A 49,967-nucleotide genomic window follows, 5' to 3' on the forward strand; every position below is an offset into this window, starting at 1 on the left:
ACTTCGTACCCTGCTATGCTGATTAAATGAGCCAAGGAGAGACGATCATGTTCAAGCGATTAAGTGGTTTCCTGCTGGCCTGTCTGGCCGTCATCACAGCACATGCGGTGCAAACCGAGACGGTGCTCTACCGGCAAGGTGATGCGGTACTGGAGGGCTATGTGGCGTGGCCGGACAAGGCCAACCGCAACAGCCCGGCGGTGATCATCGTGCATGACTGGACCGGGGTGGGTGACTATGTGAAAGGCCGCGCCCGCCAGCTGGCCGAGCTGGGCTATGTGGCCTTTGCAGCAGATATCTATGGCAAGGGCGTGCGCCCAGCCAGCGGCCCGGATGCGCGGGCGGTGTCCAGCCAGTTTGGCGGCAACCGGCCGCTGTACCGTGCGCGCATGCAGGCAGCACTGGACTGGCTGCAGGCCCGCCCGGAAGTAGACCGCAGCCGGATCGCGGCCATGGGCTACTGCTTTGGTGGCATGGGTGCGCTGGAGCTGGCACGCAGCGGCGCACCGATTGTCGGCGCCATCACCTTTCACGGCAGCCTGAGCAGCCCGACACCAGAAGACGCCCGTAACATCAAGGGCAAGGTACTGGTGCTGCATGGCGCGCTGGACCCAGCGGTGAACGCCGATCAAGTGCGTGGCTTCCAGCAGGAAATGAATAACGCCGGGGTGGACTATCAATTCATTGCCTACAGCGGCGCGGTGCATGCCTTTACCCTGCCCACCGCTGGCAACGACATCAGCAAGGGCTCGGCCTATAATGCCAATGCCGACCGGCGTTCATTTGCGGCGATGCGCACCTTCCTGGATGAGGTGTTCCAGTAAAGGGACATCTGCTCACTACCTTGATGAGACCATGCCGACCCGTTTGATGCTTTGGCTGTCTGGCTTGCTGTATGGTTGCCTAGCCTGGCTGCCGGTGGGCGCACAGGCGCGGACCACCCTGCATCTGGCTACCGGAGAGCTGCCGCCCTATGCGACGGAATCCCGCCCGGACCAAGGCGTGGTGCTGGCGCTGATCCGTCAGGCGTTCGATCAGGCGGGTTATGATGTGCAATACCACTTCATGCCATGGAGCCGCGCCCAGGTGGAAACCCGACTTGGTCGATGGGATGGGACGGCTTATTGGGGCAAGACGACAGATCGGGTGCGGGATTTCTGGCTGAGTGATAATGTGCTGACCGAGCAGTGGGTCTTCCTGCACCGCAAGGACATGCCATTTGACTGGCACAGCGAGGCCGATCTGGCCCCTTATACCATCGCCGTGATACCGGACTACACCTACACCCCCGCCTTCCGCAAGCTGCTGACGGAAGGCAAGTTAAAGGGTGATACCACCCCGGATGACCTCTCCGGCCTGCGCAAGCTGCTGTACAAACGGGTGGACCTGCTGCCGATTGAGCGCAATGTGGCCTGCTTTCTGCTGCACAAGCAGTTTTCCGCTGCACAGATCCAGCAACTGGCCGCGCACCCCAAGCGGATGACCGATCAATTCACCACCCACCTGATGCTAAGCCGCCAGCGCCCGGCCAGCCCCGCCATCCTCAAGGCTTTCAACAAGGCACTGGCCGAACTCTACCGCAAGAAGGTACCGCAGCAGCTGCTGGCCAAGCTAAACTGCGACCTGCGCTGGACCATCGCCCCCTGATGCCTCACCCCACCCGCTGCAAGGTCAGGCTCACTGGAAAGTGATCGCTGAAGCCGTTGAGGTCGCGCTTGCCGGGTTCCAGCCCGAAGCGGTGCGGTTGGCGGTTGCTTTGCGCCATCAGGCCTTGTCCTTCGATACGGCATGGCATTTCCACCCGCCAGCCGCTTTGCCCATTCACCACGCCCTTGCTGACCAGCATCTGGTCCAGCATGCCCCAGCCATCGTAGTAATGGCTGCCCTGCCCTGTGGCCAGCAGCGGCCACATCAGGTTCAGCCAGTAGGGGTTGCGTCCGTTCAGCACGGTGTCGCGGTCGTTCACCGCCAGCGCGTACTCCTGCAGCGAGCGGTTGAAGGGCTCATCGTTGAAATCCCCCATCGCCACGGCCGCCACCTGCGGCCCCAATTCTTGCTGAATGCGCTGGTGCCAATAGGCCAGCGTTTCGCCCGCCGTCATGCGGTAGGGCTCAGATTCATACTGCCCGCCCAGGCGGGACGGCCAGTGGTTGGCAATCAGCACCAGCGGCTTGCCGTCCACCGTGAAATTCACTTGCAGCAGGTCGCGGGTGGCTTTGCGTTTGACCACCCAGTGCTGGAAGGTGGCCCCGGCCTGCATGCGCTGCGGGTCGTAGAGGAAGGCGACATCAATGCCGCGTGCATCGTTGCTGTCGGCATGCGCCACCTGGTACTGCCGCCCGCCATCAGTAGCAATGCGCTGGCACAGTTTGCCCAGCACGGCGGCGCTCTCTACCTCGCACACCCCCAGCGCGTCCGGCCCCTTGCCCTCATTGAGGCTGCGGATCACTTTGGAGAGTTGGCCCAGCTTGCTGGACAGCACCGCATCGTCCCAACCCTGCAGGCTCTTGCCGATTTCTTTCTGCAGCTTGTCGAGCCTGGGCGCCGTCTCCAGATCAAACAGGTTTTCCACATTCCAGAATGCCAGAAACAGCTGCTGCATGATGTTCTCCGAGGGTGTGGGTCATCACAATCCGAGGGGCCGCACCTGCTATGTGCCCCAAGCCGCATGCGGCTACGTGTATTGTCCGCCGCTCAATCTGCCGTGGTCAGTACAACGTGGCCCGATCCCGGCTGCCAGCTCAGGCTGCCGGCTGTAGCCACTGCTGGCCAGTCAGGCCCTTGCAGCGGAATCAGCACGGTTTCACCGTCCACCCGGGTTTGCAGCGCGAAGGACCATCCCGTGGCATTGACTGCGGCAGGTTCACCTTCCAGTGACTGCTCCCCCGTCCCCGCCACCGGCCAGGGCAACGCTTGCCCGCGCTGCCATTCCAGTACCTGTGGCGATGCCGTATGCTCACCCGACATCGTCGCGTACAAGGTGTAGTCTTCCGACCAGTTTACGGTGTTCTGCGCCTGCGGGCTGAAGGCCAACCACGCCACCGAGGCGCCAGGACTGCAGTTCATCCTCTTGGTGATCACCACATGCTCGCCTGCCGACAGCAGCGTACCCAGATCGGCGGCAGAGAAATCAATATTCAACGTGTAGCTAGGCATGCTGGGTTCCTCACGGTTGGCGTGGTTCAAATCGTCCGGTTTCAGCACTATAAAACAACGTCAGGCCCTGCTGCATGGCCTCAATGGGGTACTCGGCCACATTGGCCTGCAGGCGGGAGACCGGTGCCAGCACCATGCCGGGCTCCACGGGCCGGGCGAGGAAAACCAGCAGGGTATCTGGTGGCGTAAAAGTGACCGTCTGCTCTTGCAGTATGGAGACCGCCGTTACCGGGCTCGGCGCTTGTACATTGCCAGACAGCACCGCTGTCTGTGCCAGGCCAAAGGTCATCATCCGGGCATGGGTGTAGCTATTGGAGATGGCATACTGCCCGGCTGCCGCACCGGCAGTGGGCGGACCAAAACTGGCGTGCCGGTCGAAAGGATAGACCTTGCCCGGCATCGCTGCGTCTTGCAGCGCCTGGACCATCACCACATCATTAGACAACACCTCGGTGGTGGAGGCATACAGGGAATACGCTTCTTCCCAGCTCACCTGGTTGGATGGCAAGGGGCTGAACGCAACCCAGGCCAGCAGCGGGCCGGTGCTGCCCTTGTTCTGCCGGGCCACCACCACAGAGAGGTCCGCATCCAGTACGGTGGCCAGCACTTTTGGCGCAATATTGAGGGTCAATTGATAATGTTGCACACGACGCTCCAGCAAACCCGAAATGGGGCAGCAAGAGCATAGCGCAGACCGTCGCGGTCGGAATTCGACCGAATGGCAACCTCGACTTTCGGACAGGCCAAAACCCCACCAGCCAGGCTGGTGGGGCAATACTGCCAAAGGCCTTGATCTGCTTAAGCAGCGTCAGAGGGCGGATTGGGTACCCGCCGCACCGCCAGCTGATAGCCTGCTGCCGTAGCGCCAACCGCCACCACGGTCAGGATCAGCCCGCCAACCGTGCGAGGGCGCCCAAAGAAATTGGCTAAAGCATTCACGGTGGGGGGTACATCCCGCGAGCTGATGCGGATGTTGAAGATGGTCCGCTGCGGTGGCGGGTCTACATCCAGCTGCAGGGGAGCCGCAGCCTGGATGGTACGACTCTCTTGACTATCAAGGGCAACCACCCACATACCCTGTGCTTGCTCCACCTGGATCGTACTCTTGGCCAGCTCAGCAGCAATGCCATCGCTGACAACGGCTGCATTCCACTCCACGCTGTTTGCGTAAGCATCCAGTGTTTTCTGATCCACCCGGTCTTTGGGCGACTGCGACATATCCGGGATGCAGATCAACGCCGTGGCGGCGTCATCGCTTGTAAAAGTACTCATGATTCGTCCTTCTTGTATTGCAAAGCCATCAAACGGCCCACTCCACCGGAGTGGGCCCAAGGGGGCGGGGCTCAGCGCAGCACGCCGCAGGCCGGGCACGGTATGGCCATGGGATTGACCGCGTCTTTCTCCTTGCGGACAAACAGCAGGTGCAACACCTGCTCCCGCGTGTGACCGTCGCGGATCTGGTCCAGAACATAGCTGCCGTACAGCAGCCAACCACCATTGAACATGCAGGATACGACCTGCTCGACGTCCTGCTGCGGCGAAGCCAGAACTCCCAGATCCAGTTCAATCACTTTGCTGGCATACGACATGGCGCTGTCCCCTTGAACGATCAGCCGCGCGGCTTCAGCACGAAACCACCCACTGCCGGGCTGTAGACGATGGTCTGCTCATTGACACCGGCACCGAAGGTCAGGTCGATGGTGTTGCTGTAGACTTCGGTCAGCACCATGCCGCTGTCGATGTTGGCCTGCATGAAGACCTGGATGATTTCCAGCGGCTGGAAGGTGGCCTGATGGTTCATCGGCACCAGCGCAGCGTTGATCGGGCTGGCAGGCAGGCCGGTACCGGACACATTGGCTTCCTGTGCCAGGCCAAAGGTCATGGCAGGCTGACGCAGGTACTGGTTGACCAGACCGTAGGTGTCCACCGGCAAGGTCAGGCCCGGCGTGGCTGAACCGAAGCTGGCGAGGTTGGTGAACGGCAGCTGCATGGTTTCCGCACCCGGCGCTTGCGACAGCATGTTGATGGTGGCGCCGTTCTGCACGCTGGAGGTGGAGGCATACAGGGTGTAGCTGTCGGTCCAGCTCACCGTGTTTTGCTCGAGCGGGCTGAAGCTCACCCACGCCACCGAGGAACCGGCGCTGCCGTTCACCGTCTTGGTGATCACCACATTCTCGCCAGCCGACAGCAGCGTACCCAGATCGGTAGCAGCGAAATCAATGTTCAACTTGTAGCTAGGCATGTCCATTACTCCATAAAAGTGGTTAAAACAAGATAAAATCCGCCAAAACACAGCAACGCCAGAAAACGCTTTGTGCTGCAACGGAGGCTCAAGCATGCGCCGATTGCCGCCCCCGCCCCACCCCTCCGATGTCGTATTGACCGTAGCGCTCAGCTCCAGTCGAACTGCTGTAACTGCAGGCCATCGTTCAAGCCCAGCTTGCGCAACAGGTTCTCCCGATGCTTGCGCACCGTCTGGTCACTGATGCCCAGCTGGCGCGCCACCTCCTTGTTGCTCAACCCCTGCGCCAGCCAGAACCCCACCTCGCGCTCGCGCCGGGTCAATCCTTCAGGCGCACAGGGGGGAAGCGCCCGCCACCGGGATCAGGAGCTGCTGCCGGGCCACCCTGACGGCTTCGGTGGCATTGCGCACCTCCAGCTTGCGGTAGAGGCTGGCCCGGTACTCCTTCACCGTGTAGACGCTGATCTGCAGGCGCAGCGCCGTCGCCTTCTCGCCAAGCCCCTCCACCATGCACAGCAACACCGCCCGCTCACGCGGGCTCAAAGCCGGACGCACCATGTCTGCTCCATCTCCGGGCCGTTTCTGGCCCCACAGCGTTAACGGCGATGGAGAACAACAGGGCGCACGCTCCCCCAGGGGCGTGGGCGGCCACACAGGGCCAGCCAACGCCACACGTCAGCACCAGGGGGATAAGGGAGGAAGCACACTACTGGCGTACCGGCAGAACGACGGTACGATGCCAAAGCAGGCAAGGGTCGGGGGTTACCGGCTTGCAGAGCAGCAGTGCAGCACGCCGGGGCGAGCTACAACAGCAGGTCAGCAATCCTCGTGTCATGTGATTGCCGAACCTGAACCATGCAGACCATCACAGCACAGGAGCGGCGTTGCGCAAGCTGCACCTCCACCGACCAACAGGGAGCACGAGCATAGAACAGCTCTCATTTGATGCGTTGTGTGGAACCGGTCGACCGCGACTTTCGTACAGGTAAAAAGCGGGGTGCAACGTACGGCATAGTACAAACCTGCAACAACAGCCAACCCGACACCGACTTGATATGCCGATGGATTAACGCTACCGTACCATCCGCAGATGAGGGATGAGCGCCTGCATACTTGGCATGAGGGCATCCCTCCCGCCGATACCGCCAAGGAGGACACCCATGAACACACGAACCTTGCCCATGACCGCCCTGCTGATCAGCAGCCTGGTCGCGCTCAGTACGGCCCACGCCGCCAGCGCCCCGGTCTGCCCGTTCAGCGCAGATGAACTGAAAGCCCAGCTGGGGCAAACCTTTGCTGCCGGCACCCCCGGCGAAGGCATCATCGGCAAAGGCTGCGTGTACAAGGGCAAAGACCTCAAACTGCTGGTCGATGCCGGCCCCCTGCCCGCCCCTACCGCAGAGCAATGGCGCAAGATGTCCACCCCGCCCGGCACCCAGTGGAAAGCGGCAGCAGGCGACCCGAACAAAGCACTGCATGAAATCCCGCCCGCCGGGGTCAGCCCCTTCCCCAATATTAGCTACGAGCGCAGCGGCTGGCTGGTCAATGTCCGGGTACTGGGCGTTGCACCGGCAGCCGTGGCCGACTGGAACAAGAAACTGCTCAAGCTGCGCCGCATTCCCTGAGCATGCACCTGCGGACAGGCCTTGCCGCTGGCCTAACCTGCCGATTGCCATGAAGGTGATTGTGGAGACCCCATTTGGCAGAGCATGTCGTCAAGGTGCAGCGCCTCCTGCGTCGGGACAAAGCGGGAGGCCTTCCACCTTACGCCAGTGGCAGGCCCGGGTAGCGTTCCCGCATCTTGTGCAGTGCAGCTCGGGCGAGCGGCGGGCCTTCCGGAAAAGGCGCATAGTCATACAGCCGACCGCTGGGTAGCTGCATCAAGGGATGAGCAGCACAAAAGGCGTCACCATCCTCCAGGCCATGCCGCTGCCGCAAGCGCAGCCAGGCCAGGATTTCGACCGGATACAGCATGTAGGGCGGCGAGTCGAAACAGTAGGTTGTGTGATCCGTGGTGTTGCGCGTCTGCCGGATGTGCCAGTCACATGCCGCCGTTACCGCAGGCAGCAGGCGTTCGGTATCCGGCTCCAGCGCATGGTCCAGCAGGGTCTGATACCACGGCAGCAGCACCCCATCATGCCGGCCATGCAGGGCATCGTAGCCCGAGAACCATTGCAGCAGTCTTGCTGAATAGGGGGTATGCCCTCCGTACCCCCCAAGATACTCCAGCCGCTGGGGCTGATCGGTGTCCAGTATGGTCAGCAGCGTGCTCGCGGGTTCGTCATACCCGGCCACCAGCATATGCAACAGCTCCAGCGGCAAGTCGAAGTAGAAGCTGACGCGCTGCACCCGCACAAACTGGACTTCAAGCTGCGCATACCAGTAGCAATACCAGGCGGCCAGCCGATTGGCCTCCAGACCGGCCTCCAGATCATTGCGCAACAGGCTGTACATGCCATGGCAAAGATGCCAGTACGACAAATCATGGAAATCCTGTCCTACGAGAAAGTGTGACCGCCCCGCCTTCCCCGCAACAAAGTCTTCCAGCCCCTTCATGGGCTCCTCCAGCAGAAACAGCGCTCTTTCCCGCAAGATGAACTTCAGATGGTCATACTGTCGCCGATATTTTTGACCTGCGTGGATCGCCATGCTCACTTACTCCGCCCTATCCTTGAACCAGCCCTTGCGCCCCATGACCCAACCTGTCATTAAATGCTGCTCGGCCAAGCCTTGCCAAACCATTTGTGCAGGCCATCCCCCTCTCACGCACAAAGGCGGCCAGCAGTAAGCGCCCCACTGGCCGACGCCCAGCCTTGCCAGCCCTGCCGATTGTGATTAAGGTAATTGTTTGCACGTAGCAGGCCGGGGAGGCCGATTTGGCAGAACATGCCGTCAGGGTGCAGCGCATCGCCAGTCTGGACCTGGAAGTGGTCGAGGCGGCATCTGGCCGCACCTTCAGCAAGCACATCCACGACCAATACGGCATTGGCCTGCTGCTGCATGGCGCGCAGCAATCGGCCAGTGGACGTGGCCCGGTGGAAGCCACGGCGGGCGACCTGATCAGCGTCAACCCCGGCGAGGTGCACGACGGCAAGCCAATAGGCCCGCAAGGGCGGCGCTGGCACATGCTCTACCTGTCGCCGCAGCGGGTGCAGGCCGTGCTCGACGACATGGCTGCCGACCGCGCCCTGCCTGCAGCGGAGCTCTCCTTCCCGGTACTGCGCCATACGCAAGCTGCCGCACTGTTCCAGACCCTGTATCAGACCGTGCGCCAACCCGGCGGGCGCGACCATGCGCTGGTGCTGGATGAAACCCTGCCGCTGCTGCTGGCGCAGTTGCTGGACCGCCCGCTGGCCCCTGCCCCCGCTGCCGACAGCGCCGCCGGGCGCGCCCGCAGCCGCATCGACGATGCCCCCTTGCAAGCCGTCTCGCTGGCCGAGCTGGCGCAAGAGGCGGGCCTGAGCCGCTTTCAGCTGATCCGCGCCTTCACCCGGCTGACCGGACTCACCCCGCACGCCTACCTGCTACAGCGGCGCCTGCTGTGGGTACGCCAGCAGATCGCAGCAGGCATGCCGCTGGCCGAAGCCGCCCACGCCAGCGGCTTTGCCGACCAAAGCCACATGACCCGCTGCTTTGTTCGCAGCTTCGGCTACACCCCGGGCCGCTACGCCCAACCCGCCCGCTAGGCCGCAGCCCTCGTCGGCGCGTACATACTAACCAAGACCATCCCAACTCCAGCGTTATTCCCAGATGAGTAGAGGAACTACTGAGGAGCTTTCACCCAAAGCATGAGCTAACTCTGGGCATATTCATTTCAACCTTGATGGCAGGGACACACTCTGAACACATGATGCATCCCGATCATGCCTTGCCGTACTTGCTGCTACGCTCATGAATAAAAAATGCCCTTCACGAGAAGGGCATTTGATTCACAGACCGGCGTGGCTTATACGCCCTTGGCAACTGCCTTGCGGAAATCCGGATCGTCCAGCAGTTTATCCACCAGCTTGTGGTATAGGTTTTCATACTGCCCAACCGCACCCGGAATGGCTACAGCCCCCAGGAAAGGCGAGTCCCAGCCAGACTCCACCCTCAGGTCGCGCTTATAGCGCTCTACGCCAGCCAACGTCACAATGAAGCGGGCCGAGAGTACAGCGCTGCCCTTACCAATAGGCGCCTGGACATCATGCTCCAGCAGAGTACCTGTAATCACCACGGGAGAAGCATCATCCAGCAATCCAGCTGCTTGTAGCTCCACACGCAGCAGTTCACGCAAGTGCTGGCTGAAGGCACCGTTTACCGGGGAGCTCAGCGTATTGGTCCGAATACTGATTCCCTTGTCCGTCTGCGGATCTTTCGCAGCATCCAGTGCGAAAGCGCCAACCTTCATCATGGTAAAGCTAGCTGCGCGGAGTTTGCTGGTAGTGGCGATGGTGGGTTGCGGTGGTGACATGCTCAACTGCATACACCCTGTTAACTGCAACAACCAGACCAAACCCACTGCACCTACGACATGCCTGAACACCACTTTCAATTTCTACTCCCTGTCTTGTTTTAGTTATTGAAACCAGCGTCACGCGACAAGTCGCGCAGCGCATTGCTCAAGATAGCACGGGTCATAACGGTCACAGCTTCATCAATGCTGCCCACCTTGATGCCCCCTGGAGGCGCACCTGCGCTACCCAGCGCCGTATGAATGGCGTGGCGTGCAGTCGTGACGACAGGTTTGACCTGACCAGCAGGCAGATACGTCAACGTGCAGATATAGCCATCCGTGACCGTGTTGCCTGCAGCCCCAAAGCTGAGGCCGGTCAAGAAGCCCTTACGCATCGCCTCATCAACCAATGCAACATTATTCAATGTCACATTCAGGATGGGTGTATTTGCGCTAGGTGTACCTTCCACCGATGAAAACAAGCCACTCTCGGAGATTTGTTTAACAACCATCTCCTTCAATGCCTTGGTACCCATGGCATTCGATACGCCATTGGTTTGAAACTCGAACACCACGGCGACAGGCTTGGCATTCGCCACCGCCTTCATCTCAGACACCGGCACTTCCTTGGTCGTACCATCCACATAGAAGTTGGCACAACCCGTCAGCATCATGGCTGCAAAGAGAACCAGAGCACCCGACATCCTGTGGGTTAGCTTCTTATAATAAAATGACAAATGCATTAAAATCCCAATCGTGCTTGATATTGAAAAACGCTACTCCCTTACGGCTGCATACGCAGACTCGCCGCGGCGAATACCATAGCGTGAGCTGCAGAATATTACAACGCAAAGGACGAAAACGCTTGACTAATGAATGAGACGTCACGCAAACGCCCCATCTATGGGCTAACTCACCTCGCTGCCTGCAGGCGCACAGCCGCAGCGTTGATGTACTCTCATCCGAAGCCGCCCACGCCAGCGGCTTTGCCGACCAAAGCCACATGACCCGCTGCTTTGTTCGCAGCTTCGGCTACACCCCGGGCCGCTACGCCCAACCCGCCCACTAGGCCGCTGCCCTCGCCCTCAGCCCATGCTGCAGGCCCACACAAAGAGAGAGGCCACCGCCGACACGATACCCAGCGGTACCAGCCACAGAAAGCCCAACCGCGCCCAGCGCCAGCGCTCTCCCTGCGTCCCCAGCCCCCACCCCACCACCATCGCAATGACGGCGAGCCAGTGCAGCACATCCACTGACACAGGGCGCACCCAACCAGCAGGGGCTGCACACTTGGGCACCATCACCAGCGCGATGGCACCCAACGCCGTCCCCAAGAGGTAAAGCAACATCAGCAGGGCTTCCAGCCAAGGTTTCAGGGCAGACCACGTTAACTTGATGCCCACCAGGTTACCCCTTCACACTCAATCCAGCGTGTAGTCAAAATCGTAATAATGCTGGCCACCCTCGATGCGGATGACCATCTGCCCGGCGAGGCCGCTGAGCTCGCCGCTGCCGGAGTGTGGCACCACCTCTAGTGTCAGACGGCTGTGGCTGCTGCTGCGGGTGCCGAAGTGTTGCAGCAGGAAGCTGCCGGTTTTGCCACTCAGACTGCCGCTCACCTGTTCGATCGCCACATAGCCCGCGGCGCCCTCGACCGCGGTGCGGGCGCTCAGCATCTCGCCCCGGCTCTGCGCGCTCAGCTCACCGTGAAAGGTCTTCTCGAACGACATGCGCCCCAGCTGCACCCCATCCTGCCCGGCAAACGCAGGCTCCAAGGGTTGCAGGGTAATGTCAAAGCTGCCATGAACGATCATGATGTGTTCTCTTCCTGAGCGGGATATGAAACAGGCATGCTAACAGGATGGACTTCTGAGGCGTCAAGCCCGGCGTGGCCTGCGCGGGCGGAAAGGGCGCAGCACCGCCCTGTCTGACTCCAAGGCCAGATGCGGCCGCAACCGTGCCCAGGCGCGGGTCAGATAATCCCGTGTGACAACATGATCCCGCCGTCGCCATGGCAAAGTCTGGCGGTCTTCGGCGGACAGATCGTCCAGCACATCTGCACCGCAAAACAGCAGATGGTAAGCCCAATCCACCGCTTTTCGCCTGGTCGTCGCATAGGGTGGCAAGGTATAGCCCAGCGTGCGGGCGATATCCTCCATCATGTTCCACGCATTCAATATCGTGGAGAACCAGGCTTTGTCCGGCACCCGAGCCGGCCGCGCAGACCGGATCATCACCATCACGTCATCCAGATGGTAATGCGTGACCGACTCCACCTCCATCAGCGTGACATGCTCAGGCACCAGTTGCAGCAAGGCCTCGCGTGAGGCTGCCAGCAACAGCCGCCCTTCGTGCATCAGCAGATACTCCGGCTGCTCACCTGTCAGCCACAGCGCATACTGCGCCTTGCCGCCGTAGTGCAGACAGATCATGTAGCCAGAAGTATTACTCGCCAAGTGCTCAATGCGGGCCATCAAGCTGCCCCTCCCTCAAAAATCAGCCCCATATTGAGGGTATCGTGGAACGCGCCGTGGTGGAACAGCCCCATCGCCCGGCGTCCTTCGGGCTGGAAGCCTGCGGCGGTGTAGAGGGCAATGGCGCTGGCGTTGTCGGCGCGGACTTCGAGGTCCACCCGGCGTACGCCGAGGCGGCGGGCGTGTGCCAGCGTATGCGACAGCAGCCGGGTGCCGATGCCCTGCCCCCGGTACGCCGCAAGCACCCCCATGCCCAGCTCGGCCCGATGCGCCAGCCCGGCCGCCCAGCACGGAATGGCATCACACCAGCCCACCACCCCCTGCTGGTGCAGGGCCACGTATTGCGGCAAGTTGCCCTCAATATTGTTACGCACAAAGGCCGCGATGGCTTCCAGCGGCGACGCCTGCGTCTGCCCCAGAAAGCGCCCTTCACGCGCCACCGCATCCAGGCAGGCGTGGAACCCGCTGATGTGGGTTTCGTTGATCTTTTCAATGGTGATGGTCATTCGGTTGAATACTCCCTACCATGACAGGGCACTCCCCCTGAGCGCTCCCGTAGTGCACAATCCGTGCGCGGCCGCACCAAGAACATATGGCGATTCTACTGATGCTTTGATGACCTTTCAGCTGGCGTGTACCGATCAATTAAATTTCATGCCATATTGGCAGACTTTCGTTTTTGGCATGATAAGTTTGACCATGGCGCAATTGATGACAACAAATGCAAGACCTCCAAGCCTACCAGGAAAGCCGAAACAATGGATATAGAGCGACTCACATACCGGTTGCCATTCAATGGTTTTGATATCATTTTCTCAATTGACACTACACGATCTATAGAAAGAAGTAAATTCTCTTTCCCCGAAATAGATGACTTTTGCTCTGCTGAGGCTGAAATCTGGCTGGAAAATGAGAAGGGCTGTTTTTTAGTTACACCTGCACATGATATGGGAAATTTCTTTGAAGAGTTAAGGGACTTTATAAAATATTGCAAAAATCCGCCCGATACTGACATAAGCAAAGCATATTTTGAATCTGGCAAATGGTATGAATGCATCGTAGGATACTGGCGGCGATTTTTAAATGACGATCAAAATCCTAATGATGAAGAGCTTTATGATAAAACAATCATTTACTCTCAATTTAGCAGCAATTATGGCGACATTGCCTGCTACGAATATGATGGGGAGTGCATTATAGAGGTTGTGTCAAAGGAATTTAAAAGCTGGGATAATTTTATTCACCACCACTCCAGCTTTATCCCAGAGCAACTATCAGAGTTTTTGGAAAATATTCGCTCGGACATACTAAAATACCTATTACCACACAAGCAAATTTTCATCAAAGAAAAAATCATGACGAAGTAACAGCACAGCGAGCCTTATCGCTTATTACGCGAGCAACAGGAAATTTAAGGTGACAGGTATATACTCGTTTTTGGCGTGATAAATCTGACCATGGCGCAATTGATGGCCACAAAAAATGCAAGATTTACAAGCATACCAGGAAAGTCGAAACAATGGATATAGAGCGACTCACATACCGGTTACCATTCAATGGCTTTGATATCATTTTTTTAATTGACACCAGCAGCTCAATAGAAGGATGCAAATATCCCCCGCCCAATATGGATGACTACTTCTATGCAGAGGCTGATATCTGGCTGGAAAATGAGAAGGGCTGTTTTTTAGTTACGCCCTCATCTGACATGGGAAATTTCTTTGAAGATTTAAGGGACTTGATAAAATATTGCAAAAACCCGCCCAACACTGATACAAGCAAAGCATATTTTGAATCCGGCAAATGGTATGAATGCATCGCAGGATACTGGCGGCGATTTTTAAATGATACGCAAACAGCTGACGATGAGGAAATTTATGATGTAGTAACCAAATATGCTCAATTTTGTAGCAATCATGGCAACATTGCCTGTTACGAATATGATGGGGAATATATTATAGAAGTTGCATCAAAGGAAATTAAAAACTGGGATAATTTTATTCACCACCACTCCAGCTTTATTCCAGAGAAACTATCAGAGTATTTGGAAAGCATTCGCTCAGATATACTAAAATACCTATTACCACACAAGCAAATTTTCATCAAAGAAAAAAACATGCCGGAGTAACAACACAGTAAGCCTTATCGCTTATTTCGCGAACGACAGAAACGTAAGGTGACAAAGCGTGGTTGCCCGCTAGTAGCCTCTTTCCCCCAGATACCGCAGCAAGGGGGCCACATGCATCAGCATTGGCCGCACGGCCTGTGTTTCATCCTCCAGGATTGCGGTCAAGAATTCCCAGTCATGGTAAAGCTGGCCATGCTCAAAGGTCTGGCCATCCGGTACTTTTGAAAAATCGTAGCGCATGAATGACGATACATCCCAGTAGTTATCCAGGGTAACCGCTACCCGGCTGCTGCCTGCTTCCTGCTCCATGCGGTCCAGTATGAGATTGATCACCCGTCGGAGCGCATCCAGATCCAACTCAAGGTCTTTCATCGCCCCCCCTCAAAAAAACACCGACAGCAAAATGCCGCTGAAGGCCAGCACCACGCCGCCGAGGTAGATGCGCAGGGTGCGCTGGTAGTAGGCCTTGATGTCGCTGTCCGGCAGGATGGCGAGCATGCGGAAGAGGGCGACGAAGAGGCAGAGCGAGCCGGCAAGGCAGCCGCCAAACACGATGCGGTCGTCCCACCGCTCGAGGCTGAAATGCTCGTCCGTCACCCACTGGCCGAGGAAGCCAACCAGAAAGCCGAGGATCACGCCGATGGAGGTCACCATCGGCTGGCGGTAGTCTTTGAGGTCAAATGCGGGCTTGGGAGTGGGGTCGCTCATGGCTGGCTCTTTATGGGTAAGGGGTGCGGCGCCGTTTTAGCTACGCTGCAGCTTATTGCATCAAATACGAGTACGCCTGTCATCCAGTCTACCTTATGATGTTCCACTCTTCTTCCCCCAGCGAAAGCGAGCCCTGCCATGTCTGCCCTCCCCTTGTATGCCCAGATGTTCCGCTATCAGGCCTGGGCCAATGCTGACATGCTGCGGGCGCTGGGTGAGCTGGAGCCGGCATTGCATCAGGACCAGCGGCATCTGGGCATCCGGCTGATGAACCACTGTCTGGTGATCAACCAGATTTTCCAGGCCCACCTGCAGCGCCAGCCCTCGCCGCACAGCGCAGTAAACACCAAGGACACCCCCGCGCTGGATGCACTGCGCGCGGCGCACGCCACGCTGGACCAGTGGTATCTGGATTACCTGCCCAGCCTGAGCGCCGAAGCGCTGGCGGAGAGGCTGCCCTTCCGCTTTACCGATGGCGAGGCGGGCTATATGAGCCGCAATGAGATGCTGGCGCATGTGGTCACCCACAACACCTATCACCGTGGCGAAGTGGGCATGCTGCTCAAGCAGGCCTCTGCGGTACCCGGCACCACCCTGACCATGCCGTGGGACACCTACGCGGTGTTCCTGCACCAGGACGAACCGGCCCGCCGCCAGCAAGGCCAGCCGGGCTGAGGGTTAGCCGGGAGCTTGCAATAATGCATCCACCGCGTGCTGGCCGCTGGCGATCAGCACGCGGTGGAGGTTCTCGCACAGCAGCCAGTCCATCTTGCGGGAGACCAGATAGAACTCAAACAGCGGGCACTCCGCCAGGACGGCGAGGATGACTGCCGCCTCCCCCTCTTACAGCCAGACACTGCCCACCTGCTTGTGCGCAGCCGCTTCTGCCAGTAGCCACAGCGGCTCATCGGGCGCGATCAGGCTGCCGAGGGTGGCCAGCGGGTGGCACGATCTATACCACCAAGACATCACGCTGGGCGGTGTCATCTGTCATCTGCAGCAGGTACTTCACATCCATGTGCAGATAGAAGCAACTTAGACAGCCCGCAGCCGCAAACACCCGTGGCTAAACAGAAGCCCCACCGACCCGCGTAGCGGGTGGGTGGGGCTTTTTCCATTTCTGGCGCACAAGGTCATGCCCTCTCTGCACCCAGCATTCAGTCAAGTTCCGCCCTGTCCTGCAGCCTTGATTAGATCCAATGCTTCGGCAGCCCCTTCAACCCCTTCAGCAATAGCCTGTTTTACTAATGCTAGGCCCTGTGCTTCATCTTTAGGTACGCCGAGTGAGCCGTAAAACAGATTCAGGCCATGAATCAGTTTTGCTTTTGGATATCCACTATCCGAAGCGCTCTTGTACAAACCAGACGCTCTAATGATGTCTTGCTCGACGAGGTCTCCCATTTCAAAGCAAACGCCAAGTGCATAAGTTGCTGGTGCATATCCTCGCTCCGAAGCTTGTTGCAAAAGCTTAAAGCTGCGGAGCTCAAATTCATCGTCGGTCTCTAGCCTTGAAATACTAAACTGCGCATACAAAAACATCGCCTCTGACCTGCCTTCTGCGAGTAAGGGCAGTAACAAATCATAGGCTGCTTGACAGTCTCCTGTCTCTATCAAATCTTCAGCCCGCCTAATGACCTCGTGTGCTTTTAGATCATCCATGTGGAACGCCTGCCTCCATTCGGTGCAGTGCATCGACACCAAACATGCCGCGCTGGTCGTCGCCCAGATCATGGTCCAGGCTCACCTCCGCCACCTCGCAGGTCTGCAGCAGGGTGATCACCTCATCCGGCCACCACGCCCGCACCCAGCCCGCTGGCGTGGCGCGTTCGTCGTCCAGGAAAATCCGGATCGGCATGGTAGCGCTGCCGGGGGATCAGGCTTTTTTCACAAACTCGGTTTTCAACTGCATGGCACCGATACCGTCGATCTTGCAGTCGATGTCATGGTCGCCGTCGATCAGGCGGATGTTCTTCACCTTGGTCCCCACCTTCACCACCAGCGAGGAACCCTTCACCTTCAGATCCTTGATCACGGTGACGGTATCCCCATCGTTCAGCACCGTGCCGTGCGCATCCTTCCACACCCGTGCCGTCACCACCTCCGCCACCGCCTCACGGCTCCACTCATGCGCACACTCCGGGCACACAAACATCGCCCCATCTTCGTAGGTATAGCTGGACTGGCACTGCGGGCAATGGGGCAAGGTGGACATGGGACAGAGACTCCAAGGTTCATGGCTAAACCCGGATTTTAACCGAGTCGCCGCCGGGCTGCCGGGAGAATCGGTTTTGTCGCCCCCTTCTCAAGACGGATCCCCAGCCTGCCGCCGGGGCAGGTGGTCCCATATCAAGCCGAGCAGGCCGATGCTAAACAGCAGGTAGCCGTAGTCTGGGCCGCGCATCAGCAGCAGATCGGCCACGCGTTCCGGAAAGGGCAGCTCGCTCAAGCGGGGTCTTGGCCCCCGGATCAGGAGCATCATAGCGGGTATCGGTGTGAGCACCGCGCCCAAGCCCACCAGGGCGGACCAGCCATCCGGCCTGCGGATCAGCACCAGCAAGGCGGTGGCGCAGCAGAGCAGCGGTACGGCATGGCGCAGCAGAGCAGCGGTACGGCATAGCGCAGCAGATACGCTCCCGCCATCCACCATGAGATGGTTGCGCTTGTACTCATGCTTGCCCCCTTTGTGGTCGATCGGCTGGCGTTTCATCCGCCCGGCTGCCGTGCCCACGCGGCGACAGATGGCACCACAGCAGCCACAGCATACCGGCGGCGCAGAGCATGAACCCTATCGGCGTGCCTTGCCAGTACAAGAACAGTACAGCGTGATGCTGCTCGATTTCGGCGGGGGACGAATGGATTGGCGAGATGGCGGTCCACGGCCCGCCGATCAGCTTCATCACGAACGGCACCAGGCTCAACGCGGCCCCCACCCCCACCAGCGTAGCCCCGCCACCGGCGGCGTCGCCATAAGGCCAGCGCCGCCAGCATGACGCAGAAGGCAGGCAGCACTAAGTGGGCTAGCTCGCCGCCCACGCGCAGCAGCCTGAACATGGCATCAAACATGGTGGTTCTCCTGTTCTGATCGGGTCTGCGAAGCAGCGACCTCCGGCGCTTGCCGCCAGGCTAGCCATGCGATGCCCAGCACAAACAGGAGCAAGCCCAGCTCTGGAAACGCGCGCATGGCGATGGCATTGAACAGGCTGGTATTGATGATCTTGATCTGGAAAATACCCGTCTCTGTCCAGAGGAAGCCTTGGCGCATAAAGAGGCGATACCCCTCGCCCACCACCGCCATCGTGGCGCCCGTTACGGCCAGCCACTGCGGGCCACTGCGCCCGCGCCGCAGCATCAGCAGCGCCGCGCAGAGCGCCACCGGCGGCGTCAGCCAGAAAGCATGGTCATACGCCATCCAGAACATGCTGGTGATAAAGCCCTGCAAGGTCTCCACACCACTCTCCTCGATACTGACCTCACTGTCAGTATGGCGCAGCGCAACAGCAGCGTCCAGCCAGCCACCCCACCCCTTGCAATCCTGCAGGTGCTGGTATAGTCTGACATTAATTTCTGTTAATACAGAAATTACAAACACAACAATCAAACACCCGGGAGCCATCATGACGATCGAGGCCTATCAACACCTGAGGCAGCTTGGCATGCAACTGGCGGGCGGCATGGATGACCTCTGCCAGCGGGTCGGGGTCTATCACCATATGTATCGGGATTCTGGCGGGCGTAATGTGTTTCCGCTGATTGCGGCTCATGTGGGCCTGCATGCGGTGGATTTTTATCGGAAAGGGGCGTTGGCCGGTCAGGTGCTTTCGCTGCTGCATGTGCTGTGGCCACGTCGGCGGCGGGCCCTGCTGGCGTCGCTGGCGGGGTTTATTCACCAGTTTCGCGATATCAACCGCCGGGTCTGTGCCGAATCGTATGCCCTCTATTACTACACCAGGCAGTATGGGCACACGGCGGAGATTGAGTCGGTGATCGGGCAGGATTTTGCGGCGCTGCTCTGTCGCTGCCATGACTCGCAACGGCACGGCAGTGTGTTTGCGCCGGAGGAACGGGCCGCGCTGTTCTCGGCCTTCTTTGGCTGGGAGCAGGATCATATCGTGGCACCAGCGGTGAAAGCGGCGTTCCTCAGCTTTGACTGGCCGCTGATCAAGGCGCTGGCGCTGCGGCCCAAGATCGAGTTTGCCTACTTTGGCCGCCGCAACCCGATCCGCTTTCAGAATTTTTCCAGCAAGGCCGAGCGCATCGCGCACGGGCTGGAGGCTTACCGCCGGGCAGAGGCCATCGGGCTGGATCGCGTCGAGGCCGCTCTGGCCGATTACCGCATCATGCCGCAGGCGTTTGTGCAGAACCCTCAGCGGTATTTTGATTCGGTGGCGCTGGCGGCGGGTGTGAGCCAAGGCTGAGCCATCGGGCCGCGTGGCAGCCTACATTGTGGCAGCGCCATGCTATGATCAGGCCGCCCCACGGCTCAAGCAGATTTCCACAGCACTGCCACCTCACGATGCATCAGACGGATGACCAGACCTTTATTGCCCGCTGCATTGAGTTTCATGCTTGCGCCGGGCCTACCCTTGCTGTTGGCCTACCCGGTCATTGGCCCCTTGTTCTGGCCCATGCTGCCCTGTGCCTATATGGCGGCGCTGCTGCTGGGCCGCCCGGCCTACCATGCGCTGAAGCGGGAGCAGTTGATAGCGCTGAAGCATTACCTGCGGGCGGGTGGCCTTATCGGCATGGTATTCAGCCAGATGGTTTTTGCGCTGGTGGCAGGTGTGCTGCTTTGGGTTGCCTTTGCCGTCGCAGCTGCCCTGATCCTGCTGGAAGCCCTGACCGAGCCTGCGCAGCCTCCTGGCTGGGCAAACCTGCTGCACTGGTTGTCGAACACAACTTGGCGGCACCTGGGGCTGGCTGCTGTACTGTTTGCATTCTATCTGCTGCTGCTCGCACTGTTGGCCGAAGAGGGTAGCTGGCTGGCTTGTGGTGCCCTCAGCTTGCTGGGTACCCTTAGCACCACCCTCTCCAGCCTGATATTCTGGCTGCTATCCGTATCAGGCACCCCACCACAGCATGACGGTTCTACCTCATGATCCATGCCCCATACTGGCCCTTGCCTCCAGCCCACGCCTTGTATAGGCTGCCCGCTTCGCCCTTGCTGCCTGCACCATGAACCCCACCCTGCTTGCCGACTTTGAACAGCGCGCCCGCTTTGCGCCGGATGAGGTCTATCGGCATGAGGCGTGTGGCTGGCGTTATATTCCGGTGCACCCGTTTGCCGATGAAGCCGCGCTGCTGGTACAGCTGGGCTGGCAGGCGGCGCAGTGTACGGCGGTGGATGCACTTTGGGCGTGCGGGGATGAGGTGCTGATGCTGCAGGTGAGCACGCAGGCAGCCGCCGCGCAGCCCGTACAGCATGTGCAGATGCAACCAGACCCGCAAGGCCACCGTTACCTGATTTCCATTGTCGATGCGCCCTGCCTCACCCGCCCGCTGTTTGAGGCCGTGATGCAGGACTGGGCGCAGCGGCTCAGTACCCCCACCTGAAAGACACCCCATGGCCTCCTCCCGCTTGTGGAACCGCTATACCTTGACCGCGCTGTGCGTATTGCCTGTTGCGGCGCTGTGGGGCTGGCAGCAGCTTTATGTGCGCGGCCCCAGCCTCTCGCCCGCCGCGCTGTCACAGCAGCTGCAGCTGGCGCAAGCGGGGGACAGCAAGGCGATGGTGGCCCTGATCCAGCACTATCAGCTCTCGGTGCCGGGTGATCCCAAGCAAGCACGCTACTGGATGACCCAAGCCGCCGACAAAGGCATCGCCACCTGGCAATACCAGCTGGGTAACGACTTGCTGCGCGAAGGCCAAACCGCCAGCGGCTGCCGCTACCTGACACTAGCCGCTGCACAGGGTGAGGAAGAGGCGCGCCAACTGCTGGCCGCCTCGCCAGCTTGCGCCAAGCCAGCATGACCATCCGTAGGGCGCAATAAGCGCAGCGCATTGCGCGGCAGCGGCAGTCAGGATAACGTGCGCCGAGTCCAAGCTCGCGGCGCAATGCGCTTTGCTTATTGCGCCCTACGCGCTAAAGCTCGGGTTCTTGCGGGTGCTATCCCTTGAGTCAAGCCAAGGTCAGGGTGCAGTAAACCACGCCGGGTCCAAGCCGTCCTTCACCAGAACATCCTGCTCCAGTTTTGGCGCGAACGGCACGATGCCCTGCAATTCCAGTGTCCGGTAGCATTCTGCAGCGTAGCGGTGCGCAAAATCCTCCTTGGAACTTGAGGTGCGGCTCCACCACTCACCCGGCGGGCAACGGTCAAAGTAGTCCACATGGTGCCCCAGCTCATGCAGCACAGTACGGTACAGCAGGGTATGCCGTAACGAGGCCGGGCTGGGAATAATGTCTATGCCACGTCGTGTCTGACAAATGGTATGGCCATCTGCACGCAACCGTTCAAGCTCCCGCTGGCTTTCGGGGTGAATGGATGCCTCCGACCAGCGTATTGTTTCCAGCGACTGGGCTTCGATCATGATGGCCGACCCCGAGTGGGAGGCCAAATCATAGTAATACTGAGCGCGCCCCCAAACCGGGCTCAACAGGCGCTGCTTGCGAGTGTGCTGGCGTAACACAATGAAATCAATCAGCCGCAGGTCTTCTGGCGGGCAATGTTCCAACACAGTACAGATATCATCCACCGTGCAGGGATAAAACCAGTCAGGCCGTGGTGGCTCGACAAAGAACAGTATTTCACGCCCGGCCAGCATGCGCTTGACCGTGACTGCCGATTCCAGTCGCTCAAAATAGTAGCGCCGCCGCCACGACTGGGGGATTTTCATTTTGTTGTCATTACCATGGCCATGTGCCTTGGTACCCACATTCCGGTTACGACGCCCCGGATTCCAGCCTGGCCTCAAGCGGACCTCCTGCTGACTTAAAATCAGGCCTCATCATACAAGATACCTCCCAGTGTCACCATGATGCTGCCTGACATGGGGGACATCTCGACGTGGTCACGCACAGTTTATGGAATCTCACAGAAACACCCCAGCAATCAACCATGCCTTTGGCATTCATTAAGCTAGCCACGTTAGCCTGTGCGTTCGCTCAATGTACCTCCCGGCATACTCAAGAGGCCCGCCATGTCTGAACCCCGTTCCCTGTTTGTCAAAGCCAGCTTCATGCCGATGCAGTTCGAGCAGTTCATGGAGGCCGAGCCGTCACAGCCGGTGCTGGATGCGATGTGGCAGGCGTGGTGGCAGAGCCGGGAGATGTCCGGCAAGATGGCGTTGACGCAGGATGCGCTCCAGGCCACACGCGCCCGCTGCTATCGGGACTACGTGCAAGCCTGGCTGGATGAGCCGTCGGCTGCGGCGTTCTCCTCTTACCATTTTGATACCTTTACCTGGACCTTTGGCATCACCCAGTTCAGCGAAAACTATCTGGAGCTGTTGCCGATGCTGGCCATGCTGGTGGACCTGGGGAACTACCGTTGTGCTACGGCCATCCTGCCGGATGATTTTGCGCTGGTCTACCCCTTCTTCTGGGGCGACAGCGATGTGATGGCCTACCTGTGCTACGGCGAGGGGGAGACCATCATCGACCCCACGGTCAACGACCTGTCACAGATTCCCGAGGCGCAGGCGGCGCTGGCCAGCAAGCGGCTGGACGAACACTGGCAGACAATCGAAGCCACCTTCAACAGCCAGCCCGATTGAACAACCGATCCCCCCGGCGGCCACGCGCCGCTGGGGTGCTCTGCCCGGCGTCCTCGGCTATGATGTCTGCTTCAAACGCGGAAATCCCATGTCGACCTCCAGACTGACCCTATGCGTCCGCGCCGCTCTGGCGCTGCTGCTCCTCTCGAGCATCGCCCATGCCGAGCTGGTGCTGACCGATGTCGGCCAGCGCCATGAGTGCCTCTCGCCCGGCCTGTATGCGCCGGTATCGGCACTGGAGCGCAGCAAGCGCACCCAGTTCTGTGCCAGCACGTTTGCCGATTCGGAATTCATGCGTGCCTCCTGCATGGAGCATGCCAACAGCCCGCATGCGATGCGGGTCTTCATTCAGGATTGCGCCACCCTGCCCCAGTTCAGCCCCTATCTGATCAGTGTGGATGGCAAGCTGCACCCACTGACCGCCCGCACCCCGCCCGCACACGGTTCCTTGCTGGGGGAGTACACCGGGCGCGGCATTACCGTGCGCATCGAAGCCCTGTCCCCCGCTACCCCCACCACGCTCACCACAGACAGCGATGCCACCCTCAGCCCGCAAAGCGTGCGGATGACGGTGACACTGGGCAAACAACAGCGCAGCTTTGACGTGGTGGTGGGGCAAGGGCGCTAGCATGGACAACACGCCCTTGATCGGCTATGTGTATGTCGGTGCAGACCGGGACGATCCGATGTCCGCCGCCGTAGTGGGTGCGCAGATCGGCAGCGGCGTGGACCAGCCGCCGTATATCGTGGTGGACCACACGCTGGAGCGTACCCTGCTCACCCGCTGGCCGGGGCGGCTGTGGCGGGTGCAGGTGCTACAGTCAGCATCCGACCAACCCTTGGCCTACGCCCGCTACACTCGCGCCACGGCGGTGCAGGTGCTGGAAGCCCTGCCGCTGTCGATGCTATTCGAACATCAGGGCGACGCCGTGGTGGATTTTCTCAATGGCATTCGCCTGCTCACCCCCGCCCAGAAGATGGCGCTGGCTGAGGCACAAGACCCGATCGCCCATCAGCTCTACAACCGCGTATTTGACCGCTGGCTGACACGGATGAACCCGGAATCCCTGCATCTGGGGCAGGATCACCACGGCGTGATCGCCATGGGCGGACTCAACCCGCGCTCCCCGGTGGGCAACGCCAGTTCCGTGCTGTATGACGAACTGCGCAAACGCGCCTGCGCACTGGAAGGTGCAGCCGCCCTGGTGCTGGACGAAGACGGCGACGAATGCCTGCACCCGCAATGGCACGCCGCTGCCGACACCCTGCAAAACGCCCTCTACGGCATCGCCGCCCCCGACGCCCTGCTCAGCCCGGATGAGCGTGAGGTGCTGCTACGAGCGTATCGGGCGGTGGTTGGCGAGGACGGCTGAACAGCACCCCTCTGACGCGGCGGAATACGTCCGGAGGTCTGCCAGATCAGCCCTGGCAACATGAGCACCACGCAAGGTAGCATGGCTGTCACGACCTGGCCGTCCTGCCAGCTACGATCCCGGAGCCCCAGCATGTACATCAGCCAGGAAACCCCTGAAGCCACCCACGCCCGCCTGTGCCAGGTACTGGCGCAAGCCGAGCTGGTGGTTCATGAGGGGGCCTATACTTTCATGGAAACCCCGGTCTCAGCCTTCCCCCTGCATGCGCTGGAGCACGCGCTGGCTTTTGTGCGGGATGATGCGGTATGGAGCGCCCTGATACCCTGCCAAGAGGGCGCAGATGATCCGGAAGCGTTCATTCTGTTCAGCTTCCACTTCCCCCCCGGCCTCGACAATTCAGGCTTTGTCGGCTGGCTGGCCAGCCACCTTAAAGCCCGTGTCGGCACCGGCGTGATGGTGGTGTGCGGGCAAAACACCGCGCGCGGTGGCATCTTTGACTACTGGGGCGCCCCGCTTGCCGTTGGCGAGGCCGTCATACAGGCCGTGCACCAACTGCGCGGCAACGCAGAAACACAGCGCTAACGGCGAGCCCTACCGCCGCGCTTGCCCATCCAGCCAAGCGGCGCGGATCGCCCGCCCGCAAGCCACCGAGCCGATGGCGGGCTTGTCTCAGGCTTTGAAGGAGATCAGCACCGATCCCGGTGTCTGCTTGAAGGCCTTGAGCACGGCGCTACGGGTTTTGGCGGCGATCTCCGGCAGCGTGGCATGGGCCGGCACGCTCTCAAACGTCACCGTGACCGAGCTCAGCGTGCCATTGTGGATATTGAAACCGACAAAGGGCTTCACCCCCAGCGACTGCTCCAGCTCAGTGGCCACCGCTTCAGAGTTTCTCAGCCCATCGGACAGGCTCTCCAGCGGATTGCACGCGGCCAGGGTCAACGCCAACAGCACGGCAGCCAGGATACGAAGCATCATGTTCACGCTTTCTCAAGAATCAGGGAGGGGACGCGCGGGTCCGTAGCCGCCATGGTAACCGCCTACGGCACAGCCAGCTATCCCCTCGCCGCAAGCAACCGTCCAGCGGAAAAACTGGAAGCCCCCCGCAGGCTGACCAACAATACAAACACCCCACCGCCCCGACAGGAGTACCCCCATGAACCGCCGTATCCTGATCACCACCCTCAGCCTGATGAGTGCCACCGCAGCCTGGGCCGCCGCCCCGGCCCACGTCACCAATGGCATGCTCACCGGCCCCAACGGCATGACGCTGTACACCTTTGACAAAGATGCCGCAGGCAGCGGCAAAAGCGCCTGCAACGGCCCCTGCGCCGCCAACTGGCCGCCGCTGATGGCCGCCGCCGACGCCATGATGGACGGCGACTACAGCATCATCACACGCGACGACGGCAGCAAGCAATGGGCCTACAAAGGCCACCCGCTGTACTACTGGATCAAGGACCAGAAACCGGGCGACCAGACCGGCAACGGCGTCAACAACGTCTGGCACACCGCTACCCCGTGATACGGGCAGGCAGGGCGCAGGCACCGGCAGCGCAAGGGCTGATGGTGGCTGCGTCCTGCTGCGCCGGTTGCGGCGGACATCCATGTATAATCAGGCCTGATGTGGATTGTCTGGAGAGATCATGTACCGCAGCTGGTGTACCGTTTTGCTGTGTTTGGCATTATTCAACGTTGTGCATGCAGAAAATGCGCCTGGTGCCAATGCGGCAAGCGCGCAGCCTGAGCGGGTACGCCTCAACAGCAAAACCGGATTATTGGGCAGCAAAACCTATATCGACTACGTAACGGACTTCAAAGCCTGGTACCCGATTGGCTTGACGTTCAATGGCACCGTCGAATTTGACCAACGCCAATTCCCCCTCCCCGCGGGGGATTGGACCGTGATGGTAACGCGGGGGCGTGTTGTCAGCGCCCAATATCAGGATGGCACAACAGAACCTTCCGCAGCGGAAGTCACCCTGGCCCTCTTTCAGCACGATGGACCACACATTACAAAGTGGCTCTTCCTGCAATCACGCTTGCCCACCCCGAAGCGGAGCAAAACCTGGTTTAGTCTCCACTCCATCTGCAAGGACAGCCCCGGAGAAACCACCTTTGCCAACCAAAAGGTCTCCGTCACGGAAGACCTGCAATACTGTGGGGTAGCAGAGCTTGACGACATCCGCGATACCGCCAAAATCGGCCCAGCAGGACGTGACGCTGTTGCCTACCTCGCATCCCGGCAATACATCGTCCCAACGTTGATGACCACGCACTCGTCCATCCTGACCAAGCAAGGCGACATGCTCTTCATTGCGCTCAGCTATAACACGGATGCACCCTCGCTCGGGCTCTCCTCCACCCAGAACTGGCAAACCCCACAGCTCAACGAGGCCCAGAAAAAGCGATACCAGGCGATCAATGATGAGGGATCGGCCCTGCAACGCAAATTGGCTGAGGCTTGGGGTTTTCAGTAAGCGTGCTATAGCAGCATGCTTTGTAAAGATAGCGTTCGATCCCCTCGACTTAAACCGCCACAGTCTCAGCCTGACCCGACCAGAAGGCATTCAGGGCGCGCCACGCCCGCTGACTCTCCGGCCCAAGGTAAGGCTCGAACTGGGCGGGGTCTACACCGGTATGTCCCCAGACATTCTGGATGCCTTCCAGCAACCCGATGGTGGCCAGCTCTTGCACCCAGGCATCACCCTCGACATGCAGCCGCTCAATGGCCACGCCCAGTGCAGCAAAGCACGCCGCCTCTCCCGATTGCTGCAGCTTGAGCACGTGGTGGGCTAACTCTCCCATCACGATGTAAAACAGCACCTCCCCCTCATACTCCCGCAGATGCGCCTCCCACAGCGGTGCAAAGCTGGGGCAGGCTTGCAGCAGGAGGGGCATCACCTCGTGTTGTTGAATCATTTAATCTTTGCTCATGGTCACCGGCACCGCCGTCAGCGCATCCAGCGCTGCATTCAACTGCCGTTGTGCCTGGGATTGCTCAGCCGGGGTGGGGAAGGCGTGCTGCTGCCGCATGAAGCGGATCAGCAGGTCGGCTATGGCATGGATGGCGTTATGGCGCGACATCCCCTCCCCCTGCAAGCGCTGCAGCGCCCGGATCACGGCCCGGTCGCCCGCCAGCACCCGATCCTCCACCAGCATATGGCTCCAGGCATGCTGCTTGGATATCTTGATTCTGGCGGCATTGTGGGCATGCTGGACCACTCGCCAGCGCTCGGCCCCTGTCATGCTGCGCCAAACCTCCAGATCAGGCGCTTGCTCCAGATGATACAGCCCCACTCACGCCCCCCCGTTACGCCAAAGGCCCGAAGCCATGCTCATCGGCCAGCAGCAGCGCCACTGGCAGAGAGGCTTCACCAAAGCAGGCCATCTCCAGCACCATGCTACCATCCGGCACGGTGAACAGCATGAACATGGCTCCGGCTGGCAGCGCGGGGTGAGTACCCGCCACGCTGGCGTGCTGTAGAGCCGCCGACATCTCGACCCACTCGGCACAAGGGGCCAAGGTTACATAAAAGCCGCAGCAATGCGCCGGGTCCACCGCACTGAAATCACGCTGGCGCACCTGTAGCTGGCTGATCAGCAACGCCCCCCGCCCGGCATCCGGCATGGCTGTGCGCCACAAAGCAGTGAGCGCGTGGCGTTCTAGTGCGGTGAGGGAGGATGGGCAAGTGTGCTGTGAATAAGCCATCATGCCTTTATTTGCGCGGGGGTTGCATGGATGGACCACCCCGATGTGGTCGACTGATGTAGCCTGCAGGTGGCGCAGGAATCTTGCCCAAGCACGCTCCGGAACAGGCATTGATCAGCAATGGTAGAACATCCGTCGCCACTTGCAGCGATACCCACCGCTGCGCAACATACTCTGGATCAAGCGGACCATTGCACACGCTGCAGCAAGGTGGTACCAGTGCCTTGACCACAGGACGCAGAAAGGGAAAAGGTGGATGGTGCTTGTAATTACCATACAAAGCTCGTGTACTTACATAGCTTAACCGCAACTGTCGGCAACGGGTAATTTCGTACGGAAACCAGTGCAAACCATATGAGGTATAAGGATCAAAGACCTCAAGCGCCTCCATTTCACCAATCTCCGGAGGGATCCGCAGCAATGCACTGCCATGAAGATTGAGGCGCTTGACGTTCTTGAGCTTGGCGATCGTCGGCGGCAAGGTGAGAATCTGGCTCCATAGATCAGCCCCTAACTCCTGCCCTGGCGACATGACCTCGCGGCCATCTTTTGCTGCCAGTTCAATCAACTCCAATAGTGCCAGCCAACCGAGTAGCGAGGTATCTTGCTCTTCAAGATGAAGTTGTTGGGCTACCCGTGGCATCTTTGGAGGGAACAGTTCACAACTGTGTTTCATACCAAACTTTCAAAGCGGCAGCACCAGCAGTAAAGCGGAAAAGACACTTCGCAGAGAAACCACGTTGAATACGCTTCAGCTGGCAAAGGGGCAGTCTATCCACGCCTCGCTTGCCGGGCAAGGTACCCCTGTCCGAACATGGCCTAGGCATCAAGCGGGCTGAGGTCAAGCACCAGTGCTTGCCGGGCCCGCTTGCTCCCTCACGCCAGCGCGGCCTCGATGGCCTTGACCGAGGGCAGCCATTCTTCATCCTCGGCTTCGTCCCACAGCTCCTTCAGCTCGGAGTCCTCGCCTTGCACCCTGGCCAAGGCTTGGCGGGCTTTGGCCAGCAGGGCGGCGCTGGGTGGGGTATCCATTCGCTGCAGCCACGCCTCGGCATGCTCCGGGTAATACTCCACAGTACCCTTGCCCAGCAGCTTGGCCAGCAACTCCGCCGCCGCCACCGCGTTGCACCCGTCGGTCACATCCAGATAGTCCTCAGCCGCCAGTGCAGCCTCAAACGCCTGCTCAATCACCGAGAAACCCTCGGACTCTTCCAGCTCGTACACCCAGTCCAGCGCATCATCATTACCAAACGGTTCATGCGACCATGCACCCATCACGGCACTCCTTGAGAAGATTGAACACCCCGCTGCCCCTGCCCCGGCCACCCCGCTTGAACCGCTTGGTGCGATCCTGCGGGCAGAAGGTTCCTGCAGGTGATGATGATGACATTATGTGACAGATGTTCGCTCACGCGGTAGCCAGGAGAACTGCAGGTCCGACGCTTCAATCAGCCAGCGGCCACCGTCTGCCCACTCAATCTCGTGCAGCAGATGGCCGCGCTCTGAGAGGCGGAATTCATCGTATCGCCAGTCACCATGCCCATGGTCCGCCGGGGTCACCTCGCAGGTGTAGGCATAAACGCGAGGGTAATAGAGCTCCAGCCACAGATCATGATAAGCCCCCAGCAAACGCACCCGTAGCGAGGTGGTGCGGATTTCACTGCGCTCGCCCTCTGAGGGCTCTTCAAAGCGCGCCCACTCCAGCCAGGCATCATGCGGACAACGTGGGTCGCGAAAATTATAGAACCAGTCACTGGTCGCCAGTGCATACGCGCCGGGTGGGAAGTGCTGCTGGTTATCCTGCAGGAAAGCCTGATACGCCGCCCAGCACTGGGCCGCCGCTTTCAGATCATCCTGATCCCTTTGCTCGGCAAGGATATAGGTCATGGCAAGTCCATCAGATATCAATGTGAAATCAAGGTGACGGGCAAGATTGCCCCTTGGTGGCCTGCGTCTGGCAAGCCCGTGCCGCCGCAACCCTGGCCCGCTCGGCAGGCCTCAGGTAGCGTGCGCCGTGATGATCATACAGTCGCACAAAGCGGACCTCCTGCGGGGTAAAGATCAGCAGCACCGCCTTGCGCATGTCAATATTGGGCTGGGCGGGGTCTTTGAGGATAGCGTCCCCATCGGTCATCAGCACCTGTGTCTGGGAGATCGGGGCGCCTTGCCATCGTACCCCGTTGATCCGCGCCGCATTCACCGGCGCATCCACCTCGATGAAGATCTTGCGGTTCACCACGCCCACCCCGCCCTTCACCCAAGCCTCGCCATTCAACAAGACCTCCCCAGTCAGCGCATCCACCTCGGCTGCCGACATGCCATGGGCGCGGGCAAACTGCGTCCGCGCCTGGGAAAGCGCATGCAGCCGCTGCTGCTTGCTCTCCGCCGCCACCGCCGGCAGCCCCAGGCAGAACAGCACCAGCCAAACCCCAGCACGCCACCGCACATCCTGCTCCTTGTGTTTGTGTTACCGACACAGCCCCCTCGCGCCCGGTTTACCCCTTCACAGCGGGGGACATGGCTGCCCTTTTTCCGCTTGCGCCTGGCACGCTTTCTCGGCAGCGGCAGCCTTAAGCCACCCTGAGCGACGCAAATAGCGACCACCGCTGTAGTCGCTCAAGTTCAAAAACCGCACATCATCTTGCGAAAAGATCAAGAGCACGGCCTTGCTCATATCAACCTTGGACTTGCCCGAGTTCTTGAGGATGGATACCCCATCCGTAATCAGCACCTCCGGCTGGGCGACAGGCGCCCCCCGCCAGTACTTTTTTTTGCCGATAATCACCTCATTCACCGGCGAGTTGACCACAATATGGATATTCTTATTGACGACCCCGATCCCGCCCTTGACAAGTCCCTCGCCATTTAAAAGAGCGTCCATATAAAGCGTATTCACTTCATTGTCAGTCATGTCATGGGTATGCGCAAAAAGCTGCAAGGCAAGATACAAATCAAGCTTCTTCTGCGCCTTGTTCTCCGCCGCCACCGCTGGCAGCCCCAGACAAAACAGCACCAGCCAAACCCCAGCACGCCACCGCACATCCTGCTCCTTTTGTTTACGTTACCGACACGGCCCTCATGATAGCCGCGAGCGACACCGGGCACACCTGCCCGGCCGGCTCGCGCTCAGGCAGAGGCGCCTGGCTCATGCATGCGGGTTCGTGGCGTACGTCGCCTCCACCACCACAAGCCCAACGACAGCAGCACCGCCCATAGCAGCCACCAAAACAGTACGGCAAAGTACCAACCTTGCGCCGTCGGGATGGGCCAGCCGTCTGGAGAGCCTTGCAAGGTAGGCCAGCCCAAACCCTCCAAGGGCTCCAACACCGCTATCGTCACCAAAAAGAACACCACCCCCAGTGGAGGCAATAGCCAGGACAGCAGCACTTCCCAGCCGATCAGAACAAAACCTCCCAGTACCACCAGCGCAATTTTTGCAGAGAGACGCATGCAGTCCTTTCTGAGGATGAGAGGGTGAATCAGTCGTACATCAAGTCGAATAGGTCGCTGCAAAGCTCAGTCACCAAACCAGTACCGACCTAATCCAAGAGGTTTAACGCCACAATGGGTGCAGCCTGTGCATCAACATCAGCCTGATCGATAACATCTGGGACTCAACAGCTAAGCATTTGGAAGAAAGTAAAAGGTGAACCCATGACGAACCAAGCATTGGAACTGAGCGACCTCCTCTTCACCAAAGAGATCAACCAGGGCATCAGTATTGGCGTGGCTGGCATCCAGCTTGTGCCGACCCAACTCCATAGCTCCGACACCAAAGGCAGCAGCTAGTCTGTGGCTTGCATCTGAAGTTTCTGCAATGAACACGTTACTGACCACAATGCTGCCAGGCGGCACCATTGAGTAAGCGTCTGGCCCGTATTCCAACGCCAAGACCACCCCAGATGAGAACGGCCCGATTGCGATGAGCTGTGCGTTAAGTCCCATATGATGCTCTTCGTGCTATGCACACCTTGATGCAGGTACACCTCTGTGCTTGAGCACATATATTTTAAACTGCTCAAGTTATCACTATGCGTACTGAGGTGGTGATCCACCACTTAGCAGCCAGGCCCGCCACTCCCTAGATATCTATGGTTTTCATCAAATTTAGGCTCAAAGCACACCGGGTCATAACCAAAGCCTAAATCTACAATAGCAAACTCAGCCATAGCAGGCGAAATAGAACGGCCATTCCCTTTTTTTTCATCAGGCATTTCTCTTACAGAGAATGTATAACCATGCCCTGCTTCAAAATCTACAGAGAATATCACTTTACCTTTAACAACCGACAGTCCAGTAACACGAGTATATTCAACTTTAATGGAGTGCTTTCCAGGCAAAATCTGCACATAACCGGAGTCACTTAACACCGACCACCCCTTTTCTTGCCACAATGCTTTACCATCGACAGCAGTCACCGCTGCAGCAGCGTTAATATTACTCCATGACCTCATATGCTGAATGGTAACCAATTTTTCATTTGGCAGAGGATCCCCTTCATACTGTTTATGGTCTAGCTTTACCGACGTTGCGCAACCAGCAACAAACGTACATGCCAATATCAATAGGGTCTTAGTTAGAAAATCATAAAAAGGCACAACACCCCCTTAGCAAAACAAAAGGCAAATCCACAATAAAACACTGACCTTCATCAAGCGCCAGTTTCAATAGAGATAGGATTAACAAAAATTTCATACCACCCACATTATACCCACATCGCAGTGCCCCCCCCTACCCCACCAACCCCGTCTCCTTCCAATAATCATGCAGCTGGGTTTCGAGGGTGGTTTCGAGGTGTTCCAGTTCGGTGCGGATGAGTTCAGCCAGGTAGTCGATGGCGCGGCGGGAGGTGCCGCTGCGTTTGTGGATGCTGTAGGGGGTGGGGGCTTTGAGGCCGCGGAAGCGGTTGACGTGGCGGCGCACCAGTCCTTCGACGACGATGCGGTCGGTGATGCCGCAGCGTTCCATCATCAGCTGTTCCAGCTCGGCAAAGGCGACCACGCGCTCGGCGCCCCAGGAGTAGAAGGCGAGGCAGTAGGCGAGCAGCGGGCGCTCCAGCTGGCCCACGCGGGCGAGGATGAGGGCGCTCTGGGCGTGCCAATCCCACGCGGTGAGGGTGGCGGGCCCGGCGGGCAGCAGCTCGGCACCGTGTTCGGTGACAACGAGGCGGGAGAGCATGTTGCGCGGCTCGATGCGGTATTCACGGATGGCGAAGGCGAATTTGAGGGCGTGGTCAACGTCGCGGAACGGGGTGTGCATGGGCTTTCCTTTAGGCGCAGGGGGCTGGCCGGCCGTGCGGTCACGGTCGGGGGGCTTCGTGGCGGGCGCGCTGCGCCTGCCGGGCGGTGCGTGCGGTGCTTAGCGGGTGTCGGGCAGCCGCAGGGTGATGCGGCTCAGCGGTAGCAGCGGTGGGCTGTTCTGGCCGTCGTGGTAGACGCGCTGGGCGCGGTGGGCGTCGCCAATCGCCAGTGGGTCGTCTCCCGCGTAGCCGTGCTGGCGGTTGTGGCTGTCGGATAGGCCTTGCAGCAGCGGCAGCCAGGCGGGGGGCTCGGCGCGCAGGCGGTAGCCGCGGTAGAGGGTTTCAAAGCGGTTGGCGAGGTAGGGCCAGTCTTGTTCGCTCACTTGGCCGAGCCGGGTCCAGCCGCCTAGGTCGGCAATGCAGAGGTGGATCAGCGGGTCGTCAAACACCACGCTGCGGTGGGTGCCAACGGAGCGCAGCGCACGGTCGACCTTGGCCCAGGCAATCTGGGCGGCGTCCTTGCTGCCGCCTTGCAGCAGGCGCACGATGTCTGCCGGTTTCGGTAGCCACTGGCCGCCATCCGGGTTGGTGCAGTGGCGGCTGAAGGCTTCGCGTACTGCCGGGTAGTCGTAAGGTCGCATGGCTTCGCTCCAGATGGCGTGGGCAAACCGGCTGAGCGGTTTGTTGTAGAAGTCGTACACCGCGGTGAGCAGTTGGCGGAATTCGGGCTGGTGGTGGTCGTGCATGGTTTACGCCGTCCGGGTGAGCGGGGTCCACGGAGCGCTGTCCCCCCAGGGTGAGTGTGTCTGTGACGGTGACGGTGTTTCGTCTGGGTTCAGCGCTGGGTTTGTCTGATCCGGCAGTGCAGCCAGCCGTGCCAGCAGGCTATCCACGGCCAGCGGCTGCTTGCGCGGGCGGCCGCCTTTGCGGCCATTCTGCCGGTTCTTCTCGGCAATCGCCTCGGCGCGTTCCCACTCCGCCAGCAGACGCGGCTGCACCAAGCTATCGCCCTCTTGCCGGAAGAAAGGCAGCAGCACCGGCTTCACCCGCTGCCAGCTGCGCACGCTGTAGCGGCAGATGGCGGCAAGCTGGCTATCCTGCAGCGGCAGCCGCCCGCCCTGCCGCCAGGCGGCCATCAGCAACAGCAGGTAGGCGCCGTGCTGGGCAGTGCTGAGGTGGGTGGTGTCGGCCAGATAGTCGCCCACGTACAGCGGCATCCAGATATCGGTTTTCTTGCTCATGGGCGGCGGGTTCCTGATCGGTTACGGTTTCGATATCTTAAGATATATTCACGAATATATCAAGCGATGTTTGCGAAAAAATACCGACCGCTATATGCTGTCCACAGTCGTCTGCTGTACGGAAGAACAGGGCATCGCGCTGGACTTGCCGCCTCGGATGTGCTGCAGACCATACCCCTTGAAATACACCAAGGGATGTTTTTATACCCATGATGGATAAGCCCCGATGAGCACCTTTGCCGACCGCCTGAAAGCCGCCCGCCAGTACGCAGGCCTCACCCAGAAAGCGCTGGCCGACCGCTCCGGCGTACCGCAGCCGAACATCTCGCGCATCGAGCGCGGCGGGCAAGACAGCAGCGCGCATGTGGTCGGGCTCGCCACCGCCTGCGGCGTGCGGCCGGAGTGGCTGGCCGGCGGCCAGGAACCGATGGTGGCCGAGGGCGGCAATATCGCCTCCGCCCCGCGCCCGGTGCGCGCGTTTGAAGACAGCGACCCGCTGGATGCCGACGAGGTGGAAGTACCGCGCCTGACACTGAAGCTCTCCGGCGGCAGTGGCCGTCTGCAATGGGAGATCGACCAGCACGGCGCCTCCAACCGCTTTCGCAAGAGCTGGTGCGCCAAGAAAGGCCTGCGCGCCGAAAAGCTGGTCACCGTCATGATCGAAGGCGACTCCATGGCCCCCACCATACCGGATGGCGCCAGCGTCACCGTCAACACCGCCGACACCACCCTGCGCAATGGCCGCCTGCACGCGATTGACTACCTGGGCGAATTCTTCATCAAACGCCTGCTGCGCCAGCCCGATGGCTCGCTACTGGTACGCAGCGACAACCCGGACAAAACCCGCTACCCGGACTGGCCCATCTCCCCCGAACACGCCGACGCCCTGCGGGTACTCGGCGCCCCGGTGAGTGTGTCGGCAGATCTGGATTGAGGGGGGAGGACGCCAAGCGGTCGGCGCAATGCCCTACGGTGATGGCGGGCTAGGCGGGCTGAAACATTTAGTCGTCCGCTGAACTCAAACATTATGCAGCTATAGCTAAGGCCCCCCTGAACAAGCACCCGACCTGGCAACATAACACACAACCCGTCCGTCACCTGCGCCCACACCATGAAACAGATCAGCTTTGCCGACCAAGCCTTTGTCCACCAGCCCAAAGCCCCCCCCGCAAGCAACGCTTCCTCTCTGAAATGGGACAGGTATAATGACCCAGCACTTTCCTAAGGTCATTTAATGGACGTTATCACTAGCCTTGAGCAAATAAAGCATAACATCGAAGAATTAGAGCGAGGGCGAAGAGCAACAGGCAGCGCGTTAGAGGAGTATCTGGCGCTGATCAAGCGTGGTACATGCTTCCTGCCGTACGAATCTCAAATTGGACTCTCATTCGCGCCATCCAGATTTATTGGGTACGTCGATAACAAAATTGCACATCATGCAACTAATCCAGCAAGAGATGGACGCGTCACAAACGCCGCTATTAATCAGGTTCTTGGTGCTCGCCCCACCACGAACCCGGCGCTAGAGCAGGCCTATATTGAATTCTGCGGGGTCATTGGGGTAAATCCGACAGGGACGTTTGGCGTTGAAAGGAAATATTGGGTGACGGCTGATATTTCCGAGTTGCTTGAGAATGCAGCTGAGAAAGAAATCGCTCAGAGCCCTAATTTAACAGAGACAGAAAAGCAACAATTGGTAAAGGCGCGTCGCGGCCAAGGAGCGTTTCGCGAGAGCCTTATCGGTATGTGGGGTAAGTGCTGTATTACTGCATGCGATTGTGTCAGAATTCTTCGTGCGTCTCATATCAAACCGTGGATAGATTCTACGAACGCTGAGCGGCTCGACAAATTTAACGGGCTCCTTCTGTCCCCAAATTTTGACGCTCTATTTGATCAGGGACTCATCTCATTTACAGATAGCGGAGATATCCTGATATCGGAATTCTTGTCAGCCAATGCCCGTAAAGCACTTGGGGTTTCCACAGACTGCAAGGTGCACCTCAAATCCGAACATGCAAAATATCTGAAATGGCACAGAGAGAAGGTATTTGCAGATGGAGCGGCATGACAATTCGCTCCAGCCCGCGTAAGGCGCAATAACCGCAGGGCATTGCGCCGTATCCGTCCCTCACTCCCCATACTGCTGCGATTCATCCACACCCCCGGCCTAAGCGGGGGATATTCACCACGCTGCAGCAGGTTGACGGTGAAGAAATAGGTTCCTCCCGGATGCCATGCTCGTCGATAATCCACGCTGAGAGCCTGGCAGGCGTGGCCGTGCGGCGCAATGCCCTGCGGTTATTACGCCCTACGCGGGCTGATTAATATGAAACAGCTTACTTAATCTGCGTGCATTGAAATGATTATTGAAATTGATGGTTTGAATATTTTTTCAGAGATGGATTTTCATAGGGCCATATCGCAAGGACTTAACCTTTCTTCCTATTATGGAAACAATCTTGATGCTTTGTGGGATATTTTAAGCACTGACATTGAAAGGCCCGTATTGTTGATATGGAATCATTCTTCCATTTCAAAAAATTCGATGCCTGATGATTTCGATAAAATTATTACGGTATTGCGAAAAATCGAGCACCAAGATGCTCAATGGAACCTCCCTGAAACTGAGCGTTTCATTCTAAAGTTAGAATGATTTGATCGTTTTATTGTGTTCTACGTATATTTTTGCCGGTAATTGCCTGACAACCCGCGTAGGGCGCAATGCCCTGCGAATCTGGATTGCGGCGGCTGATATGGGCTAGACTGGCTTACCTTTCCCCGGAGCTTCCCCATGACTACCCTTACCGTCGAAACCCTTGTCCAGGCCCCGGTTGCTGAAGTTTGGCGGGCGTATACCACGCCGGAGGACATCATGCAGTGGAATGCGGCGTCGGACGATTGGCATACGCCGCGGGCGTCGGTGGACCTGCGCGAAGGCGGGGTGTTTTCTTCCCGCATGGAGGCGCGGGATGGCAGCATGGGCTTTGATTTTGCCGGTACTTACACCCGCATTGTGCCGCTGCAGCGGATTGAGTATGCGTTTGGTGAGCGCTCGGCGCAGGTGGAATTTGTCGCCGGTGAGCAGGGTGTCACCGTGCGGGTGACGTTTGAGGCGGAGACGGTCTATCCGCTGGAGCAGCAGCAGGCGGGCTGGCAGGCGATTCTGGATCGCTTTGCCCGCCATGTGCAGGCCCGCTCCCGCGCATAAGGTACCGCCCGGGCGCGTTTGCCAGGGCCCCGGGCTTGCCCCTTGCCGGTGGCTGGCTTAGACTGCCATGCCATCGACATACCCCTTCCGGACCGCCATGCCTTTCCGCCCTCTGTACGGCCCTCTATTATGCCTACTGGCCCTGCCTGCGCTGGCCGGTAGTGCGGCGCAGTGGCAGTATGGCAGCGATCCGCGCAACCCCACGGCCTGGCTGTATAGCCGCGAGGTGGTGAATGCGTATGAGGCGTCGCAGGGGCGCAGCCCGAACCCGATCGGGCTGACCATTCGCCAGCAGGGCCGCCGTGCGCCGGAGGTGTCGCTGGGGCAGGAGAAAGGCAGCTTTTATTGCCCGCGCCACCGCTGTGATGTCACCCTGCAGTTTGACGACCAGCCCGCGGAGCCGTGGCCTGCGCATGCGGCCCCGACCCCATGGGCGCCGCGCAGTTATAATCACTTCACCTTCAAGCTGGACCGCAGCCGTGAGTTGATCCAGCGCCTGCAGCACAGCCACCGCATGGTGATGACGGTACGCAGCTACCCCAATATCACCCTGACCGCCCGCTTTGAGGCCGAGCCGCTACAGTGGCCGCCACAAGCCCCCCAGTAACCCGCCCCCGGAATCTGTGTGAAAACCTCAACCTGCCCCGCTTGCCAGCACCCCCTGCCCTCTCATGTGCAAACCTGCCCGCAGTGCGGCGCAGCCCTGCCGCCCGCCGCCTCGCCCGCACGGGCCGGGGTGAGTAAATGGCAGTGGTATGGTGGGCTGACGGTGCTGGTGCTGGGCGTGTTGTCTCTGCCACTGATCTGGTATGTGCAGCGCCCGGCCATGCAGGAGGCCTCTGGCGCCCAGCTTGCCGTTGCCGCCGTACCGGTGGCCTCGGCCCCCGTTGCCCCGGCCAGCGAGGTATCGGCATGTGGTGAGTTTCCGCCGCCGCCTGAGCCATTGGCCTCCATGCCCATTGCCGCCGTCGCACCCGCCGATACCACTGAAGATCCAGGGCCGCTGGTAGCGGCATGTGGCAGTGCCCCCTCCACCGCGCAAGGCCCGGATGCCACCCAGTGCGCGTATGAAATCACATCACAGGATGGTGCCGTTGCCCCCGTCGTCGGCCCGTGTGATGAAACCATGGCCAGCGCGGCGGCGGATGAAGGCGGCGGCCCGCGCTGGACCTATGTGCAGTCCGCCAGCCAGGGCAACAGTGTGGATACCATGACCGCCCTGCTCACCGCCAAGCGACAGCCCTACCCCGGAGCCCCGTTCAGCAAAAGCACCACGCTGAGCATCCGCCGAGGCCCCGGCAACCTGCTGCAAGCCATGCTGGAGGTGGATGATGGCCGCTTTCTATGCGATGACGGCTGCACCGTACAGCTCCGCTTTGACCAGCGCAAGCCCGTCCGCTGGCGCGCCAGGCGCGGCGAAGCGCTGCAACAGGTCATCCTGCAAGACCCGCAGAAGCTGGTCAATCTGCTGCGTGAGAGCCAGAAGCTGACGGTGGGCTTTGACATCTACAGGATGGACCCGCAAACCACCACCTTCGACAATATCACCGGCCTGCGGCTGGAATAAGCCACACCTCGCGCCGGGCTGCGGCTGCGGCCCGGCCCCCCGCCTCACCCTCACCCGCAGCACCCACGGTAACGGACTGCCCAGCCCAAAAAAGAACAGCAGAATACCGTGTCAGCCACAATCGTTGAAACGTTACGAATCCTTCCGCTGACATTTCAAATAGAACAAATGTTCAATAACGCCCACTGACCCGCCAGTACATTTGCTGCGGGTCGGCAGGGAGTTGTCCGTACCGCTGTTGTTATACAAAACCTCATCAACACTGGAAGGATCCCCCCGGCTTTAACCATACCAGAGCCACCCCATCCAATCCGGGAATGCCAGCCCCATGAGCACCACAGCCTGCCGCGAATGCAATCTGCAGATCAGCCCGAATGTCGCCAACTGCCCTGGCTGTGGTGCGGCGGTGCGTCAACCCGGCAACACGGGCTGCTCGCTGTTGTTCATTGCGTTGGTGATTTTCGGCTGGGTGATGTGGCTGAGCCGCAGCAACGCGCCTGCTCCCGACCGCAACACGGCCAGCACCGCCCCCGCGACCGCCGTCGTGGAAGCGCCGCCCAACGTCGCCAGCCTGCAGAGTGTCCCTGTTCCGGATAGCGCGGCGACCCCGCCCTCCCCATGGGAATACAGTGCCAACCCGGACCCGCTGCGCAAGGCTCAAACCCGCGAGGCCAGCCTGCGCAGCAGTGATCTGGATGCCAAGCTGACCGTACGGCAAAGCCCCAAGTATGGCTTTGACATCTACCTCAGCATCCGGCAGGGCCGCTTCCAGTGCAGCATGGGCGGCAGCTGCACCCTTCACGCCAGGTTTGACGACCAGCCGGAGAAAAGCTGGCGCGTCACCGCTTCTAACGATGACGACACCCGCACCGTGTTCCTTGCGGAGGGCAGCAACCGGAAATTCCTCGCCCTGCTGAAAAAATCCAGACAGCTGGTGATTGAAGTGGGCCTCTATCAGCAAGGCGATCAGCAGTTCATCTTCGACAACACCGCCGGGCTGGAGTGGGACTAAACCGGTGAAATCCGTAACCTGCCTGCACTGCCAGACCCTGCGCCCAGCCCGACCGCCCCGCTGCCCCAGCTGCGGACGGCGGCGCATGCCGCCACGGCTGGTGCGCGGACTGATGCACGCCCTGCTTGGACTCCTGTTGCTGGGTGGGCCTCTGTGCTGGTGGATCTGGGGGCGGTGATGCGGGCATGGCTGGCGTAGCCGGACCAGGGCAGCGCGCGGTCACCCGCAGCACCCCGGCTGCGGCTTAGCGGGAGACGCCGTTGCTCCCCGCCTGCACCACCAGTTCAATGTCCAGATCCGGAAAGCGTACCTGCAAGCCGCTTTTCAGGCGTTGCTGGTCGGCAGCGGGCAGGACTGATGGGGTTTGCATGAAAACCATCAACACCGGCGGCAGCGGCGTACCGTGGGCGATGGCCTGCTCGCCGAACGCGACCGTTACCTTTTGTGCTTCCGGATACTGCGCCAGCAGCTCGCGGATCAAGGCTTGCCGCTGGAGGCCCCGCGCCTGAAGCTGGTTGCGCTCCGCCTGCAGCCGCGCAATGGTGGCGTTGCGCTCCTCCAGTTGCAGCAGGGTATTGCGGTACAGGTCCTGCCGCAGCTCTTGCTTGAGGGAGGCGGTATCCAGGCTGGCGGCGCTGGAATTGCGGATCACCACCTTGACCTCGCCCACCCCGGCGGCCAGCAGCTGGCGGCGCACCTCGTCATCCAGCCGCGCAGGCAGCGCCTTGCCACCTACGGTGAGGGTCACGGTACGATCCGTAGCGGAAATGGTCTTGGCCAGCAGGATAAAGCGGCTATCCTGCTCCAGCCGTTGCAACTGACGGCCTACGGTGGCGGTAAACACCTCCTGCTGGATCAGGCGGTAAGTCAATACCACGCCGGGCAACATGGTGGCGACAACGGCCACCCCGATCAGCAATCGGCTGCGCCGCCGGGCGGACTCATTCAGCGGCGCACGCATCGGCAGCTTCAGCAGTTTGACAAACAGCAGCGTGGCAAACGCAATGAACACGCAGTTGATGGAAAACAGGTAAAACGCCCCGGCAAAATACCCCAGATTGCCGGTGGCCAATCCAAAGCCTGCGGTGCACAGCGGCGGCATCAGCGCAGTAGCAATGGCGACACCGGGTACCGCATTGGAAATGTCCTTGCGGGTCAGCGCCACAATCCCCGCCGCGCCACCACAGAAGGCGATCAGCACATCCCACACCGTGGGGGTGGTCCGCGCCAGCAGCTCGGACTGCGCCTGGGACAAAGGCGTACACAGAAAATACAGCGTTGCTGTCAACAAGCTGATGGCAACAAACACGCCGAAACTGCGCAGCGCCGCCCGGATCAGGGCCACATCGTTGACCCCGGCCCCGTAGCCGACACCGACAATCGGCCCCATCAAGGGTGAAATCAGCATCGCCCCGATGATGACAGCGGTTGAATTGACATTGAGCCCGATCGACGCAATCAGGATCGCAAACATCAGCACCCACAGATTGGTGCCGCGCAACTGCACGCCACGACGTATCGCCTCATCAATCGAAGCCGCGTCATCCTGATCCTGCCGCAGATCCAGCAAGCGCCACAAGGTTGACTTCACACCACCCTCCTGCATCCGATGTCACCATCCGCAGCCGGCATGCTGGCGCGCGCCAGGCCGGGGCATCCCGTTGATCGCAGCCCACGCCGGCGAGCCGCATTCGTCCCTACTTTGGCTGCGCCGCCTGTGCGACAAAATCAAAGCGCCCCATGTAGCGGTCAATGCTCAGCTGGTACACCACCCCATCCAGCTCCAGCGTTTCATCCTCCGCCAGCGCCTCGTCCAGCCGCTGGGTGATGAAATCCTGCAGCTTATCCGCCAGCTGGTTCAGGTCCGCATCCTTGTCCAGCCCCAGCGCCACCGCAAACATCGCCTGGCTGCAATGCGCCTCCACATCACAATGCAGCAAGACCCGGCGCAGGCTGTCAGGCGACACCGCCTCCGCCGTTACCGTCAGCCCCGATGCCACCTTGGCACGGTGCGTACCCGCCGCCGCTGGCCACGACGCCATTACCAGCGGCCACTTCAGCTTCTTGGCGTAGCGATTGAACGCCTCGCTAAAGGCAGGCGGTGACACCTTCATCAGCGGCTCCGCCAGCGCCAGACCGGGCAACAACAGCAAAGGCAACAACAGGGCTTTCAGACGCATCCAAGGCTCCAATGCGGGTTATTGAGGGGTTGAGGGTAAGGACGGCACCGCAATGATACGTCCTTCACGGTCCAGCGTCGCCCGGTCGCCCGGGTCCAGGGAAAACACCTGAAAATACGCCGCATGCGGGATGCCCCGGGCCGGGCGCGCGCAGTGCCGGTACCAGACCCAGACCTGCAGCCCGCGCTTCAAGCCGGATACCGGTCCATCCCCACCGTAAACGGTATACACCGCAGCTGCCCCTTTCAGGGAGACCGTCTGCCGCGCCCCCGTCCGCCCATTGCGGATCACCACATACGGCAGCTGCACCCGCTCAATCTCGCCAAACAGGTTGGCGGGCGAAGGTGGCACCTCATCGCCATCCGGCACCGGCAGCACACAGGCAGCTACGCTGGACAAGGGTACACTCAACGCCGCGCACAGTAACAAAACAGATATGATGGGTTTCATGGGATGGATTCTCGCCCATTGCAGCCCGCTTTGGCAGGGGTTCCGCTCAAACAACACAGGCGCAGCCATGAAACCCGTTTCACCACCGCAAGCCCAGCCGCTGCTGAATACCGTGCATATGAAAATCGGCAGCTGGGGGCAGCTGTGCGACGCCACAGACCGCCCCTTTTCCCCGGATGGGGTTGAGGCTCGGCAAGCCCCGCGTGATGCCCTCGCCCTCTACCAGTGCATGGACCAGGCATTACAATGGCTGGAGGTGCAAGGCTGGGCACTGCTGCAGATCGACTACAGCAGCAATTTCGCCAACCCGGAAGCAGCGTGGTCCGTCTTCCCGCTCTCGCCCGTCGAGGTCGATGCAGGCATGCTGGACCACTACCGCGCTTTCCTGTTTGAAACCTGTGATTCCCAAGCGACGCTGAGCTGGTACGCCCTGCTGGACCTGGCCCACAAACTGCTGCTGTTTGGCTACCACTTCCAGATCGTTGCAGCCAACAGCACACACGGCCAGCATCTCTCCGTGCAGGATGGCTTCATCTACTTCATGAGCCGAAACCCCGCCTCGCTGGCAAAAGTGGATACGCTGTTGGGCGGTAGTGTGTAAGTGGCGTCCGTTGGCGGTCAGGTAGAGGGCAATAAGCGCAACAACCCCACATAGCCCCAGTGCACCGCCTCCATCAGCAACACCTGCACGCCAATCAGGATGAAGTACACGCCAAGCTGTAGCCAGCCAAAACAGCGGCGCTCAGCCAGCGCAGGCCTACGCACTCCCCCTTACGGCAGGTCCATGACTTGCACGGAGAAGGAGACCCCCACGGGCAGCTGGTGCAGTTGCTGGGGGGTGTAGGCCAGTAGCTGGCTGAATTTTGAGTTCAGGTAGTACACGCGCTTGCCGACTATCGTTCCGGACGAGGGGGTGGGCGCGGTGCGGGCATCGGCCAGGGGCTGTACGGTGGCGGTCTCTCCGGTGATACGGGCGAGGCTGATGGCGGATTGCGTCCCGCCCACGTCATTTTCAAAGAACACCAGTTGCCCGTGGGCCAGCCGTCGCAGGCCGTCTACTCGCTGCAGGGTTCGCGGGAACTGTACCTGCCTGGCTTGGCCCGCCGTGCCGTCGGCGTTGACCGGGATTTGCACCAGGTAGTTTTCGGCATCCACCTTGGAGAGGTAGAGCGTGTCATCGCCGTCCAGTGCGATGCCATTGAGGGTGAGCCCGCTGCGGCCGGCGGCCAGTGCGCCCCCTTGCGCCCAGACTTCCAGCCCGGCGCTGTGGCTGCGCCAGCGCAGGATGCGCGGCTGGATGGAGTCGGTAATGTAGAGCGTGCCCTTGCTGTCCAGCGCCATGTCGTTGCAGTAGCCGCCGCCCGGCAGTGGGTAGCTGGCCATGGGCGCCCCTGTCTGCAGATCAAAGCGCTTCAGGGCCGAGGCGGCGGGTGCAGCCGTGCTGTAGCCAAAGTCGCCCGAGCAGACCCAGAGGGTGTTGCGGGCTTCATCGACCACCAGCCCTTGTGCGCTGACCAGCCCATTGCTGCCGCTGGGGATGAACACCTGTGCTTGCTGTTGGCCGGGCAACAGGCGCGCTACCGCGCCCTGGCGGAAACTGCTGACATAGACGTTCCCCCGGCTGTCTGCGGTGATGCTCTCCGGATAAAAGTCATCCGGCAGGCCCCACTGCCGGGCGAGGTCGGTCTGTGGTAGCGGGGTGACGGCAGGTGCTGCGGTGACGGTGGCGGCGGTCAAGACGGCAGCCAGCAACAGGGATAAGCGCGGGGATGTCATGTGGGGAAACCGGTTTTGCTGTTAAGGAACCGGCATCATAGGGAGCGCATGATGATGAAACAACCCACTCAAATTTAGATTAAGAAGTGAAATATTTTAATCAATAGTCACCCGCCCCACATGACCCCAACCCGGCATCATGCGCCAGACCGTACAGCACTACGGTGGCATACGGCTCTAACGAGGCGAGCGCCGTGCCTGCCCCTGTTCACCCTCTGGCAGCTCTGCTATCGTAACGTTTCAATTTTGTGGTGGAGACCAACCCATGTACCAAGCCCATGCAGACCGTTACGCGCGCATTCCTTACCGGCGCTGTGGCCGCAGCGGGCTGAAGTTGCCCGCGCTGTCGCTGGGTACCTGGCACAATTTTGGCGGCCATGTGGCAATGGCGCAGCAGCGCGAGATGCTGCGCACGGCGTTTGATCTGGGCATCACCCATTTTGATCTCGCCAACAACTACGGCCCGCCGCCGGGCAGCGCTGAGGAATGCATGGGGCAGCACCTGCGGCAGGATTTTCGCCCCTACCGCGACGAGCTGATCATCTCCACCAAGGCAGGCTGGAGCATGTGGCCCGGCCCCTACGGCACCAGCAACAGTTCACGCAAATACCTGCTGGCGAGCCTGGACCAAAGCCTGCAGCGACTGGGGCTGGACTATGTGGATATTTTCTACTCGCACCGCTACGACCCGGAGACCCCGCTGGAAGAAACCATGGGCGCGCTGGCCAGCAGCGTGCAGCAAGGCAAGGCACTGTATGTGGGCATCTCCAGCTACCCGCCGGAGCAAACCCGGCAAGCGGCAGCGCTACTACAGCAGATGGGTGTGCGCTGCCTGATCCATCAGCCCAACTACAGCATGCTCAACCGCTGGGTGGAGCATGGCCTGCTGGACGAGCTGGAACGGCAAGGCATGGGCTGCATCGCCTTCAGCCCGCTGGCGCAGGGTCTGCTGACCAACAAATACCTGAACGGCACGCCGCAGGACGCCCGGGTCAACCGCCCCGGCGGCAGCTCCATCGACGAGGTACTGACCGAGGCTAACCTCAACCGCGTGCGCGCCCTCAACCGCATCGCCGAGCAGCGCGGGCAAAGCCTGGCGCAAATGGCCGTGGCCTGGCTGCTGCGCGACCCGCGCATGACCTCGGTACTGATCGGCGCCAGCCGCCCGGCGCAAATCATCGAGCTGGTCGCCGCCCTGCAAAACGCCGACTTTAGCGCCGAAGAACTGGCCGCCATTGAGCCGCATACGGTGGCCGGGGGCTTTGATCAGTAGTCTGGATGCGGGGTGAGTATGGTGGTCGGTGCAGCCCAGTCTTCCCTACCCCCCCATCCCCTCTCCCGGCAATACGGATGTGTTAAGCTTGGGTCGCCCCCCTGCCCGGAGCCCGTACCACGATGTTCGAACTGGCCAGCACCCCACCCTATCAATTACTGGAAGGCAAGCTGCAGGCCATTCTGCGCACACCGGTCCGTCGGCGGCGCAGCGCGAGGGGGCGGCAGGCGGCGGTGGATCAATTCCGGGTACAGCTACAGGCAGACCCGGCCTTCGGCCAGCCAGCCCTGAAGGAGCTTGAGGAATACCTCACCCAGTCGAGCACGCTACCGTGGACATCCCGCGCGACGCTGGAATTCGTCGCGCTGAAGGTGAATGAGCAGGTGCTGATCGGCGTATTTGAAGACACCACAGGCTTGCAAGTGGGTGAGCAGGTGAAGCTGGTGTGCTCGTTCATCCCCGGCAAAATCCGCCTGTTCCGACCCACCCAAAAGCACCGGCAAGGCCCGGTGCAGATCGTGCAGGCCATCTTGCGCGAGCAGGATCAGTGGCTGTGGCTGCCGTATCTGCTGCCGCGAAGCACATTCGTCGTTCCCATCGTCCTGTTCATGCTGTACATCGGGATGACGCTGTATAACCAGTCCGAGCGGTGGCAATTGTCCCTGTTCCTTTCTATGCTGGCGCTGGTTGAACTGTTCCGCCAGGGCCATACCCCTGGCAACCCCAACCATGTCTTCAACCTGAGGCGTGGCAGCCATCTGCCACAGATGCTGACCCTGCTGGGCCTGCCGATTCCCGAGCGCTGGAACCCCTCGCTGCACCGCCTGCCCAGACGGCGGCCCGATGGCACCCGCAATCCGGTCGCCTATGACTTCCGCGCCGCTATACAAGCGCAAAAACAACGCTACCTGCAGGTGGTAGCTCAAGCCTGATGAGTAAAACTCTATTGCAGCAGCGGCAAGGCCGCATTACGAACCTCCAGCGCTTCCCCTTCGTGGTCCACGAGGACAAGATCAGTCCCTCGCTGCAGGCGCTGTCAGAGGCCATCCGGCAGCAGGCGGCGTGGCAACATCTGGCGGATGAGGACATCCAGCGCGCCTTGCGCGCCCGGCTGGTGCGGCATGGGCCGCGTCGTACCCATCAGCGCACAGCACCCGCCCATTATGATTGGGTGATGCTGCAGCTGGACCAGCGCCTGTATCTGGCGCAGCTGCAGGATACGCAATCCCTGCAGGTGGGCGATGAGGTACAGCTGGTGCAGGCGAGCGGCGATCCCCTGCAATCGGTGCTGGCCATCCTGCGCCCGCGTGATGGCTGGTTGTGGCTGCGGGACGACCTTGGCTATAACGCGCAGCAAGTGCAACGCAGCATGTGGCTGCTCTGGCTGGTGGTACCGGTATCCCTGCTGCTGGCCCTGCTGTTCTTCCGCGATACCATCTGGTCAGCCGATATTTTTGCGCTGGCCTTCATGGCCATTTTCCTGCTGGGGCTCGTCGGCATGGTCCGCAACCTGCAGCGCCTCCAGCAAGGCAGCCATGACCGCAGCACACTCACCGCGGAGATCATGGCCGCGCTGCAGGTACCGCAGCCCGAGCGCTTCATGCTCACCCGCTACCGCATCCGCCTGCCGCAACCCGATCAGCCGGCCCGGCAGGTCAGCTTCGTGTACGACTTCGGCCAGGCCCTGCGGCAGCACCGGGAGCGCCTGCTGCAGGAATGATTCTTCACAAGGCGTTCGGCAGGGTATTGCGATGATATGATGCAGGCATGTCGCGCCGGGCAGGCCTGCAGGCAGCCCGGCTTACCTTCACCGCCAAGGATGCCGCCATGCCCCGCTATACCCGCCCTGCCCTGCTGCTTGCCCTGCTCACCTGTGGCCTCGCTGCTGCCGCCGCCGCACCCCGCGCCCAGAGCTGGACCACGGTGGGTGTGGAAGGCGGGGTGCAGATCACCCTGCCGATGTTTGACCAGCGCGAACAGCTCCTCATCCGCAAGCAGCCCGCCAAGCGCAGCGTCTACACCTACCGCATTCAGAATTACCAGACCAGCTCGGCCGAGTTCAGCCTGAAGCCTGGTGAATTCTTCCTGGAAATCTGGCGCAACGACAGCGTGTACGACCCCGCCGCCTTCCAGAACCGCTGTGCCGACAAAGCCCGCCCGCTGCCCAACGCCAAGGCCGGGCTCTACTGCAAGGCCCGCCCGGATGAAAACGGCGAATCCAGCATCACCCACCTCGCCATCGTGCGCAGCGGCCCGCTGGCCGTCAACCTGCAATGGGACGCCAGCGGCCTGAACCCGGCAGACGTCGAAAAAATGGCGCAGTCGATCAGTGACAAGGGTGCGCAGTAAACCTCACACCCGAGCTGCAGCATGGCACCCGCTGCCACGCTGCGGCTCGCAGGCTTACGCCTCCTGATAGAGCCGAACCTCCGGCGCGGCGTCCAGCAGCGGCTGCAGGGCTACCACCACATCGGTGTTGAAGAGGGTGCTCTTCAGGTAGGTCTGGGCTTGGTCCTGAGTATCAAAACCGTGTAGCACCTGCACGTCTTCGTCCCGCACCAGCAGTTGCTTGGAGCGTGCGCCGGCAATGCCTTGCAGAAAGGCCGCCTTGTACTGTGCGTACACAGCCGCCGCAGCGGCACGGTTGGCCTGGGCAATGCTCAGGGTGATTTGCAGATAAACCATGTTGTTGCTCCTCGTTGAAAATCAGTTGCGTCCGGCCATCACGCCGCCATCGACATCCCAGTTGGCACCGGTCACCCAGCTCGCCTTGTCGGACAGCAGAAAGGCCACCACTTCGGCCACATCCAGCGGCGTGCCGATCCGGCCAATCGGGTGAAAACCGTTAAAGCCCTGCAGGGCCTCACGCACTTCCGCCTTGGGGATGAAACCCTCGTAAATCGGTGTGGCCACCACCGCAGGAGAGACCGCGTTGACCCGGATCTGCCTGGGCGCCAGCTCCATGGCCAGATGCTGGGTCAAGGCATGCAGCCCGGCCTTGGCCATGGAGTAGGCCGAAGAGGGGGTGGCCGCAATCGCCTGCTTGGCCCACATGGAGCCGATGTTCACGATGGCCCCTGGGCGCTCCTGCGCCACCAGATTGGCTGCCACCTTCTGGCTGATAAAGAAGAAGGCCTTGTTCAGCCGCATGTACTGCTCATAGTCCTCCGGCTCATGTACCAGAAAGGCCTTGGGGAAGAACACCCCCGCCGCGTTCACCAGCAAGCTGATGTCGCGGTGCTGGGTATCCAGCGCCTGCAGCAGCCCGGCCAGACCTGCCTCGCTGCCCAGATCCGCCGTCAGCGCCCACACCTGCCCCAGCGGGACCAGCTTCTGCCGGGCGGCCTCCACCTTGTCGGCCTGGCTACCGACGATCACCGCCGAGCCGCCCTGTTGCATCACCAGACGGGCCGTTTCCAGCCCCATGCCGCTGCTGCCCCCTACCACCAATAATTTCTTGCCTTCAAAATGCGCTTGCATGTGAACACCCTCTCATTAGAAAAACTTTCCGCACTCAGCCATACCTGTGCTGGATGTCGCTGTACTCTGCTGCATCAACCCGCACCAGATGGAACGTGCTGCCATTTTTCACCGCTTCTCAGCGGCCGACAAACGAGATAAAGTGTCTATCAAGCAAAGAAAATCTTTACCATATGAAGCTACCGGTACACCTGAATGCCCTGCGCGCCTTCGAGGCCAGCGCCCGTCACCAAAGCTTTGCGGGCGCGGCGGCCGAGCTCAATGTCACCCCCGCCGCAGTGGGGCAACTGGTCCGCACGCTGGAAGCCTGGCTGGGGACGCCACTGTTTCATCGCAGCAGCAGTGGCCGCCAGCGCCTCATCGTCAGCGACAGCGCACAGCGAGCCCTGCCGGACATTCGCGCCGGGTTTGACCGGCTCAGCCTGGGGCTGGACTTGCTCAAGGCGCAGACGGCCAGCGGCGTGCTCACGGTGACCGTCAGCCCCGCTTTTGCCAGCAAATGGCTGCTGCCGCGGATCGACCGCTTTCAGGCGCAGTACCCAGATACCGATGTCCGCCTCGACACCAGCCTCAAGCCGATCGACTTCATCACCCACGGCATCGAC

At 60.4% G+C, this 49,967-nt stretch carries 77 protein-coding genes and 2 pseudogenes (1 of these 79 running past the window's edge); 32 read left to right on the forward strand and 47 right to left on the reverse strand.

All coding sequences use genetic code 11. The features are described 5' to 3' along the window. Positions 1-47: 47 nt before the first annotated feature. Complete coding sequence (locus ACE3O2_RS00005) at positions 48-824, forward strand: dienelactone hydrolase family protein (RefSeq protein WP_374334256.1); 777 nt, start codon at positions 48-50, stop codon at positions 822-824. A gap of 31 nt (positions 825-855) precedes the next feature. Then, positions 856-1,647 carry a substrate-binding periplasmic protein gene (locus ACE3O2_RS00010; protein WP_374334257.1) on the forward strand — a complete coding sequence of 264 codons (792 nt, stop codon included), beginning with the start codon at positions 856-858 and terminating at the stop codon, positions 1,645-1,647. Positions 1,648-1,651: 4 nt separating this feature from the next. Here ACE3O2_RS00010 and ACE3O2_RS00015 read toward each other — a convergent pair whose 3' ends face one another. The 8 genes from ACE3O2_RS00015 to ACE3O2_RS00050 form a co-directional block, all read right to left on the reverse strand. Beyond that, complete coding sequence (locus ACE3O2_RS00015) at positions 1,652-2,602, reverse strand: endonuclease/exonuclease/phosphatase family protein (protein ID WP_374334258.1); 951 nt, start codon at positions 2,600-2,602, stop codon at positions 1,652-1,654. 92 nt (positions 2,603-2,694) lie between these two features. Beyond that, entirely contained in the window at positions 2,695-3,156 is a 462-nt protein-coding gene (locus ACE3O2_RS00020) for a hypothetical protein (RefSeq protein WP_374334259.1), read from the reverse strand. Positions 3,157-3,166: 10 nt separating this feature from the next. Next, positions 3,167-3,802: a hypothetical protein gene (locus tag ACE3O2_RS00025; protein WP_374334260.1), complete on the reverse strand. Its 636-nt coding sequence runs from the start codon at positions 3,800-3,802 to the stop codon at positions 3,167-3,169. 152 nt (positions 3,803-3,954) lie between these two features. Next, positions 3,955-4,428, reverse strand: a complete 474-nt coding sequence (locus ACE3O2_RS00030; protein WP_168875856.1) for a hypothetical protein — start codon at positions 4,426-4,428, stop codon at positions 3,955-3,957. Positions 4,429-4,499: 71 nt separating this feature from the next. After that, positions 4,500-4,745, reverse strand: a complete 246-nt coding sequence (locus tag ACE3O2_RS00035) for a hypothetical protein (RefSeq protein WP_168875857.1) — start codon at positions 4,743-4,745, stop codon at positions 4,500-4,502. 20 nt (positions 4,746-4,765) lie between these two features. Further along, a complete protein-coding gene (locus ACE3O2_RS00040; RefSeq protein ID WP_374334261.1) occupies positions 4,766-5,398 on the reverse strand; it encodes a hypothetical protein in 633 nt (210 codons plus the stop codon). Positions 5,399-5,547: 149 nt separating this feature from the next. Further along, complete coding sequence (locus ACE3O2_RS00045; RefSeq protein ID WP_374334262.1) at positions 5,548-5,721, reverse strand: response regulator transcription factor; 174 nt, start codon at positions 5,719-5,721, stop codon at positions 5,548-5,550. A gap of 4 nt (positions 5,722-5,725) precedes the next feature. Beyond that, positions 5,726-5,956, reverse strand: coding sequence for a response regulator transcription factor (locus tag ACE3O2_RS00050; RefSeq protein ID WP_374334263.1), 231 nt, complete (start codon positions 5,954-5,956; stop codon positions 5,726-5,728). A gap of 602 nt (positions 5,957-6,558) precedes the next feature. Between ACE3O2_RS00050 and ACE3O2_RS00055 the strand changes: the two genes are divergently transcribed. Next, on the forward strand, positions 6,559-7,023 hold the full coding sequence (locus tag ACE3O2_RS00055; protein ID WP_374334264.1) for a hypothetical protein: 465 nt from the start codon (positions 6,559-6,561) through the stop codon (positions 7,021-7,023). A gap of 139 nt (positions 7,024-7,162) precedes the next feature. On the opposite strand, the gene ACE3O2_RS00060 is transcribed toward ACE3O2_RS00055, so the two are convergent. Next, positions 7,163-8,047 carry a hypothetical protein gene (locus tag ACE3O2_RS00060; protein WP_374334265.1) on the reverse strand — a complete coding sequence of 295 codons (885 nt, stop codon included), beginning with the start codon at positions 8,045-8,047 and terminating at the stop codon, positions 7,163-7,165. Positions 8,048-8,274: 227 nt separating this feature from the next. Here ACE3O2_RS00060 and ACE3O2_RS00065 point away from each other — a divergent pair, with 227 nt between their 5' ends. After that, positions 8,275-9,084, forward strand: coding sequence for an AraC family transcriptional regulator (locus ACE3O2_RS00065; RefSeq protein WP_374334266.1), 810 nt, complete (start codon positions 8,275-8,277; stop codon positions 9,082-9,084). A 260-nt stretch (positions 9,085-9,344) separates the two neighbouring features. On the opposite strand, the gene ACE3O2_RS00070 is transcribed toward ACE3O2_RS00065, so the two are convergent. Together ACE3O2_RS00070 and ACE3O2_RS00075 are read right to left on the reverse strand one after the other, a co-directional pair. Beyond that, on the reverse strand, positions 9,345-9,851 hold the full coding sequence (locus ACE3O2_RS00070) for a hypothetical protein (protein ID WP_205881886.1): 507 nt from the start codon (positions 9,849-9,851) through the stop codon (positions 9,345-9,347). A gap of 101 nt (positions 9,852-9,952) precedes the next feature. Beyond that, positions 9,953-10,537 carry a hypothetical protein gene (locus tag ACE3O2_RS00075; protein WP_374334267.1) on the reverse strand — a complete coding sequence of 195 codons (585 nt, stop codon included), beginning with the start codon at positions 10,535-10,537 and terminating at the stop codon, positions 9,953-9,955. Positions 10,538-10,734: 197 nt separating this feature from the next. Here ACE3O2_RS00075 and ACE3O2_RS00080 point away from each other — a divergent pair. Then, positions 10,735-10,902 (forward strand): annotated as a pseudogene (locus tag ACE3O2_RS00080) (helix-turn-helix domain-containing protein); the annotation flags it as partial. Positions 10,903-10,918: 16 nt separating this feature from the next. Here ACE3O2_RS00080 and ACE3O2_RS00085 read toward each other — a convergent pair. From ACE3O2_RS00085 to ACE3O2_RS00100, 4 genes are all read right to left on the reverse strand, one after another. Next, a complete protein-coding gene (locus tag ACE3O2_RS00085) occupies positions 10,919-11,236 on the reverse strand; it encodes a hypothetical protein (protein ID WP_374334268.1) in 318 nt (105 codons plus the stop codon). Between the two features lie 18 nt (positions 11,237-11,254). Further along, positions 11,255-11,647: a DUF3224 domain-containing protein gene (locus tag ACE3O2_RS00090; RefSeq protein WP_374334269.1), complete on the reverse strand. Its 393-nt coding sequence runs from the start codon at positions 11,645-11,647 to the stop codon at positions 11,255-11,257. Positions 11,648-11,710: 63 nt separating this feature from the next. After that, positions 11,711-12,310: a hypothetical protein gene (locus ACE3O2_RS00095; protein ID WP_374334270.1), complete on the reverse strand. Its 600-nt coding sequence runs from the start codon at positions 12,308-12,310 to the stop codon at positions 11,711-11,713. Beyond that, the gene (locus tag ACE3O2_RS00100) at positions 12,307-12,813 is read right to left on the reverse strand and encodes an N-acetyltransferase family protein (protein ID WP_374334271.1); all 507 of its coding nucleotides are present in this window, start codon (positions 12,811-12,813) and stop codon (positions 12,307-12,309) included. Before ACE3O2_RS00100 ends, ACE3O2_RS00095 begins: the two co-directional genes overlap by 4 nt. A 156-nt stretch (positions 12,814-12,969) precedes the next feature. Between ACE3O2_RS00100 and ACE3O2_RS00105 the strand changes: the two genes are divergently transcribed. Together ACE3O2_RS00105 and ACE3O2_RS00110 are read left to right on the forward strand one after the other, a co-directional pair. After that, complete coding sequence (locus ACE3O2_RS00105; RefSeq protein WP_374334272.1) at positions 12,970-13,674, forward strand: hypothetical protein; 705 nt, start codon at positions 12,970-12,972, stop codon at positions 13,672-13,674. 152 nt (positions 13,675-13,826) lie between these two features. Then, complete coding sequence (locus ACE3O2_RS00110; RefSeq protein ID WP_374334273.1) at positions 13,827-14,435, forward strand: hypothetical protein; 609 nt, start codon at positions 13,827-13,829, stop codon at positions 14,433-14,435. Positions 14,436-14,504: 69 nt separating this feature from the next. Here the strand turns inward: ACE3O2_RS00110 and ACE3O2_RS00115 are convergent, their stop codons facing one another. Both ACE3O2_RS00115 and ACE3O2_RS00120 read right to left on the reverse strand, forming a co-directional pair. After that, positions 14,505-14,807: a hypothetical protein gene (locus tag ACE3O2_RS00115; RefSeq protein WP_374334274.1), complete on the reverse strand. Its 303-nt coding sequence runs from the start codon at positions 14,805-14,807 to the stop codon at positions 14,505-14,507. Positions 14,808-14,816: 9 nt separating this feature from the next. Next, a complete protein-coding gene (locus ACE3O2_RS00120) occupies positions 14,817-15,143 on the reverse strand; it encodes a hypothetical protein (RefSeq protein ID WP_374334275.1) in 327 nt (108 codons plus the stop codon). A 138-nt stretch (positions 15,144-15,281) separates the two neighbouring features. On the opposite strand from ACE3O2_RS00120, the gene ACE3O2_RS00125 reads away from it, so the two are divergent. Further along, positions 15,282-15,818 carry a DinB family protein gene (locus ACE3O2_RS00125; RefSeq protein WP_374334276.1) on the forward strand — a complete coding sequence of 179 codons (537 nt, stop codon included), beginning with the start codon at positions 15,282-15,284 and terminating at the stop codon, positions 15,816-15,818. Between the two features lie 3 nt (positions 15,819-15,821). Here ACE3O2_RS00125 and ACE3O2_RS00130 read toward each other — a convergent pair. From ACE3O2_RS00130 to ACE3O2_RS00165, 8 genes and pseudogenes are all read right to left on the reverse strand, one after another. Then, positions 15,822-15,974 (reverse strand): annotated as a pseudogene (locus tag ACE3O2_RS00130) (DUF6756 family protein); the annotation flags it as partial. Between the two features lie 12 nt (positions 15,975-15,986). Beyond that, positions 15,987-16,130 carry a hypothetical protein gene (locus ACE3O2_RS00135; RefSeq protein ID WP_374334277.1) on the reverse strand — a complete coding sequence of 48 codons (144 nt, stop codon included), beginning with the start codon at positions 16,128-16,130 and terminating at the stop codon, positions 15,987-15,989. Positions 16,131-16,304: 174 nt separating this feature from the next. Then, positions 16,305-16,802 (reverse strand): tetratricopeptide repeat protein, encoded by a 498-nt coding sequence (locus tag ACE3O2_RS00140; protein WP_374334278.1) that lies wholly within the window; start codon positions 16,800-16,802, stop codon positions 16,305-16,307. Continuing rightward, positions 16,795-16,998 (reverse strand): cyclic-phosphate processing receiver domain-containing protein, encoded by a 204-nt coding sequence (locus tag ACE3O2_RS00145; protein WP_374334279.1) that lies wholly within the window; start codon positions 16,996-16,998, stop codon positions 16,795-16,797. The genes ACE3O2_RS00140 and ACE3O2_RS00145 overlap by 8 nt, the downstream gene beginning before the upstream one ends. 18 nt (positions 16,999-17,016) lie before the next feature. Beyond that, positions 17,017-17,355, reverse strand: coding sequence for a zinc ribbon domain-containing protein YjdM (locus tag ACE3O2_RS00150; protein WP_374334280.1), 339 nt, complete (start codon positions 17,353-17,355; stop codon positions 17,017-17,019). 90 nt (positions 17,356-17,445) lie between these two features. Next, positions 17,446-17,850 (reverse strand): hypothetical protein, encoded by a 405-nt coding sequence (locus tag ACE3O2_RS00155; RefSeq protein WP_374334281.1) that lies wholly within the window; start codon positions 17,848-17,850, stop codon positions 17,446-17,448. Then, on the reverse strand, positions 17,810-18,043 hold the full coding sequence (locus tag ACE3O2_RS00160; protein ID WP_374334282.1) for a hypothetical protein: 234 nt from the start codon (positions 18,041-18,043) through the stop codon (positions 17,810-17,812). The genes ACE3O2_RS00155 and ACE3O2_RS00160 overlap by 41 nt, the downstream gene beginning before the upstream one ends. A gap of 155 nt (positions 18,044-18,198) precedes the next feature. Continuing rightward, positions 18,199-18,732: a hypothetical protein gene (locus ACE3O2_RS00165; RefSeq protein WP_374334283.1), complete on the reverse strand. Its 534-nt coding sequence runs from the start codon at positions 18,730-18,732 to the stop codon at positions 18,199-18,201. A 25-nt stretch (positions 18,733-18,757) separates the two neighbouring features. Between ACE3O2_RS00165 and ACE3O2_RS00170 the strand changes: the two genes are divergently transcribed. From ACE3O2_RS00170 to ACE3O2_RS00185, 4 genes are all read left to right on the forward strand, one after another. Continuing rightward, a complete protein-coding gene (locus ACE3O2_RS00170; RefSeq protein WP_374334284.1) occupies positions 18,758-19,558 on the forward strand; it encodes a hypothetical protein in 801 nt (266 codons plus the stop codon). Between the two features lie 147 nt (positions 19,559-19,705). Continuing rightward, on the forward strand, positions 19,706-20,239 hold the full coding sequence (locus ACE3O2_RS00175; protein ID WP_374334285.1) for a hypothetical protein: 534 nt from the start codon (positions 19,706-19,708) through the stop codon (positions 20,237-20,239). Positions 20,240-20,315: 76 nt separating this feature from the next. Then, positions 20,316-20,693 carry a hypothetical protein gene (locus tag ACE3O2_RS00180; protein ID WP_374334286.1) on the forward strand — a complete coding sequence of 126 codons (378 nt, stop codon included), beginning with the start codon at positions 20,316-20,318 and terminating at the stop codon, positions 20,691-20,693. A 10-nt stretch (positions 20,694-20,703) separates the two neighbouring features. After that, on the forward strand, positions 20,704-21,111 hold the full coding sequence (locus ACE3O2_RS00185) for a hypothetical protein (protein ID WP_374334287.1): 408 nt from the start codon (positions 20,704-20,706) through the stop codon (positions 21,109-21,111). A gap of 159 nt (positions 21,112-21,270) precedes the next feature. On the opposite strand, the gene ACE3O2_RS00190 is transcribed toward ACE3O2_RS00185, so the two are convergent. Beyond that, positions 21,271-21,975 carry a hypothetical protein gene (locus tag ACE3O2_RS00190; RefSeq protein WP_374334288.1) on the reverse strand — a complete coding sequence of 235 codons (705 nt, stop codon included), beginning with the start codon at positions 21,973-21,975 and terminating at the stop codon, positions 21,271-21,273. Positions 21,976-22,278: 303 nt separating this feature from the next. On the opposite strand from ACE3O2_RS00190, the gene ACE3O2_RS00195 reads away from it, so the two are divergent. The 4 genes from ACE3O2_RS00195 (at position 22,279) to ACE3O2_RS00210 (ending at position 24,809) form a co-directional block, all read left to right on the forward strand. Beyond that, a complete protein-coding gene (locus ACE3O2_RS00195; protein WP_374334289.1) occupies positions 22,279-22,854 on the forward strand; it encodes a hypothetical protein in 576 nt (191 codons plus the stop codon). An 88-nt stretch (positions 22,855-22,942) separates the two neighbouring features. Beyond that, complete coding sequence (locus ACE3O2_RS00200) at positions 22,943-23,482, forward strand: hypothetical protein (protein WP_374334290.1); 540 nt, start codon at positions 22,943-22,945, stop codon at positions 23,480-23,482. Between the two features lies 1 nt (position 23,483). Continuing rightward, positions 23,484-24,227 carry a hypothetical protein gene (locus ACE3O2_RS00205; protein WP_374334291.1) on the forward strand — a complete coding sequence of 248 codons (744 nt, stop codon included), beginning with the start codon at positions 23,484-23,486 and terminating at the stop codon, positions 24,225-24,227. Positions 24,228-24,359: 132 nt separating this feature from the next. Next, positions 24,360-24,809 (forward strand): DUF6196 family protein, encoded by a 450-nt coding sequence (locus ACE3O2_RS00210; protein ID WP_374334292.1) that lies wholly within the window; start codon positions 24,360-24,362, stop codon positions 24,807-24,809. 87 nt (positions 24,810-24,896) lie between these two features. Here ACE3O2_RS00210 and ACE3O2_RS00215 read toward each other — a convergent pair whose 3' ends face one another. Then, the gene (locus ACE3O2_RS00215; RefSeq protein ID WP_374334293.1) at positions 24,897-25,202 is read right to left on the reverse strand and encodes a hypothetical protein; all 306 of its coding nucleotides are present in this window, start codon (positions 25,200-25,202) and stop codon (positions 24,897-24,899) included. Between the two features lie 178 nt (positions 25,203-25,380). Between ACE3O2_RS00215 and ACE3O2_RS00220 the strand changes: the two genes are divergently transcribed. Beyond that, positions 25,381-25,749 carry a hypothetical protein gene (locus tag ACE3O2_RS00220; RefSeq protein ID WP_374334294.1) on the forward strand — a complete coding sequence of 123 codons (369 nt, stop codon included), beginning with the start codon at positions 25,381-25,383 and terminating at the stop codon, positions 25,747-25,749. A 121-nt stretch (positions 25,750-25,870) separates the two neighbouring features. Then, the gene (locus ACE3O2_RS00225) at positions 25,871-26,704 is read left to right on the forward strand and encodes a hypothetical protein (RefSeq protein ID WP_374334295.1); all 834 of its coding nucleotides are present in this window, start codon (positions 25,871-25,873) and stop codon (positions 26,702-26,704) included. A gap of 49 nt (positions 26,705-26,753) precedes the next feature. Here ACE3O2_RS00225 and ACE3O2_RS00230 read toward each other — a convergent pair whose 3' ends face one another. The 9 genes from ACE3O2_RS00230 to ACE3O2_RS00270 all read right to left on the reverse strand — a co-directional run bounded on the left by ACE3O2_RS00230 (position 26,754) and on the right by ACE3O2_RS00270 (position 31,386). Next, on the reverse strand, positions 26,754-27,146 hold the full coding sequence (locus tag ACE3O2_RS00230) for a hypothetical protein (protein ID WP_374334296.1): 393 nt from the start codon (positions 27,144-27,146) through the stop codon (positions 26,754-26,756). After that, positions 27,147-27,524, reverse strand: coding sequence for a hypothetical protein (locus tag ACE3O2_RS00235; protein WP_374334297.1), 378 nt, complete (start codon positions 27,522-27,524; stop codon positions 27,147-27,149). A gap of 13 nt (positions 27,525-27,537) precedes the next feature. Beyond that, positions 27,538-27,939: a hypothetical protein gene (locus ACE3O2_RS00240; protein WP_374334298.1), complete on the reverse strand. Its 402-nt coding sequence runs from the start codon at positions 27,937-27,939 to the stop codon at positions 27,538-27,540. Between the two features lie 4 nt (positions 27,940-27,943). Then, a complete protein-coding gene (locus ACE3O2_RS00245) occupies positions 27,944-28,612 on the reverse strand; it encodes a hypothetical protein (protein WP_374334299.1) in 669 nt (222 codons plus the stop codon). A 200-nt stretch (positions 28,613-28,812) separates the two neighbouring features. Beyond that, on the reverse strand, positions 28,813-29,211 hold the full coding sequence (locus tag ACE3O2_RS00250; protein ID WP_374334300.1) for a DUF4259 domain-containing protein: 399 nt from the start codon (positions 29,209-29,211) through the stop codon (positions 28,813-28,815). 114 nt (positions 29,212-29,325) lie between these two features. Continuing rightward, entirely contained in the window at positions 29,326-29,823 is a 498-nt protein-coding gene (locus ACE3O2_RS00255) for a hypothetical protein (protein ID WP_374334301.1), read from the reverse strand. 28 nt (positions 29,824-29,851) lie between these two features. Next, a complete protein-coding gene (locus ACE3O2_RS00260) occupies positions 29,852-30,382 on the reverse strand; it encodes a hypothetical protein (RefSeq protein WP_374334302.1) in 531 nt (176 codons plus the stop codon). Between the two features lie 57 nt (positions 30,383-30,439). After that, a complete protein-coding gene (locus tag ACE3O2_RS00265) occupies positions 30,440-30,976 on the reverse strand; it encodes a hypothetical protein (protein WP_374334303.1) in 537 nt (178 codons plus the stop codon). A gap of 86 nt (positions 30,977-31,062) precedes the next feature. Further along, positions 31,063-31,386, reverse strand: a complete 324-nt coding sequence (locus ACE3O2_RS00270) for a hypothetical protein (RefSeq protein WP_374334304.1) — start codon at positions 31,384-31,386, stop codon at positions 31,063-31,065. Between the two features lie 204 nt (positions 31,387-31,590). Between ACE3O2_RS00270 and ACE3O2_RS00275 the strand changes: the two genes are divergently transcribed. Continuing rightward, complete coding sequence (locus ACE3O2_RS00275; protein WP_374334305.1) at positions 31,591-31,725, forward strand: hypothetical protein; 135 nt, start codon at positions 31,591-31,593, stop codon at positions 31,723-31,725. Between the two features lie 269 nt (positions 31,726-31,994). Here the strand turns inward: ACE3O2_RS00275 and ACE3O2_RS00280 are convergent, their stop codons facing one another. From ACE3O2_RS00280 to ACE3O2_RS00295, 4 genes are all read right to left on the reverse strand, one after another. Then, positions 31,995-32,534 (reverse strand): hypothetical protein, encoded by a 540-nt coding sequence (locus tag ACE3O2_RS00280; RefSeq protein WP_374334306.1) that lies wholly within the window; start codon positions 32,532-32,534, stop codon positions 31,995-31,997. 133 nt (positions 32,535-32,667) lie between these two features. Beyond that, positions 32,668-33,195, reverse strand: coding sequence for a hypothetical protein (locus ACE3O2_RS00285; protein WP_168875894.1), 528 nt, complete (start codon positions 33,193-33,195; stop codon positions 32,668-32,670). Between the two features lie 99 nt (positions 33,196-33,294). After that, positions 33,295-33,921 carry a DUF6475 domain-containing protein gene (locus ACE3O2_RS00290; RefSeq protein WP_168875895.1) on the reverse strand — a complete coding sequence of 209 codons (627 nt, stop codon included), beginning with the start codon at positions 33,919-33,921 and terminating at the stop codon, positions 33,295-33,297. Positions 33,922-33,924: 3 nt separating this feature from the next. Continuing rightward, positions 33,925-34,416: a YdaU family protein gene (locus ACE3O2_RS00295; protein ID WP_374334307.1), complete on the reverse strand. Its 492-nt coding sequence runs from the start codon at positions 34,414-34,416 to the stop codon at positions 33,925-33,927. 226 nt (positions 34,417-34,642) lie between these two features. Between ACE3O2_RS00295 and ACE3O2_RS00300 the strand changes: the two genes are divergently transcribed. The 7 genes from ACE3O2_RS00300 to ACE3O2_RS00330 all read left to right on the forward strand — a co-directional run bounded on the left by ACE3O2_RS00300 (position 34,643) and on the right by ACE3O2_RS00330 (position 40,203). Next, positions 34,643-35,350, forward strand: coding sequence for a S24 family peptidase (locus tag ACE3O2_RS00300; protein ID WP_168875897.1), 708 nt, complete (start codon positions 34,643-34,645; stop codon positions 35,348-35,350). 300 nt (positions 35,351-35,650) lie between these two features. Continuing rightward, positions 35,651-36,484: an HNH endonuclease gene (locus tag ACE3O2_RS00305; RefSeq protein WP_374334308.1), complete on the forward strand. Its 834-nt coding sequence runs from the start codon at positions 35,651-35,653 to the stop codon at positions 36,482-36,484. A 291-nt stretch (positions 36,485-36,775) separates the two neighbouring features. Next, positions 36,776-37,069 (forward strand): barstar family protein, encoded by a 294-nt coding sequence (locus ACE3O2_RS00310; protein ID WP_374334309.1) that lies wholly within the window; start codon positions 36,776-36,778, stop codon positions 37,067-37,069. Positions 37,070-37,207: 138 nt separating this feature from the next. Then, a complete protein-coding gene (locus ACE3O2_RS00315) occupies positions 37,208-37,624 on the forward strand; it encodes an SRPBCC family protein (protein ID WP_374334310.1) in 417 nt (138 codons plus the stop codon). A gap of 97 nt (positions 37,625-37,721) precedes the next feature. Further along, complete coding sequence (locus ACE3O2_RS00320) at positions 37,722-38,231, forward strand: hypothetical protein (protein WP_374334311.1); 510 nt, start codon at positions 37,722-37,724, stop codon at positions 38,229-38,231. 18 nt (positions 38,232-38,249) lie between these two features. Then, on the forward strand, positions 38,250-39,191 hold the full coding sequence (locus ACE3O2_RS00325; RefSeq protein WP_374334312.1) for a hypothetical protein: 942 nt from the start codon (positions 38,250-38,252) through the stop codon (positions 39,189-39,191). A 328-nt stretch (positions 39,192-39,519) separates the two neighbouring features. Beyond that, positions 39,520-40,203 (forward strand): hypothetical protein, encoded by a 684-nt coding sequence (locus tag ACE3O2_RS00330; protein ID WP_374334313.1) that lies wholly within the window; start codon positions 39,520-39,522, stop codon positions 40,201-40,203. Positions 40,204-40,447: 244 nt separating this feature from the next. Here the strand turns inward: ACE3O2_RS00330 and ACE3O2_RS00335 are convergent, their stop codons facing one another. The 3 genes from ACE3O2_RS00335 to ACE3O2_RS00345 all read right to left on the reverse strand — a co-directional run bounded on the left by ACE3O2_RS00335 (position 40,448) and on the right by ACE3O2_RS00345 (position 42,833). Further along, on the reverse strand, positions 40,448-41,794 hold the full coding sequence (locus ACE3O2_RS00335; protein ID WP_374334314.1) for a DUF389 domain-containing protein: 1,347 nt from the start codon (positions 41,792-41,794) through the stop codon (positions 40,448-40,450). Between the two features lie 106 nt (positions 41,795-41,900). Beyond that, a complete protein-coding gene (locus ACE3O2_RS00340; protein WP_374334315.1) occupies positions 41,901-42,383 on the reverse strand; it encodes a hypothetical protein in 483 nt (160 codons plus the stop codon). Between the two features lie 18 nt (positions 42,384-42,401). Continuing rightward, complete coding sequence (locus tag ACE3O2_RS00345) at positions 42,402-42,833, reverse strand: hypothetical protein (protein WP_374334316.1); 432 nt, start codon at positions 42,831-42,833, stop codon at positions 42,402-42,404. A gap of 67 nt (positions 42,834-42,900) precedes the next feature. Between ACE3O2_RS00345 and ACE3O2_RS00350 the strand changes: the two genes are divergently transcribed. Further along, positions 42,901-43,434, forward strand: a complete 534-nt coding sequence (locus tag ACE3O2_RS00350) for a hypothetical protein (RefSeq protein ID WP_374334317.1) — start codon at positions 42,901-42,903, stop codon at positions 43,432-43,434. Positions 43,435-43,451: 17 nt separating this feature from the next. Here the strand turns inward: ACE3O2_RS00350 and ACE3O2_RS00355 are convergent, their stop codons facing one another. Next, positions 43,452-43,598 (reverse strand): hypothetical protein, encoded by a 147-nt coding sequence (locus ACE3O2_RS00355; RefSeq protein ID WP_374334318.1) that lies wholly within the window; start codon positions 43,596-43,598, stop codon positions 43,452-43,454. A 6-nt stretch (positions 43,599-43,604) separates the two neighbouring features. After that, complete coding sequence (locus tag ACE3O2_RS00360) at positions 43,605-44,609, reverse strand: SMP-30/gluconolactonase/LRE family protein (RefSeq protein ID WP_374334319.1); 1,005 nt, start codon at positions 44,607-44,609, stop codon at positions 43,605-43,607. 265 nt (positions 44,610-44,874) lie between these two features. Here ACE3O2_RS00360 and mgrA point away from each other — a divergent pair, with 265 nt between their 5' ends. The 4 genes from mgrA to ACE3O2_RS00380 all read left to right on the forward strand — a co-directional run bounded on the left by mgrA (position 44,875) and on the right by ACE3O2_RS00380 (position 48,231). Beyond that, positions 44,875-45,882: an L-glyceraldehyde 3-phosphate reductase gene (mgrA, locus tag ACE3O2_RS00365; RefSeq protein ID WP_374334320.1), complete on the forward strand. Its 1,008-nt coding sequence runs from the start codon at positions 44,875-44,877 to the stop codon at positions 45,880-45,882. Between the two features lie 122 nt (positions 45,883-46,004). Then, positions 46,005-46,814 carry a hypothetical protein gene (locus ACE3O2_RS00370; protein WP_374334321.1) on the forward strand — a complete coding sequence of 270 codons (810 nt, stop codon included), beginning with the start codon at positions 46,005-46,007 and terminating at the stop codon, positions 46,812-46,814. Beyond that, complete coding sequence (locus ACE3O2_RS00375; protein ID WP_374334322.1) at positions 46,814-47,602, forward strand: hypothetical protein; 789 nt, start codon at positions 46,814-46,816, stop codon at positions 47,600-47,602. The genes ACE3O2_RS00370 and ACE3O2_RS00375 overlap by 1 nt, the downstream gene beginning before the upstream one ends. A 47-nt stretch (positions 47,603-47,649) precedes the next feature. Further along, on the forward strand, positions 47,650-48,231 hold the full coding sequence (locus ACE3O2_RS00380) for a hypothetical protein (protein ID WP_374334323.1): 582 nt from the start codon (positions 47,650-47,652) through the stop codon (positions 48,229-48,231). Positions 48,232-48,285: 54 nt separating this feature from the next. On the opposite strand, the gene ACE3O2_RS00385 is transcribed toward ACE3O2_RS00380, so the two are convergent. Together ACE3O2_RS00385 and ACE3O2_RS00390 are read right to left on the reverse strand one after the other, a co-directional pair. After that, positions 48,286-48,567, reverse strand: a complete 282-nt coding sequence (locus tag ACE3O2_RS00385; protein ID WP_374334324.1) for a hypothetical protein — start codon at positions 48,565-48,567, stop codon at positions 48,286-48,288. 21 nt (positions 48,568-48,588) lie between these two features. Then, on the reverse strand, positions 48,589-49,362 hold the full coding sequence (locus tag ACE3O2_RS00390; protein WP_374334325.1) for an SDR family NAD(P)-dependent oxidoreductase: 774 nt from the start codon (positions 49,360-49,362) through the stop codon (positions 48,589-48,591). Between the two features lie 173 nt (positions 49,363-49,535). Here ACE3O2_RS00390 and ACE3O2_RS00395 point away from each other — a divergent pair, with 173 nt between their 5' ends. Then, positions 49,536-49,967: the beginning of a LysR substrate-binding domain-containing protein gene (locus ACE3O2_RS00395; RefSeq protein ID WP_374334326.1), read on the forward strand. It continues 471 nt past the right edge of the window; the window shows 432 of its 903 coding nt (coding positions 1-432); it begins with the start codon at positions 49,536-49,538; the stop codon falls past the right edge of the window.

Source organism: Leeia sp. (assembly GCF_041909055.1).
Taxonomy (GTDB): domain Bacteria; phylum Pseudomonadota; class Gammaproteobacteria; order Burkholderiales; family Leeiaceae; genus Leeia; species Leeia aquatica.

Bases quoted from the DNA above. Each gene is read 5' to 3' on its own strand.
- ACE3O2_RS00100 (WP_374334271.1), bottom strand. From the start codon at position 12,813: ATGACCATCACCATTGAAAAGATCAACGAAACCCACATCAGCGGGTTC.
- ACE3O2_RS00140 (WP_374334278.1), bottom strand. From the start codon at position 16,802: ATGGATGATCTAAAAGCACACGAGGTCATTAGGCGGGCTGAAGATTTG.
- ACE3O2_RS00340 (WP_374334315.1), bottom strand. From the start codon at position 42,383: ATGCGTCTGAAAGCCCTGTTGTTGCCTTTGCTGTTGTTGCCCGGTCTG.
- ACE3O2_RS00350 (WP_374334317.1), top strand. From the start codon at position 42,901: ATGAAACCCGTTTCACCACCGCAAGCCCAGCCGCTGCTGAATACCGTG.
- ACE3O2_RS00250 (WP_374334300.1), bottom strand. From the start codon at position 29,211: ATGGGTGCATGGTCGCATGAACCGTTTGGTAATGATGATGCGCTGGAC.
- ACE3O2_RS00380 (WP_374334323.1), top strand. From the start codon at position 47,650: ATGTCGCGCCGGGCAGGCCTGCAGGCAGCCCGGCTTACCTTCACCGCC.
- ACE3O2_RS00035 (WP_168875857.1), bottom strand. From the start codon at position 4,745: ATGTCGTATGCCAGCAAAGTGATTGAACTGGATCTGGGAGTTCTGGCT.
- ACE3O2_RS00185 (WP_374334287.1), top strand. From the start codon at position 20,704: ATGGCCTCCTCCCGCTTGTGGAACCGCTATACCTTGACCGCGCTGTGC.
- ACE3O2_RS00125 (WP_374334276.1), top strand. From the start codon at position 15,282: ATGTCTGCCCTCCCCTTGTATGCCCAGATGTTCCGCTATCAGGCCTGG.
- ACE3O2_RS00270 (WP_374334304.1), bottom strand. From the start codon at position 31,386: ATGCGTCTCTCTGCAAAAATTGCGCTGGTGGTACTGGGAGGTTTTGTT.
- ACE3O2_RS00385 (WP_374334324.1), bottom strand. From the start codon at position 48,567: ATGGTTTATCTGCAAATCACCCTGAGCATTGCCCAGGCCAACCGTGCC.
- ACE3O2_RS00180 (WP_374334286.1), top strand. From the start codon at position 20,316: ATGAACCCCACCCTGCTTGCCGACTTTGAACAGCGCGCCCGCTTTGCG.
- ACE3O2_RS00055 (WP_374334264.1), top strand. From the start codon at position 6,559: ATGAACACACGAACCTTGCCCATGACCGCCCTGCTGATCAGCAGCCTG.
- ACE3O2_RS00195 (WP_374334289.1), top strand. From the start codon at position 22,279: ATGTCTGAACCCCGTTCCCTGTTTGTCAAAGCCAGCTTCATGCCGATG.
- ACE3O2_RS00375 (WP_374334322.1), top strand. From the start codon at position 46,814: ATGAGTAAAACTCTATTGCAGCAGCGGCAAGGCCGCATTACGAACCTC.
- ACE3O2_RS00015 (WP_374334258.1), bottom strand. From the start codon at position 2,602: ATGCAGCAGCTGTTTCTGGCATTCTGGAATGTGGAAAACCTGTTTGAT.
- ACE3O2_RS00390 (WP_374334325.1), bottom strand. From the start codon at position 49,362: ATGCAAGCGCATTTTGAAGGCAAGAAATTATTGGTGGTAGGGGGCAGC.
- ACE3O2_RS00110 (WP_374334273.1), top strand. From the start codon at position 13,827: ATGGATATAGAGCGACTCACATACCGGTTACCATTCAATGGCTTTGAT.
- ACE3O2_RS00050 (WP_374334263.1), bottom strand. From the start codon at position 5,956: ATGGTGCGTCCGGCTTTGAGCCCGCGTGAGCGGGCGGTGTTGCTGTGC.
- ACE3O2_RS00135 (WP_374334277.1), bottom strand. From the start codon at position 16,130: ATGACACCGCCCAGCGTGATGTCTTGGTGGTATAGATCGTGCCACCCG.
- ACE3O2_RS00070 (WP_205881886.1), bottom strand. From the start codon at position 9,851: ATGTCACCACCGCAACCCACCATCGCCACTACCAGCAAACTCCGCGCA.
- ACE3O2_RS00275 (WP_374334305.1), top strand. From the start codon at position 31,591: ATGACGAACCAAGCATTGGAACTGAGCGACCTCCTCTTCACCAAAGAG.
- ACE3O2_RS00360 (WP_374334319.1), bottom strand. From the start codon at position 44,609: ATGACATCCCCGCGCTTATCCCTGTTGCTGGCTGCCGTCTTGACCGCC.
- ACE3O2_RS00315 (WP_374334310.1), top strand. From the start codon at position 37,208: ATGACTACCCTTACCGTCGAAACCCTTGTCCAGGCCCCGGTTGCTGAA.
- ACE3O2_RS00245 (WP_374334299.1), bottom strand. From the start codon at position 28,612: ATGAAACACAGTTGTGAACTGTTCCCTCCAAAGATGCCACGGGTAGCC.
- ACE3O2_RS00190 (WP_374334288.1), bottom strand. From the start codon at position 21,975: ATGAAAATCCCCCAGTCGTGGCGGCGGCGCTACTATTTTGAGCGACTG.
- ACE3O2_RS00175 (WP_374334285.1), top strand. From the start codon at position 19,706: ATGCTTGCGCCGGGCCTACCCTTGCTGTTGGCCTACCCGGTCATTGGC.
- ACE3O2_RS00170 (WP_374334284.1), top strand. From the start codon at position 18,758: ATGACGATCGAGGCCTATCAACACCTGAGGCAGCTTGGCATGCAACTG.
- ACE3O2_RS00230 (WP_374334296.1), bottom strand. From the start codon at position 27,146: ATGATTCAACAACACGAGGTGATGCCCCTCCTGCTGCAAGCCTGCCCC.
- ACE3O2_RS00300 (WP_168875897.1), top strand. From the start codon at position 34,643: ATGAGCACCTTTGCCGACCGCCTGAAAGCCGCCCGCCAGTACGCAGGC.
- ACE3O2_RS00040 (WP_374334261.1), bottom strand. From the start codon at position 5,398: ATGCCTAGCTACAAGTTGAACATTGATTTCGCTGCTACCGATCTGGGT.
- ACE3O2_RS00330 (WP_374334313.1), top strand. From the start codon at position 39,520: ATGAGCACCACAGCCTGCCGCGAATGCAATCTGCAGATCAGCCCGAAT.
- ACE3O2_RS00310 (WP_374334309.1), top strand. From the start codon at position 36,776: ATGATTATTGAAATTGATGGTTTGAATATTTTTTCAGAGATGGATTTT.
- ACE3O2_RS00020 (WP_374334259.1), bottom strand. From the start codon at position 3,156: ATGCCTAGCTACACGTTGAATATTGATTTCTCTGCCGCCGATCTGGGT.
- ACE3O2_RS00285 (WP_168875894.1), bottom strand. From the start codon at position 33,195: ATGCACACCCCGTTCCGCGACGTTGACCACGCCCTCAAATTCGCCTTC.
- ACE3O2_RS00345 (WP_374334316.1), bottom strand. From the start codon at position 42,833: ATGAAACCCATCATATCTGTTTTGTTACTGTGCGCGGCGTTGAGTGTA.
- ACE3O2_RS00150 (WP_374334280.1), bottom strand. From the start codon at position 17,355: ATGTCCACCTTGCCCCATTGCCCGCAGTGCCAGTCCAGCTATACCTAC.
- ACE3O2_RS00225 (WP_374334295.1), top strand. From the start codon at position 25,871: ATGTACCGCAGCTGGTGTACCGTTTTGCTGTGTTTGGCATTATTCAAC.
- ACE3O2_RS00010 (WP_374334257.1), top strand. From the start codon at position 856: ATGCCGACCCGTTTGATGCTTTGGCTGTCTGGCTTGCTGTATGGTTGC.
- ACE3O2_RS00205 (WP_374334291.1), top strand. From the start codon at position 23,484: ATGGACAACACGCCCTTGATCGGCTATGTGTATGTCGGTGCAGACCGG.
- ACE3O2_RS00240 (WP_374334298.1), bottom strand. From the start codon at position 27,939: ATGATGGCTTATTCACAGCACACTTGCCCATCCTCCCTCACCGCACTA.
- ACE3O2_RS00210 (WP_374334292.1), top strand. From the start codon at position 24,360: ATGTACATCAGCCAGGAAACCCCTGAAGCCACCCACGCCCGCCTGTGC.
- ACE3O2_RS00145 (WP_374334279.1), bottom strand. From the start codon at position 16,998: ATGCCGATCCGGATTTTCCTGGACGACGAACGCGCCACGCCAGCGGGC.
- ACE3O2_RS00060 (WP_374334265.1), bottom strand. From the start codon at position 8,047: ATGGCGATCCACGCAGGTCAAAAATATCGGCGACAGTATGACCATCTG.
- ACE3O2_RS00290 (WP_168875895.1), bottom strand. From the start codon at position 33,921: ATGCACGACCACCACCAGCCCGAATTCCGCCAACTGCTCACCGCGGTG.
- ACE3O2_RS00115 (WP_374334274.1), bottom strand. From the start codon at position 14,807: ATGAAAGACCTTGAGTTGGATCTGGATGCGCTCCGACGGGTGATCAAT.
- ACE3O2_RS00220 (WP_374334294.1), top strand. From the start codon at position 25,381: ATGAACCGCCGTATCCTGATCACCACCCTCAGCCTGATGAGTGCCACC.
- ACE3O2_RS00295 (WP_374334307.1), bottom strand. From the start codon at position 34,416: ATGAGCAAGAAAACCGATATCTGGATGCCGCTGTACGTGGGCGACTAT.
- ACE3O2_RS00255 (WP_374334301.1), bottom strand. From the start codon at position 29,823: ATGACCTATATCCTTGCCGAGCAAAGGGATCAGGATGATCTGAAAGCG.
- ACE3O2_RS00075 (WP_374334267.1), bottom strand. From the start codon at position 10,537: ATGTCGGGTGCTCTGGTTCTCTTTGCAGCCATGATGCTGACGGGTTGT.
- ACE3O2_RS00155 (WP_374334281.1), bottom strand. From the start codon at position 17,850: ATGAAACGCCAGCCGATCGACCACAAAGGGGGCAAGCATGAGTACAAG.
- ACE3O2_RS00305 (WP_374334308.1), top strand. From the start codon at position 35,651: ATGGACGTTATCACTAGCCTTGAGCAAATAAAGCATAACATCGAAGAA.
- ACE3O2_RS00320 (WP_374334311.1), top strand. From the start codon at position 37,722: ATGCCTTTCCGCCCTCTGTACGGCCCTCTATTATGCCTACTGGCCCTG.
- ACE3O2_RS00215 (WP_374334293.1), bottom strand. From the start codon at position 25,202: ATGATGCTTCGTATCCTGGCTGCCGTGCTGTTGGCGTTGACCCTGGCC.
- ACE3O2_RS00370 (WP_374334321.1), top strand. From the start codon at position 46,005: ATGTTCGAACTGGCCAGCACCCCACCCTATCAATTACTGGAAGGCAAG.
- ACE3O2_RS00030 (WP_168875856.1), bottom strand. From the start codon at position 4,428: ATGAGTACTTTTACAAGCGATGACGCCGCCACGGCGTTGATCTGCATC.
- mgrA (WP_374334320.1), top strand. From the start codon at position 44,875: ATGTACCAAGCCCATGCAGACCGTTACGCGCGCATTCCTTACCGGCGC.
- ACE3O2_RS00120 (WP_374334275.1), bottom strand. From the start codon at position 15,143: ATGAGCGACCCCACTCCCAAGCCCGCATTTGACCTCAAAGACTACCGC.
- ACE3O2_RS00090 (WP_374334269.1), bottom strand. From the start codon at position 11,647: ATGATCGTTCATGGCAGCTTTGACATTACCCTGCAACCCTTGGAGCCT.
- ACE3O2_RS00005 (WP_374334256.1), top strand. From the start codon at position 48: ATGTTCAAGCGATTAAGTGGTTTCCTGCTGGCCTGTCTGGCCGTCATC.
- ACE3O2_RS00200 (WP_374334290.1), top strand. From the start codon at position 22,943: ATGTCGACCTCCAGACTGACCCTATGCGTCCGCGCCGCTCTGGCGCTG.